The organism is Pseudomonas sp. GL_103 (assembly GCF_057835175.1).
This window is the reverse complement of sequence record NZ_CM174420.1, coordinates 2,393,080-2,449,497: the sequence shown is the minus strand read 5'-3', so window position 1 is coordinate 2,449,497 and position 56,418 is coordinate 2,393,080. Positions and strand designations below refer to the sequence as shown.

At 61.5% G+C, this 56,418-nt stretch carries 49 protein-coding genes and 2 pseudogenes (1 of these 51 only partly in view); 24 read left to right on the top strand and 27 right to left on the bottom strand.

What is annotated here, in order from left to right; translation table 11 throughout:
* Window positions 1-265: 265 nt before the first annotated feature.
* From AC3IP0_RS11230 to AC3IP0_RS11220, 3 genes are all read left to right on the top strand, one after another.
* Complete coding sequence (locus tag AC3IP0_RS11230) at window positions 266-1,282, top strand: arginine N-succinyltransferase (RefSeq protein ID WP_489319279.1); 1,017 nt, start codon at window positions 266-268, stop codon at window positions 1,280-1,282.
* Between the two features lie 49 nt (window positions 1,283-1,331).
* Window positions 1,332-2,366 (top strand): arginine N-succinyltransferase, encoded by a 1,035-nt coding sequence (gene astA / locus AC3IP0_RS11225; protein WP_489319278.1) that lies wholly within the window; start codon window positions 1,332-1,334, stop codon window positions 2,364-2,366.
* A gap of 142 nt (window positions 2,367-2,508) precedes the next feature.
* On the top strand, window positions 2,509-3,378 hold the full coding sequence (locus AC3IP0_RS11220) for an isocitrate lyase/PEP mutase family protein (protein ID WP_489319277.1): 870 nt from the start codon (window positions 2,509-2,511) through the stop codon (window positions 3,376-3,378).
* A 4-nt stretch (window positions 3,379-3,382) separates the two neighbouring features.
* Here the strand turns inward: AC3IP0_RS11220 and AC3IP0_RS11215 are convergent, their stop codons facing one another.
* Window positions 3,383-4,456 (bottom strand): diguanylate cyclase, encoded by a 1,074-nt coding sequence (locus AC3IP0_RS11215; RefSeq protein WP_489327396.1) that lies wholly within the window; start codon window positions 4,454-4,456, stop codon window positions 3,383-3,385.
* Window positions 4,457-4,654: 198 nt separating this feature from the next.
* On the opposite strand from AC3IP0_RS11215, the gene AC3IP0_RS11210 reads away from it, so the two are divergent.
* The 3 genes from AC3IP0_RS11210 (at window position 4,655) to hglS (ending at window position 8,869) form a co-directional block, all read left to right on the top strand.
* The gene (locus AC3IP0_RS11210; protein WP_489319275.1) at window positions 4,655-6,109 is read left to right on the top strand and encodes a flavin-containing monooxygenase; all 1,455 of its coding nucleotides are present in this window, start codon (window positions 4,655-4,657) and stop codon (window positions 6,107-6,109) included.
* 22 nt (window positions 6,110-6,131) lie between these two features.
* The gene (locus AC3IP0_RS11205; protein ID WP_489319274.1) at window positions 6,132-7,088 is read left to right on the top strand and encodes an alpha/beta fold hydrolase; all 957 of its coding nucleotides are present in this window, start codon (window positions 6,132-6,134) and stop codon (window positions 7,086-7,088) included.
* A gap of 374 nt (window positions 7,089-7,462) precedes the next feature.
* Window positions 7,463-8,869 carry a 2-oxoadipate dioxygenase/decarboxylase HglS gene (gene hglS, locus AC3IP0_RS11200; RefSeq protein WP_489327395.1) on the top strand — a complete coding sequence of 469 codons (1,407 nt, stop codon included), beginning with the start codon at window positions 7,463-7,465 and terminating at the stop codon, window positions 8,867-8,869.
* A 350-nt stretch (window positions 8,870-9,219) separates the two neighbouring features.
* On the opposite strand, the gene AC3IP0_RS11195 is transcribed toward hglS, so the two are convergent.
* The 4 genes from AC3IP0_RS11195 to AC3IP0_RS11180 form a co-directional block, all read right to left on the bottom strand.
* Complete coding sequence (locus AC3IP0_RS11195) at window positions 9,220-9,798, bottom strand: hypothetical protein (RefSeq protein WP_489319272.1); 579 nt, start codon at window positions 9,796-9,798, stop codon at window positions 9,220-9,222.
* A 132-nt stretch (window positions 9,799-9,930) separates the two neighbouring features.
* The gene (locus AC3IP0_RS11190; RefSeq protein ID WP_489319271.1) at window positions 9,931-11,004 is read right to left on the bottom strand and encodes a lipocalin-like domain-containing protein; all 1,074 of its coding nucleotides are present in this window, start codon (window positions 11,002-11,004) and stop codon (window positions 9,931-9,933) included.
* A complete protein-coding gene (locus AC3IP0_RS11185; RefSeq protein ID WP_489327394.1) occupies window positions 10,994-13,465 on the bottom strand; it encodes an ABC transporter permease in 2,472 nt (823 codons plus the stop codon). Before AC3IP0_RS11185 ends, AC3IP0_RS11190 begins: the two co-directional genes overlap by 11 nt.
* 1 nt (window position 13,466) lies before the next feature.
* The gene (locus AC3IP0_RS11180) at window positions 13,467-14,135 is read right to left on the bottom strand and encodes an ABC transporter ATP-binding protein (RefSeq protein ID WP_489319269.1); all 669 of its coding nucleotides are present in this window, start codon (window positions 14,133-14,135) and stop codon (window positions 13,467-13,469) included.
* A gap of 137 nt (window positions 14,136-14,272) precedes the next feature.
* On the opposite strand from AC3IP0_RS11180, the gene AC3IP0_RS11175 reads away from it, so the two are divergent.
* Window positions 14,273-16,246, top strand: a complete 1,974-nt coding sequence (locus AC3IP0_RS11175) for an alkyl/aryl-sulfatase (RefSeq protein WP_489319268.1) — start codon at window positions 14,273-14,275, stop codon at window positions 16,244-16,246.
* 588 nt (window positions 16,247-16,834) lie between these two features.
* Here the strand turns inward: AC3IP0_RS11175 and AC3IP0_RS11170 are convergent.
* From AC3IP0_RS11170 to AC3IP0_RS11150, 5 genes are all read right to left on the bottom strand, one after another.
* Window positions 16,835-18,235, bottom strand: coding sequence for a DUF1254 domain-containing protein (locus AC3IP0_RS11170; protein WP_489327393.1), 1,401 nt, complete (start codon window positions 18,233-18,235; stop codon window positions 16,835-16,837).
* Entirely contained in the window at window positions 18,232-19,581 is a 1,350-nt protein-coding gene (locus AC3IP0_RS11165; RefSeq protein ID WP_489319266.1) for a DUF1254 domain-containing protein, read from the bottom strand. The genes AC3IP0_RS11170 and AC3IP0_RS11165 overlap by 4 nt, the downstream gene beginning before the upstream one ends.
* A gap of 158 nt (window positions 19,582-19,739) precedes the next feature.
* Window positions 19,740-21,077 carry a DUF1329 domain-containing protein gene (locus AC3IP0_RS11160; RefSeq protein ID WP_489319265.1) on the bottom strand — a complete coding sequence of 446 codons (1,338 nt, stop codon included), beginning with the start codon at window positions 21,075-21,077 and terminating at the stop codon, window positions 19,740-19,742.
* An 11-nt stretch (window positions 21,078-21,088) separates the two neighbouring features.
* Complete coding sequence (locus AC3IP0_RS11155; protein ID WP_489319264.1) at window positions 21,089-22,915, bottom strand: DUF1302 domain-containing protein; 1,827 nt, start codon at window positions 22,913-22,915, stop codon at window positions 21,089-21,091.
* A gap of 875 nt (window positions 22,916-23,790) precedes the next feature.
* Entirely contained in the window at window positions 23,791-24,087 is a 297-nt protein-coding gene (locus AC3IP0_RS11150) for a DUF1330 domain-containing protein (RefSeq protein WP_489327392.1), read from the bottom strand.
* A gap of 70 nt (window positions 24,088-24,157) precedes the next feature.
* Between AC3IP0_RS11150 and ribBA the strand changes: the two genes are divergently transcribed.
* From ribBA to AC3IP0_RS11120, 6 genes are all read left to right on the top strand, one after another.
* Window positions 24,158-25,267 (top strand): bifunctional 3,4-dihydroxy-2-butanone-4-phosphate synthase/GTP cyclohydrolase II, encoded by a 1,110-nt coding sequence (gene ribBA / locus AC3IP0_RS11145; protein ID WP_489319262.1) that lies wholly within the window; start codon window positions 24,158-24,160, stop codon window positions 25,265-25,267.
* Window positions 25,268-25,571: 304 nt separating this feature from the next.
* Window positions 25,572-26,597 carry an ABC transporter substrate-binding protein gene (locus AC3IP0_RS11140; RefSeq protein ID WP_150754588.1) on the top strand — a complete coding sequence of 342 codons (1,026 nt, stop codon included), beginning with the start codon at window positions 25,572-25,574 and terminating at the stop codon, window positions 26,595-26,597.
* The gene (locus AC3IP0_RS11135) at window positions 26,594-27,538 is read left to right on the top strand and encodes an ABC transporter permease (protein ID WP_056723593.1); all 945 of its coding nucleotides are present in this window, start codon (window positions 26,594-26,596) and stop codon (window positions 27,536-27,538) included. The genes AC3IP0_RS11140 and AC3IP0_RS11135 overlap by 4 nt, the downstream gene beginning before the upstream one ends.
* 6 nt (window positions 27,539-27,544) lie before the next feature.
* Window positions 27,545-28,354 carry an ABC transporter permease gene (locus AC3IP0_RS11130; RefSeq protein WP_489327390.1) on the top strand — a complete coding sequence of 270 codons (810 nt, stop codon included), beginning with the start codon at window positions 27,545-27,547 and terminating at the stop codon, window positions 28,352-28,354.
* 16 nt (window positions 28,355-28,370) lie between these two features.
* On the top strand, window positions 28,371-29,525 hold the full coding sequence (locus AC3IP0_RS11125) for an ABC transporter ATP-binding protein (RefSeq protein WP_489319261.1): 1,155 nt from the start codon (window positions 28,371-28,373) through the stop codon (window positions 29,523-29,525).
* A 264-nt stretch (window positions 29,526-29,789) separates the two neighbouring features.
* On the top strand, window positions 29,790-31,505 hold the full coding sequence (locus AC3IP0_RS11120; protein ID WP_489319260.1) for an amidase: 1,716 nt from the start codon (window positions 29,790-29,792) through the stop codon (window positions 31,503-31,505).
* Between the two features lie 45 nt (window positions 31,506-31,550).
* On the opposite strand, the gene AC3IP0_RS11115 is transcribed toward AC3IP0_RS11120, so the two are convergent.
* Window positions 31,551-32,549 (bottom strand): bile acid:sodium symporter family protein, encoded by a 999-nt coding sequence (locus AC3IP0_RS11115; protein WP_489319259.1) that lies wholly within the window; start codon window positions 32,547-32,549, stop codon window positions 31,551-31,553.
* Window positions 32,550-32,634: 85 nt separating this feature from the next.
* Between AC3IP0_RS11115 and AC3IP0_RS11110 the strand changes: the two genes are divergently transcribed.
* Entirely contained in the window at window positions 32,635-33,423 is a 789-nt protein-coding gene (locus tag AC3IP0_RS11110; protein ID WP_489319757.1) for an AraC family transcriptional regulator, read from the top strand.
* Window positions 33,424-33,590: 167 nt separating this feature from the next.
* Here AC3IP0_RS11110 and AC3IP0_RS11105 read toward each other — a convergent pair whose 3' ends face one another.
* Complete coding sequence (locus AC3IP0_RS11105) at window positions 33,591-34,691, bottom strand: polyamine ABC transporter substrate-binding protein (RefSeq protein WP_489327389.1); 1,101 nt, start codon at window positions 34,689-34,691, stop codon at window positions 33,591-33,593.
* A gap of 268 nt (window positions 34,692-34,959) precedes the next feature.
* On the opposite strand from AC3IP0_RS11105, the pseudogene AC3IP0_RS11100 reads away from it, so the two are divergent.
* A pseudogene (locus tag AC3IP0_RS11100) lies at window positions 34,960-35,085 on the top strand (IS110 family transposase); the annotation flags it as partial.
* A 185-nt stretch (window positions 35,086-35,270) separates the two neighbouring features.
* Here AC3IP0_RS11100 and AC3IP0_RS11095 read toward each other — a convergent pair.
* Complete coding sequence (locus AC3IP0_RS11095; protein WP_489327387.1) at window positions 35,271-36,596, bottom strand: OprD family porin; 1,326 nt, start codon at window positions 36,594-36,596, stop codon at window positions 35,271-35,273.
* 356 nt (window positions 36,597-36,952) lie between these two features.
* Between AC3IP0_RS11095 and AC3IP0_RS11090 the strand changes: the two genes are divergently transcribed.
* A complete protein-coding gene (locus AC3IP0_RS11090) occupies window positions 36,953-37,573 on the top strand; it encodes a glutathione S-transferase family protein (RefSeq protein ID WP_489319255.1) in 621 nt (206 codons plus the stop codon).
* 69 nt (window positions 37,574-37,642) lie between these two features.
* Here the strand turns inward: AC3IP0_RS11090 and AC3IP0_RS11085 are convergent.
* Window positions 37,643-38,571 (bottom strand): annotated as a pseudogene (locus AC3IP0_RS11085) (purine-cytosine permease family protein); the annotation flags it as partial.
* Window positions 38,572-38,847: 276 nt separating this feature from the next.
* Here AC3IP0_RS11085 and AC3IP0_RS11080 point away from each other — a divergent pair.
* The 5 genes from AC3IP0_RS11080 to AC3IP0_RS11060 all read left to right on the top strand — a co-directional run bounded on the left by AC3IP0_RS11080 (window position 38,848) and on the right by AC3IP0_RS11060 (window position 43,037).
* Window positions 38,848-39,333: a flavin reductase family protein gene (locus AC3IP0_RS11080; RefSeq protein ID WP_008000480.1), complete on the top strand. Its 486-nt coding sequence runs from the start codon at window positions 38,848-38,850 to the stop codon at window positions 39,331-39,333.
* Between the two features lie 169 nt (window positions 39,334-39,502).
* Window positions 39,503-40,546, top strand: coding sequence for an LLM class flavin-dependent oxidoreductase (locus AC3IP0_RS11075; RefSeq protein ID WP_489327386.1), 1,044 nt, complete (start codon window positions 39,503-39,505; stop codon window positions 40,544-40,546).
* Window positions 40,547-40,760: 214 nt separating this feature from the next.
* The gene (locus tag AC3IP0_RS11070; protein ID WP_162130443.1) at window positions 40,761-40,910 is read left to right on the top strand and encodes a hypothetical protein; all 150 of its coding nucleotides are present in this window, start codon (window positions 40,761-40,763) and stop codon (window positions 40,908-40,910) included.
* 91 nt (window positions 40,911-41,001) lie between these two features.
* Window positions 41,002-41,679 carry a cysteine hydrolase family protein gene (locus AC3IP0_RS11065; protein WP_489327384.1) on the top strand — a complete coding sequence of 226 codons (678 nt, stop codon included), beginning with the start codon at window positions 41,002-41,004 and terminating at the stop codon, window positions 41,677-41,679.
* Between the two features lie 5 nt (window positions 41,680-41,684).
* A complete protein-coding gene (locus AC3IP0_RS11060) occupies window positions 41,685-43,037 on the top strand; it encodes a purine-cytosine permease family protein (RefSeq protein WP_489327383.1) in 1,353 nt (450 codons plus the stop codon).
* A 302-nt stretch (window positions 43,038-43,339) separates the two neighbouring features.
* Here the strand turns inward: AC3IP0_RS11060 and AC3IP0_RS11055 are convergent, their stop codons facing one another.
* From AC3IP0_RS11055 to AC3IP0_RS11040, 4 genes are all read right to left on the bottom strand, one after another.
* The gene (locus tag AC3IP0_RS11055; protein WP_489319251.1) at window positions 43,340-44,686 is read right to left on the bottom strand and encodes a glutamine synthetase family protein; all 1,347 of its coding nucleotides are present in this window, start codon (window positions 44,684-44,686) and stop codon (window positions 43,340-43,342) included.
* A 20-nt stretch (window positions 44,687-44,706) separates the two neighbouring features.
* Window positions 44,707-45,261: a helix-turn-helix domain-containing protein gene (locus AC3IP0_RS11050; RefSeq protein WP_007976194.1), complete on the bottom strand. Its 555-nt coding sequence runs from the start codon at window positions 45,259-45,261 to the stop codon at window positions 44,707-44,709.
* Between the two features lie 25 nt (window positions 45,262-45,286).
* Window positions 45,287-46,576: an NAD(P)/FAD-dependent oxidoreductase gene (locus AC3IP0_RS11045; RefSeq protein ID WP_489319250.1), complete on the bottom strand. Its 1,290-nt coding sequence runs from the start codon at window positions 46,574-46,576 to the stop codon at window positions 45,287-45,289.
* Window positions 46,577-46,712: 136 nt separating this feature from the next.
* A complete protein-coding gene (locus AC3IP0_RS11040; RefSeq protein ID WP_489319249.1) occupies window positions 46,713-47,915 on the bottom strand; it encodes an NAD(P)/FAD-dependent oxidoreductase in 1,203 nt (400 codons plus the stop codon).
* A 310-nt stretch (window positions 47,916-48,225) separates the two neighbouring features.
* Here AC3IP0_RS11040 and AC3IP0_RS11035 point away from each other — a divergent pair, with 310 nt between their 5' ends.
* A complete protein-coding gene (locus AC3IP0_RS11035; protein WP_489319248.1) occupies window positions 48,226-48,786 on the top strand; it encodes an RrF2 family transcriptional regulator in 561 nt (186 codons plus the stop codon).
* A 93-nt stretch (window positions 48,787-48,879) separates the two neighbouring features.
* On the opposite strand, the gene AC3IP0_RS11030 is transcribed toward AC3IP0_RS11035, so the two are convergent.
* On the bottom strand, window positions 48,880-49,215 hold the full coding sequence (locus AC3IP0_RS11030) for a hypothetical protein (RefSeq protein WP_489319756.1): 336 nt from the start codon (window positions 49,213-49,215) through the stop codon (window positions 48,880-48,882).
* A 252-nt stretch (window positions 49,216-49,467) separates the two neighbouring features.
* Here AC3IP0_RS11030 and AC3IP0_RS11025 point away from each other — a divergent pair, with 252 nt between their 5' ends.
* Both AC3IP0_RS11025 and osmE read left to right on the top strand, forming a co-directional pair.
* The gene (locus tag AC3IP0_RS11025) at window positions 49,468-49,707 is read left to right on the top strand and encodes a hypothetical protein (RefSeq protein WP_489319247.1); all 240 of its coding nucleotides are present in this window, start codon (window positions 49,468-49,470) and stop codon (window positions 49,705-49,707) included.
* Window positions 49,708-49,720: 13 nt separating this feature from the next.
* A complete protein-coding gene (gene osmE / locus AC3IP0_RS11020; RefSeq protein ID WP_489319246.1) occupies window positions 49,721-50,071 on the top strand; it encodes an osmotically-inducible lipoprotein OsmE in 351 nt (116 codons plus the stop codon).
* A 51-nt stretch (window positions 50,072-50,122) separates the two neighbouring features.
* On the opposite strand, the gene AC3IP0_RS11015 is transcribed toward osmE, so the two are convergent.
* The 8 genes from AC3IP0_RS11015 to catA form a co-directional block, all read right to left on the bottom strand.
* A complete protein-coding gene (locus AC3IP0_RS11015) occupies window positions 50,123-50,323 on the bottom strand; it encodes an SPOR domain-containing protein (protein ID WP_489319245.1) in 201 nt (66 codons plus the stop codon).
* 117 nt (window positions 50,324-50,440) lie between these two features.
* Window positions 50,441-51,139: an alpha/beta hydrolase gene (locus tag AC3IP0_RS11010; RefSeq protein WP_489319244.1), complete on the bottom strand. Its 699-nt coding sequence runs from the start codon at window positions 51,137-51,139 to the stop codon at window positions 50,441-50,443.
* A 42-nt stretch (window positions 51,140-51,181) separates the two neighbouring features.
* Window positions 51,182-51,955: a 1,6-dihydroxycyclohexa-2,4-diene-1-carboxylate dehydrogenase gene (locus tag AC3IP0_RS11005; RefSeq protein WP_489319243.1), complete on the bottom strand. Its 774-nt coding sequence runs from the start codon at window positions 51,953-51,955 to the stop codon at window positions 51,182-51,184.
* A 62-nt stretch (window positions 51,956-52,017) separates the two neighbouring features.
* Window positions 52,018-53,031 (bottom strand): benzoate 1,2-dioxygenase electron transfer component BenC, encoded by a 1,014-nt coding sequence (benC, locus tag AC3IP0_RS11000; RefSeq protein WP_489319242.1) that lies wholly within the window; start codon window positions 53,029-53,031, stop codon window positions 52,018-52,020.
* 10 nt (window positions 53,032-53,041) lie between these two features.
* Window positions 53,042-53,530, bottom strand: a complete 489-nt coding sequence (gene benB, locus AC3IP0_RS10995) for a benzoate 1,2-dioxygenase small subunit (RefSeq protein WP_489319241.1) — start codon at window positions 53,528-53,530, stop codon at window positions 53,042-53,044.
* On the bottom strand, window positions 53,527-54,891 hold the full coding sequence (gene benA / locus AC3IP0_RS10990) for a benzoate 1,2-dioxygenase large subunit (RefSeq protein WP_489319240.1): 1,365 nt from the start codon (window positions 54,889-54,891) through the stop codon (window positions 53,527-53,529). The genes benB and benA overlap by 4 nt, the downstream gene beginning before the upstream one ends.
* Window positions 54,892-55,095: 204 nt before the next feature.
* Window positions 55,096-56,055, bottom strand: coding sequence for an AraC family transcriptional regulator (locus AC3IP0_RS10985; RefSeq protein WP_489319239.1), 960 nt, complete (start codon window positions 56,053-56,055; stop codon window positions 55,096-55,098).
* A 195-nt stretch (window positions 56,056-56,250) separates the two neighbouring features.
* Window positions 56,251-56,418 carry the final stretch of a catechol 1,2-dioxygenase gene (catA, locus tag AC3IP0_RS10980; RefSeq protein WP_489319238.1) on the bottom strand. It continues 762 nt past the right edge of the window, so 168 of the gene's 930 nt are visible here — the last part of the coding sequence; its start codon lies beyond the right edge, outside the window — the gene reads right to left on this strand; it ends in the stop codon at window positions 56,251-56,253.

Here is a 56,418-nt window from a genome sequence, read left to right as displayed (position 1 = left end):
GGACTGTTAAAACACTTGCCATGCTCATCCAGCAGGAGCCCGGATGCCTTTTCTCGAACACCCGATCAACGCGCCTGGCCAGGCATTGCATCCGGCTGAACCACCTGTTCCTCGTTTAATGCGGTCCATCCCAGGAAACATCCGATAAGAAAAAGAGTGGCGCCTGACAACGTTCAGACGACCACCGATTTAATGTGTGGAAAAACCGACAGTGATAGTCAGGTTCGGCTCTAGCCACCGAATCGTTTGATACAGGAGTGTCTCCATGCTGGTCTTGCGTCCAGTCGAGTTGGCCGACCTGCCCCAGTTGCAGAGGCTCGCCCGTGAAAGCCTCGTGGGCGTCACGTCCCTGCCCGACGATAGCGAACGGTTACGCGGAAAAATCCTCGATTCCTGTGCCTCGTTCGAAAAGCACGTCGAGGCTCATGGCCCGGAAAACTATTTCTTTGTACTCGAAGACCTGACGACACAGCACCTGGTCGGTTGCTCGGAAATCCTCGCCACGGCGGGGTACAACGAGCCGTTCTACAGCCTGCGCAACCGGCACTTCACCAGTGCCTCGCGGGAACTGAACATCGAGCACGGCGTACCGGCCCTGTCGTTGTGCCACGACCTCAGTGGCCACACCTTGCTGCGGGGTTTCCATATCGACGCCGCGCGGGTGCGCAGCGCGCATTCCGAACTGCTGTCGCGGGCGCGCCTGTTGTTCATCGCCGCCCACGACCGGCGTTTTTCCGACACGGTGATCACCGAGATCGTCGGCTACAGCAGTGATGAAGGCCACTCGCCATTTTGGGACGCCGTGGGCAAGCATTTCTTCGACCTGCCCTACGTCGAGGCCGAACGGCTTTGCGGCCTGCAGAACCGCACCTTTCTCGCCGAACTGATGCCGCAGTATCCGATCTACGTGCCCATGCTGCCCCAGGCGGCACAGGACTGCATCGGCAGCATCCACCCCGATGGCCAGGAAGCCTTCGATATCCTCGAACGTGAAGGCTTCGAAACCAACAGTTACATCGATCTGTTCGATGGCGGCCCGACGCTGTATGCGCGCACCTCGGGCATTCGCTCCATCGCCCACAGCCAGTGCGGCGTAGCGCAGTCTGGCCCGGTGATCGATGCCCGTGGCCGCTTTCTGGTGAGCAACGATTCCTTGAAGGATTATCGGGCCATCGTCGCCGATCTTGATTACATCCCCGGGCAACCCGTGACGCTGGACGCCGCCATGTGCGAGGCGCTGAAGGTGACCGAGGGCAGCCCCATCAGGCTGGTTGCCTTGTGAACACCTGCCAGATTCAACACCCGAGCACACGCGCACAAGGAACCGCCGCATGATTGTCCGTCCGGTCCAGATCACCGACCTGCCCGCCCTGTTCACGCTGGTGCGTCAGGCCGTTCCGGGGCTTACCAGCCTGCCGGCCGACGAAGAACGCCTGGCCCACCGGATTCGCTGGGCCCAACGCACCTTCGCCGGGCAGGTCGATCGGGCCGATGCCGATTACCTGTTCGTGCTCGAGGACGACGAGCAGCAAGTGGTGGGCGTCAGCGCCCTGACCGGTGGCGTCGGTCTGCGCGAGCCCTGGTACAACTACCGGGTCGGACTGACGGTCAGCGCTTCGGCGGACCTGGGTATCCAGCGCCAGATCCCGACCCTGTTCCTGAGCAATGAATTGACCGGGCAATCGGAAGTCTGCTCGTTGTACCTGCGCCCCGATCAGCGCCAGGGCAGCAACGGCCGTTTACTTTCCCTCGGACGCCTGTTGTTTGTGGCCGAGTTTACCCAGCTGTTCGGCAACCGGCTGATCGCCGAACTACGCGGCAGAGCCGACGAACGAGGCGGCTCGCCGTTCTGGGACAGCCTCGGCCGGCACTTTTTCAAAATGGATTTCAGCCACGCCGATCACTTGTCCGGGCTGGGCAACAAATCCTTCATCGCCGAACTGATGCCGCGCCAGCCGCTGTACACCTGCCTGCTCACCGAACAGGCCCAAGCGGTGATCGGCAAGGCCCACCCGAATACCGAACCGGCCCTGAAAATCCTCAGCGCCGAGGGTTTTGCCCACAAGGGCTACATCGATATCTTCGACGGCGGACCGGTCATCGAAGCCCCGGTTTCCGGGATCCGCACCGTGCGCGACAGCCGACCGCTGTCACTGGCCATTGGCTCGCCGGACGATAAAGCACCCCTCTGGCTGATTCACAACCGCCGCCTGGAAAACTGTCGCATTACCTGCGCCCCGGCCCGACAGATGGGCAACAGCCTGGTGGTTGATCGCCTGACCGCCAAGCGCCTGCAGCTGCAACCCGGTGACTCGGTGCGCGCCGTGCCGCTGCTTGACCAGCGGCAACAGGCCGTGGCGGCGTGACCTATCAGTTCCATCGCAGCGACGTCAATCGGCCTAACCCAGCAAATTCGTCATCATTCTCCCCCGGCGCGCGTGATAGCCTTTTATTTCTTCGGCGTTGACACTTTTGCTCAAGCCCTTCCATTCCATTGGTGGAACTCATATGTCCAGGCTTTCCCATCAAGATTTGCGCCGCAATTTTCGCCAACTGTTCGCCTCCAACGCCTGCTACCACACGGCCTCGGTGTTCGACCCGATGTCGGCCCGCATTGCCGCCGACCTGGGCTTCGAAGTCGGGATCCTCGGGGGTTCGGTCGCTTCGCTGCAAGTGCTGGGCGCCCCCGACTTTGCCCTGATCACCCTCAGCGAGTTCGCTGAACAAGCCACCCGCATCGGCCGTGTCGCCCAGTTGCCGGTGATCGCCGACGCCGACCACGGCTACGGCAACGCGCTCAATGTCATGCGCACCATTGTCGAACTCGAACGTGCCGGCGTCGCTGCGCTGACCATCGAAGACACCCTGCTGCCCGCGCAGTTCGGCCGCAAATCCACCGACCTGATCACGGTCGCCGAAGGCGTCGGCAAGATCCGCGCAGCACTCGAAGCCCGCTGCGATTCGGAAATGGCGATCATCGCCCGCACCCATGCCGGGATTCTGCCGGTGCAGGAAATCATCAGCCGCACCCGGCAATACCAGAGCGCCGGCGCCGACGGGATCTGCATGGTGGGCATCAAGGACTTCGACCATCTGGAGCAGATCGCCGAACACCTGAGCGTGCCGCTCATGCTGGTGACCTATGGCAACCCGCTGCTACGCGATGACAAGCGTCTGGCCGAACTGGGTGTGCGCGTGACCATCGACGGCCACGGCGCGTACTTCGCCGCGATCAAGGCGACCTACGACAGCCTGCGCGAGCAACGCCAGATCCTCACCCAGACATCGGACCTGAGCGCCACCGAGCTGACGCACACCTACACGCAACCCGAGGAATACATCCGCTTCGCGGAGGAGTTCATGAGCGTGAAGGAGTGACGGTTTAAACCGAGTCAAGAAGTTCGCGATAGGGCTTCCCGTTACCGCAGCAGATCACCCGATTGCGCCCGGTGGTCTTGGCTTCGTATAGCGCGTGATCGGCGTCATTGAGCCAAAGCGTCGCGTCGGCGTGGGCCGGGTTGAATGACGCCAGGCCAATGCTCAGGCTGACTTTCAGCGCCGGATTCTGCTCGTAGCCCAAGGTGGCGAAGCGATCGCGCAGGGCATCCATGACGGCGACTGCGCGGTTCAGGCGCAGGTCCGGAAGGATCACGCAGAACTCGTCACCGCCGTAGCGCCCTGCTACATCGGTCGCTCGCAGGTTCTGCTTGAGCATTTTGCTCAACTGACGCAAGACGATGTCGCCGGCAACATGGCCGTAGGTGTCGTTGATGGCTTTGAAATGGTCGATGTCGATCAGGGCGATCGCTCCACCTTTTTGCTGGCGTTTGCAACGCTGGAACTCGATCTCCAGCTGGTCCTTCCAGGTGCCATGGTTCAGCAGGCCTGTCAGGCTGTCGGTGCGGCTCAGTGCCAGCAGTTCACGCTTCTGACAGCCGAGGGTATGGGCCTGGCGGAAGCAAATCCAGCCCAGCGCCAGCGGATACAGGCACAGCAACGGCAAACAGGCATAGAGCTGCATCGCGCTGGTGGCAGGAATGAACGCCGGGGCGAAAATCTGCAGGCCAACGCCCACGCCCAGGATTTGCGCGGCTGTCCCGGCCAGCAGGAAGCGCAAGCCGCCTATGGCCACGTTGTTCATGGCCATCATGGAGATGGTGGTCGCGCTGGGCAGTGGATTGAATTGCATCGCGGCAATCCAGAAGCCGCCGAGAAAGGCATCGATCAGCAGATTGCGGTGTTCGGCATGATAGGGCGTCTTGGCCCGGCGCGCCCATTGGTAAGCCAGGTGCGGCCAGACCAGGCCATTGAACCACATGAAACCCCAGACCCAGGGCGCCGGATCGAGTGGATACATTGCCGCGCTCACACACACCAACCCCAGGGCCAACCCCAGGGTCCGCGATGTATAGAGCCTCCTGGCCAATGAAAATCCCTTTCCTCCCGTTTTTGCCATAGGGCCTCTGTACCACTCGACTAAATGCGATAACAGCCTGTGCCTTTGCGCTGGAGTCTATCAGGGCGAGATTAAATAGCCATCATTGGCTGACAGGCTGAATATCGCGACATCACGCTCACATAAAAGCAAAAGCCTCACCCCAGAAACGGCTATACATGAAAGAAGGGGTTGATCGATGACCATAAGAGGAGGCCCATGCAGACCTTTCAAGTATTGATCATCGGCAGCGGGTTTGGCGGCCAATGTGCAGCAATCAATTTGCTCAAGGCCGGCATCGACGATTTTCGCCTGCTGGAGCGGCGGGATTTCTTCGGCGGCACCTGGTGCCAGAACACCTACCCCGGCGCGGCAGTCGATGTGCCCTCGCCGCTGTACTCGCTGTCTTTTGCTCCGTATCGCTGGACGCAAATGTTCGCCGAACAGGCCGAACTGCATCGCTACACCCGCCATGTGGTGGAACACTTCGGCCTGCGGGACAAGGTAGAACTGGGCGCCAACGTCGAGCGCGTCGAATGGGACGACACCAACAAACGCTGGACGGTGTACACCGCCGACAAAGGCACGTTTTGCGCGCAGTTCCTGATCAACGCGACCGGGCCGTTGAGCCAACCAGTGGTTCCGCACTTCGACGGACAGGAACGCTTTCAAGGTAAAACGTTTCACACCAACAACTGGGATCACAGCTACGACTACCGGCAAAAACGCGTGGCCATCGTCGGCAGCGGCGCCAGTGCGGCCCAGGTCATTCCGGCTATCGCCCCGGACGTCGGGCACTTGCATGTGTTCCAGCGCACGCCCCACTGGGTATTGCCCCGGGTTGATCGCAAGTTTGGCCACTTCCAGCGCTGGCTGCTGGGGCTCAAACCCGTCTACAAGTTGCTGCGCTGGGGTATCTACTGGCAATTCGAAACCCGGGTGTTTGGTTTCAAGTATTCGAAGCCGGCCGTGCACATGGTTCAGCGCCAGGCCCTGCACTTCCTCAAACGCCAGGTGCCGGACGCCGAACTGCGGCGCAAGCTGACGCCGGACTACACCATCGGCTGCAAACGGGTGATTCTGTCCAGCACGCTGTACCCGGCACTGGCCCGCCGCAATGTAACCCTGCACAGCCGCGAGCAAGGCATCGCGGCTATCGACGAAACCGGCATCGTTACCCAGGATGGCCAGCACATCGACCTGGACCTGATCGTCTGGTCCACCGGCTACGATGCCACAGACGGGGTGATTTCCTACCCGGTAACGGGCAAAAACGGCACCCGTCTCAAGGAGGTCTGGGCGCAGTACCCACGAGCCTACCTCGGCACCGCCCTGCCCGACTTTCCCAACCTGTTCATCGTCACCGGGCCGAACACCGGCATCGGCCACACTTCGGCGCTGTTCATCATCGAATCCCAGATGAATTACATCCTCGATTGCATTCGCACCTTGAAGACTCAAGGTTTACGCAGCATCGAAGTTCGCCATGAGGCGGAACGTACCTACACTGAAATGATCCACCGGGAAATGGAACGCACCGTGTGGAAATCCGGTGGTTGCCACAGTTGGTATCAAAGCAAGAGCGGTCATGTGATTGCCATGTTTCCGGGATTCAGCTTCAGCTTTCATCGCTTGACCCGAGCGCTGAAACCCGCCGATCACATTTTGTCCTGAGCAGATAGAAGGGAGACGCGTGATGCTTTTGTTGTTCGTCGTTCTCGCAGTGTTCGTCGCCTGGAGCTGGCTGACCTACCCGGCCATCGGCTACTGGCTCTATGACTTGAGCATGGCGGCCGAGGCCAAGCTGTACCGGCTGCACAAGATCGTCGTGCCCATCCCCGAAATGACCGTCTCGACCTGGCAAGGCGGGCCGTACGAGGCCACCAGCAATGTGCTGATGCTCCATGGCTTCAGCGCCGACAAGAACCTCTGGCTGCGTTTCGCCCGGCATTTTGTCGGCAGCCATCGGGTGATCATCCCGGACATCGCCGGCCATGGCGAAACCGGCTTCAAGGCGGGCGGCGGCTACGACATCCCGCTGCAGGCCAAGCGCATGATCCAGCTGCTGGACGTGTGTGGGGTCGAGAAAGTCCATGTCATTGGCAACTCCATGGGCGGCTACATGGCGGCCTGGCTCGCGGCCACTTACCCGGAGCGCATTGCGTCCGTGGCCCTGGTCGACCCGGCCGGTGTCACCTCGCCCGAGCCCAGTGACCTTGAGCGGCATTTGGCCAAGGGCCACAACCCGTTTCTGATTCATTCGCGCGAGGAATTCAAGCGCTTCTACGCCATGACCATGGCTTCGCCGCCCTGGGTACCGAAACTGGTGCTCGATGCCGTCGCCCAACGCTATGAACAGTCCCGCGAGGAGCTGGAAGAAATCTTCCGCGAATTTCGCGCCAGCCCGCCGATGGAACCGCACCTGCCCGACATCACCGCCCCGGCGCTGTTGCTGTGGGGACGCAAGGACCGGCTGATCGATGTCAGCAGCGTGGCGGTCTGGAGCAAGGGCATCGCCGACCTGCGCGTGCATATCTGGGACGCCATCGGGCACATGCCCATGGTGGAAGCGCCATACGGTTCGGCGCGCCTGTATCGCGAGTTTTTGGCATCGCTGCGTTCGGAGAGCCCACAGGATCAACGACTGCATTAGGGGGGCGTTCTCAATTAGTTTCCCCACCGCGTTGTCGCCTTAAAGCTGGCCAGGCAAGGCGTAGGCCGCTGGGAATGGTTGTTCCCTTTCCAAGGCCTGCAACGCAGCATGGCCAGCTTTAAGGCACAACCCGAAGGGCCGGGCCTGCTGTTGTGCAGGGCTGTGTTGCTCGAAGCTGATTTGAAATGACCAAACTGCGCTTCTCGCGCCTTGCCCTGCACAACAGCAGACCCGGCGCGGTAGGGAAACTAATTGAGAACGCCCCCTGGCAGTCCTTTGCAGAATGAAGTTCGTCAGAAACTTCGTTTGTCGGCGGCGCTGAAGGCTGCGATCTTTCGTCCATCCTTTACGTCACCGCGCCAGGAATCCTGTTCATGAACCACCCGAACTTCGCCAGCCCTGACCTGATCCGCCAACGCTTCTCCAAAGCGATGTCCGACATGTACCGCGAGGAAGTGCCGCTGTACGGCGCGTTGATGGAGCTGGTGGAACAGACTAACCGTCACGTGCTGGACAGCGATGGGCAAATCCTGCGGCAGCTCACCAGCACCGGCGAAATCGAACGCCTGGACCTGGAACGTCATGGGGCGATCCGCGTCGGTACGGCCGACGAACTGGCGACCCTCGCCCGCCTGTTCGCGGTGATGGGCATGCAACCGGTGGGTTACTACGACCTGACACCGGCCGGCGTGCCGGTCCATTCCACGGCGTTTCGCGCGGTGCATGAAGCGTCGCTGCAGGTCAGCCCGTTCCGGGTATTCACCTCGCTGTTGCGCCTGGAACTGATCGAAGACCAGGAGCTGCGCGCGTTCGCCCAGTCGATGCTCGACCAGCGCTCGATCTTCACCCCCAAGGCCCTCACGCTCATCGAACGCGCCGAATCCCGGGGTGGCCTGACCGAGCAGGAAGCCCTGGAGTTCGTCGAGCAGGCACTGGAAACGTTTCGCTGGCACCACAGCGCCACCGTCACCGCCGAACAGTATCGACAGCTGAGCGCCCAGCATCGCCTGATCGCCGACGTGGTGGCGTTCAAGGGCCCGCACATCAACCACCTGACACCGCGGACCCTGGACATCGACATCGTCCAGGCGCAGATGCCGGCCCATGGCATCACCCCCAAAGCGGTGATCGAAGGCCCGCCTCGCCGCCAGTGCCCGATCCTGCTGCGCCAGACCAGCTTCAAGGCCCTGGACGAGTCGATTGCCTACACCGATCAACGCGAAGCGCGCGGCAGCCACAGTGCCCGGTTCGGCGAGATCGAACAGCGCGGTGCCGCCCTCACGCCCAAAGGCCGCGCACTCTACGACCGCTTGCTCAATGCCGCGCGGGACGAACTCAAGGACTTCCCCAACGAAGCCAACGCCGCGCGCTACAACGCCCTGATGGCGCAGCATTTCAGCGAGTTCCCTGACACCTGGGAAGGCATGCGCCAACAGGGCCTGGCTTACTTCCGCTACTTCGTGACGGAAATAGGCCTGGCGGCGGGCGACCTGAAAAACGCGCCCCTGGAAGACCTGCTCAGCGACGGTTACCTGCGGGTTGAACCACTGGTGTACGAAGATTTCCTGCCGGTCAGCGCGGCGGGGATTTTTCAGTCGAACCTGGGGGACGCGGCACAAACCCGTTACGGGGTGCATGCCAATCAGCAGGCGTTCGAACAGGCCCTGGGGCGTTCGACGATCGATGAACTGGAGCTGTACGCCGAGAGCCAGCGGCGTTCGATCGAACAGTGTTTCGCCGCGCTGGCCGATGATGTTCAAGTCAATAACAAACAAGACTGAACGACTTGTTACAACTCAATAAAAAACGGGCGACCTACAGGCCGCCCGTTTTTTTATATCCAAAACCTTCAATACAACAAATAAAGTGTTCGCCCAGTGCAATGGCCTCGGCAATCCTTGCACTGGTAAAGAGCCCTGACACTGGGCGAACGGAAAGTATTTTAGTAGAAGCGGATTAATATGTCCGTGCCGCAAAGATGAAATTTATCGACACAATGTTTAACAGGATGTCGATTTAAATACTATGCAACACGGCAGCTCAAACTCACCGGTTCGACCATTACGAGCTGATTATTCCTATACAAAACTTGCACAAGAACAATCAGCCCGTATAGAACCATTACTCGAAATCAGTGCTTGCTGGTCACCGTCAATACGTCGGTATAAACCACGTTGACGCTTTGCCCGACTTTCAAGTCCTTGAGTTTGGCCTGGACTTCAGGTCGCTTGACGTCGACGGTCTTGGACTTGCCTTCCGGGTTTTCGAAGGTCACCTGGTTTTTCTTCAGGTCGATGTGGGTGATTTTCAGCTGCACTTTCACCTGGCGGTAAGCTTCGCCGCCCGGGTTGGCGCTGCCTGGCGCTGCACGTATTTCGCCGATGGCTTCGGCGGTGCCGGGCAAACCTTTGTCAATATCGGTGTCGAGGTAGGCTGCAACGGCGCTGGTGACTGTGATGTCGACCGTATCGCCGGCCTTGAGGTTATCGAGGTTTTTCGCCTTGTCGGTCAACTGCACCGGGAACTCATTGCCCTGCGGGCCTTTCAGAACCACGGAATGGTTCGCGGCATCAACCGAAACGACTTTGGTGGAGACCTGATCAGCCACAACGACTTCGGACAACGGAATTTCGGCGGCAACCGCGCCAAAACTGGCGGCAGACAGCATGGTAGCGAGGGTGATGGCTTTGGTCAGTGCATGGCGTTTCATAGGCAGAACATTCCCTGTGATAGATGGCAACAGACGGCGTTGAAACCGGGCTCAACGCCATGTGTGCGAGTGAGCATAGACGCTGTTCTGCGAGTGGTCGCGCCGGGGCGGTGATTTTCCTTGCACGAGCGTCTAGTACCCGGTCATTTCCAGATAGCCCTGCCCTGCATGGCTGCCGCTGAGGCGCACCGGGCCTTCCCAGTATGGAATGCGCAAGTCCATCCAGGCCTGGGGATTGAGCGCGGTAATGGCGATATCGAGGTGCCTGGCTGGGATTTTGATCGACCAGCGAATGGGCATCTCGCGCCCGGCAACCCGGGCGGTGTCTTGCGGCGTGAGGCTGATGTCGCCGGCGTGCAGCAATTGTACCTGGCCCCGGGCGTCGACCCAGGTGCCGGTGAGGTAAGGCTCGCCGTCCTTGTGCCGCATGCGATACAGCATCACCTGCTCGCCGCTGTCCAGGTGCAGGGAGATCCAGTCCCAACCAGTCTGGTTGCTCGTCAGGGGCTGGCTGCTCCATTCCCGGTCGAGCCAGGCCGGGCCACTGACCTGGAAGGTCTTGCCGTCGATGTCCAGGGTGCCGCTGGCCTGGAAAAACGGCTGGCTGTAGTAGTAAGAGGCCTGACCCTGTTCGGATTTCTGGCTGAAGCCTCGGTCTCCCTGAAGCACCAGCGGACCTGTCGGGGTCAACCGCAGCCGGTAGCTGAAACGCTGGTCGCGGGCACTAAATAGCAAGTCAGCCAACGGGTCGTCGGCAGTCGCCTGGCTGCGCAATTGCCAGTCGTCGATCCATGCATTGAATGGCGCGACGCTGACACCGGCCTGACCGACGCCGCCACGGGCATATCGTTCGGCCGCGTGATGCGCCGTCGCCGACGTCACCGCCGCGTGGCCGAGCCAGATCGTCTGGTTCTGCCAACCCGCCACCTCGGGGCTGGCTTTCAACGCGCTGCGGAACAAGGTCCATTGCGCGCCGAACTCATTGCCCTGATCGTCCTTCAGGTTGGCGGTGATGTACCACCATTCGATGCGAAAGCCGTCGTGCGGGCCGTGATCCGCCGGGAAGCTGAACACTCGACCGGGCACCACCGGGGTGAACGCAGCAGCCTGGTTGCCCAGCCCGGCAAAACCCTTTTCGACCGGTTCCGGTTGATCGCAACCGCTCGCCAGCAGCGCCAGGAGCAACACGCCAGCCTTAATCTTCATGGGCAAACGTCCGCAGCAGGTCCGCCGGTTGCGTGCGGTACAAACGGTACAACGGCCAGGCCGAGGCCAGTAACGTCGCCACCAGCGCCAGCCCCATCAATTGCAACAGTTGCAATGGAAACACCCGCAACGGCAGGCGCCAGCCAAAGGCCTGCACGTTGATCACCGTGTCCAGGCACCATGCCAGGGCGATGCCCAGCGGCAACGCCAGCACCAGGGTCAATATCGCCAGCAGCCAGGTTTGCCCGAGGTTGAGCAACATCAGATGCCGACGGGTCACGCCCAGCGCCCACAGCGGCGCCAGTTGCCCGAGACGGCTCTGGCTTTGGGTCAACAGGCTGATGAACAGCGCCACCCCGGCCACGCACAGCGTCAGGCTGTTGAGGGCGGCGGTGGCGGCGAAGGTGCGTTCGAAGACTTGCGTGGACCAGCCTTTGAGCCGCGCCTGATCGACGATGCGGCTGTCCTCCAGGGTAAATCGTGCCTGCAGCGCCGTGACGAACGCCGGGATCGACGCCGGTTCGATGCGCAGGTTGAAGCGGCTCGGTGTCAGTTGCGGCCAGCCGCGCAGCAGATGGTTGATATTGACCAGAATGTGGCCCTTGGGATTGCCGTAGTCGGCGTAGATCCCGACGATCCGCGGCGACCACGGGCCGGTGGGGGTCGACAGCGTCAGGTGATCGCCCAGTTGCACGTGCAGGCGCCGGGCCAGTTGTTCGCTGAGCATCACCGCATCGTCCTTGGCCAGCCGCTCCCAAGGGTTGTCGCCCAAGGTCTCGAGCAGCGGCCAGTGCTGGCGATAGGTCGGGTGGTCGATGATCCCGGACAGGTCCGTCGGCCAGCCCTGCAACTGGATCGATACCTGCCAGTTGGGCAGCACCGCCGCCAGTTGCGGCTGCTGGTTGAGCCAACCGTGCAACTCCCGGGCCTGGGCCGGGTTCTGGGGATTGAGGTAGAGCTCGGCCGTCAGCCGTTGTTCGAGCCAATTGCTGAAGGTCTGGCGAAAGCCTGCGGTCATGCTGCCGGCGCCGATGTTCGCCGCCATGGCCAACAGCAGCGCCATCAAGGCCAGGCTCAGGGCCGGCAGTTGCTGGCGGCAATCGGCGACAAACCACTGGCCGAGCACCGAGCGACTGCGCTGCGAAACGAGATTGAGCAGAGAACTGAGCACCACCGGCAAGGCCAGCGCGGCACCGATCAACAGCGCGGCCATCAGCACGAAGCCACTGATCAGGTTGTCGCCGAAGATCAACGCCAGCAGCGCGATCACCCCAGCCAATGCCGCCACCCACCCCTGGCGTCGCAACCAGCGTGCATGGGCCTGATGCCAGGCCTGCGGGTTGGCCAGCGCCAGCAATGGCAAACGCGCCGCCCGCAGCAGGCTGTTGGCCCCGGCCAGCAACGCGCCGATCAGACTCAAGCCGATACCACTCAACCACCACGACAGGCTGAGGCTCAACTGCCCCGCCACTTCAGCGCCGTACAAGCCACGCAGGCTGGCGGCGACATCGGGCAACAGCACGCCGGCCAGCAGGTAGCCGCTGACCACCCCGGCCACACCGCCGATCAGGGCCAATCCAGCCAATTCGACGGCGAGACAAGCGATCAGCATCCGCGCACTCACACCGCAGGCACGCAGGGTTCGGAGCAGGCTTCGCCGTTGCTCCAGCGCCAGCCCGATGGCGGCGTGCACGATAAACAGGCCGACCACGAACGACAGTACCCCCAGGGCATCGAGGTTCAGGTGAAAGCTTTCGGTCAGGCGCGTCAGGTTGTTTTCTTCGCCGGCGCGCTTGAGTTGCAGCTGCCCCTTGAACGGCTCCGGCAGCGGCGCGGTGAAATCCTTCGGTAACAGCAGCCGCGACACTTGATCCGGCAACCCCAGAATCTGCTGGGCAAAACCGATGTCCACCAACAGCACGCCGGGCGCCATGTCGGCCTGCACCTGCAGCGGCGGCAGTGCCACGCCCGCCAGGTTCTGTGGCCGGTCACCTTCGCGCAAACCCAGTGCCTGCAGGGTCTGCGGCGATATCCAGGTACTGCCCGGCGGACTGAAGAAGCCGACCACCTGTTCAATCGCCAGGGCCTGCCCGGCCACCGCCGCGCCCGCCGGCAGCGACACCGGTTCGATGCCCATCAACTGCAAGCGCTGCTCTTCGTGCCCCTTGAGCGTGACCCGGCTTTGCAGCACCGGTGACACCGGCCACCCCGCGCGCCGCAGATCGATAAACCATTGCTGGGGGAACGTGCCGCCGCCGGGCGCACCGAGGCTGGCCTGGGGCTCGCCGCCGATCAACTGACTGGCGCGGGCATAGCTGTCGCGGGCCTGGCTGTTGAGTGCCTGGACGCCGGTCAACAGACCGGTGGCCAGCCACAACCCGGTCAACACACTGAAAAACTGCACCGGGTGCTGCCGCCAGTGGCTGAGCAGCGCGCGCAGGGCTTCGCCAAAGATGCCCATGTCAGCGCTCGCCCGCACCGGCCAGACGACCGCCGCACAGCAGGGCTTTTTCCGCCAGTCGCGCCGCCACGCCGGGACTGTGGGTGACCATCAACAGGCTGGTGGGGCTGTCCTCGAGCAATTCCAGCAACAACTGCAACACCTCCGCGCCGGTGGTTTCATCGAGGCTGCCGGTGGGCTCGTCGGCCAGCAGCAATGGCGGGCGCGACGCCAGCGCCCGACCCAGCGCAACCCGTTGCTGCTGGCCGCCGGACAGTTGCTCCGGGTAGCGCCGCAGCAGCTCACCCAGGCCCAGGCGCTGCACCAGGTGCGCCTGCCAGCGTGGGTCATGGCGCCCCGCCAGACGCGCCTGAATCGCCAGGTTGTCTTCGACCCGCAGGCTGCCGATCAGGTTGAATTGCTGGAACACCAGGCCGATTTCCGTACGCCGCCAGTTCGCCAGTTGCCCTTCATTCATCTGTTCCAGGCGATGCTCGCCACTGCGGATGCTGCCGCGATCGACCTTGTCCAGCCCGGCGATCAGGTGCAGCAAGGTGCTTTTGCCACTGCCCGACTCGCCCATCAGCGCCAGGCTGCTGCCGGGCCTGAGCGTCAGGTCGACGCCTTGCAGCACCGGCAGTGGTCCCTGCGGTGTGGCGTAGCTTTTGAAAACGCCATGGACTTCAAGCATGGGTCAACCTGCTGGATATGCCTGGCCCAAGGATAGCGGCCCTGAATGGTTTTTGTCCGCTGACGATCATGGCCCCGACCGGTCATCGCCCTACCCTCGAAGCTGGTCTGACCATAACGATAAAAAACGGAGACGCCATGCCTCGTTTCACCTTGAGCCCCCGTGGGCTGCTCGCTTGCCTGATCACTGCCTGCCTTGCGCAATCGGTGGTCGCCGCCGATGCACCGGTCGCAGCCAGCCCGCAAACCACGGCCAGTAACGCCGCCGTGCTGCAACAACTGCCCTTCACCGACCGCACCGACTACGAGTCGGTCACCAAGGGTCTGATCGCGCCGTTCAAAGGCCAGGTCAAGGACGCCTCGGGCAAGGTCATCTGGGATATCCAGGCCTATGACTTCCTCGCCAAGGATAAGGCCCCGGAGTCGGTCAACCCGAGCCTCTGGCGCCTGGCCCAGCTCAGCGCCCATGCCGGTTTGTTCGAAGTCAGCCCGCGTTTGTATCAGGTGCGTGGCCTTGATCTCGCCAACATGACCATCATCGAAGGCGACGACGGGCTGATCATCATCGACCCGCTGACCATGGCCGAAACCGCCAAGGCGGCGCTGGACCTGTACTACCAGAACCGTCCGCACAAACCGGTGGTGGCGGTGATCTACAGCCACACCCACGTCGACCACTTCGGTGGCGTGCGCGGGGTCATCGACGAAGCGGACGTCAAGGCCGGCAAGGTCAAGGTGTTCGCCCCCGTCGGGTTCATGGAACACGTGATGAGCGAGAACGTCTACGCCGGCAACGCCATGAGCCGCCGTGCGCAGTTCCAGTTCGGCAGCCTGCTGCCCCGTGGCGAAAAAGGCCAGGTCGATGCGGGCCTGGGCAAGAGCACGCCGAGCGGCGGCACCGTCACCCTGATCCCGCCCACCGACCTGATCGACAAGGAACTGGAAACCCGCACCATCGCCGGCCTCGACGTGGAATTCCAGTTGACCCCGGGCACCGAGGCGCCGGCGGAGATGAACCTGTACCTGCCGCAGTTGCGCGCCTTGTGCATGGCGGAAAACGCCACGCAAATGATGCACAACATCCTCACCCCCCGCGGCGCGCAAGTGCGTGACGCCAAGGCCTGGGCCGAGTACCTGGACGGCAGCCTGGCGCGTTACGGCGACAAGAGCGACGTGTTGTTCGCCCAGCACAACTGGCCGACCTGGGGCGGCGAGCGCATCCGCACCTTCCTCGCCGACCAGCGCGACATGTACGCCTTCCTCAATGACCGCACCCTGCACCTGTTGAACCAGGGCCTGACGCCCCTGGAAATCGCCGACTCGATCAAGAAACTGCCCGGCAGCCTCGATCAGAAGTGGTACACCCGTGGCTACTACGGCTCACTGAGTTTCAACACCCGGGCGGTGTATCAGCGCTACATGGGGTTCTATGACGGTAACCCGGCCAACCTCAATCCGCTGCCGCCAGTGGAAACGGCCAAGCGTTCCGTCGAAGCCATGGGCGGCGAAGCAGCGGTGCTGGGGAAAATGCAGGCGGCGATGGCCAAGGGTGAATACCGCTGGGCCGCGCAACTGGGCAATCAGGTGCTTTTCGCCAACCCGGACAACGGCGACGCCCGCAAAGCCCAGGCCCAGGCGCTGGAGCAAATGGGCTATCAAAGCGAGAACGCCACCTGGCGCAACATGTACCTGACCGGCGCCATGGAATTGCGCAACGGCGTACCACCCAATGCCGGCACTTCGGTATCGGTGGACATGGTGCGGGCCATGAGCCCGCAGATGTTCTTCGACTTCCTGGCGGTTCGCCTGGACAGTGAAAAGGCCGTAGGCCATGACCTGACCCTGAACTGGACCTTCGATGATCTGAACCAGGACTTCAACCTGACCCTGCGCAATGGCGTGTTGACCCACCGTGCCGGGCTCAACGCTCAGGCGGATGCCAGCGTGACCATGAGCAAGGCCACCCTGGAGCAGATCAGCCTCAAGCAACTGGATATCCCGACGGCGATGCAGAAAGGCCTGATCAAGTTGCAGGGCAATGGCAAGAAGCTTGGGGAGTTGATGAGCAGCCTCGATACGTTTGCGCCACAGTTCAATATCGTCACGCCTTGATACCGTCTTCGCGAGCAGGCTCGCTCCTACACTGGACCTGTGTCGTTCACAAATGCTGTGAACAGCACGGATTCCTGTGGGAGCGAGCTTGCTCGCGATGGCTTTGTGTCAGGCGATGATTGTTTTGTGGGTGTACATATCCGTTTCTGCGGTAACGGCGGCTTAGGGTTCCGCTCTTACAGCGGGTCACTTTGAAAAGCGCAAAGTAACCAAACGCTCTTGCCCCTGACATTCGGTGCCTCGCTGTGGCTCGGCATGCCCTCGCTACGGTCCTGCTCCGTGGGCCCGCCGCCATCGGCCATCCATGGCCGGGTTGCCCACTGCGCAGAACCTGCGCTCGGCCTCACGAGGGGGCGTGTACCGCAACAGCGCCCGAGGCGGCCTACCGGCCGGCCTGATTCTTTGGCCCGTACGCATTTCAAAACTGTGGGAGCGGCGGTGCGGCGATCCGACTTGCTCGCGAAGAGGCCATCAGATTCAACATCATCATTGACTGACATACCGCTTTCGCGAGCAAGCCCGCTCCCACAGGATCCCGGTCGAGCACAAATATTTTGACCGACACAAATCCCCTACTCGCGATGCGGTTCAGGCAGACACCACTTCAACCACCGGCATTCGCCAGCGTTGATTGACCACCTGCTGCCCGGGTCCATACAGGCGCAGGACCAGGCTGAACGCCCCGCTCGCCGGCGTCGGCAACCAGTTGCTCTGCTCAGGCGGAGCGGCGTTCTGCAGGATCAAGGTCAACCCACCGTCCGCATCCTTTTGCAACTGATCCCGACTGCTCAGGCAGTAACGATTGATCGGATTGGCCACCAGTTGCCGGTCCGGCAAGTCATACAAGGTCAGCGACCAGAACTCGCTGGCCGGCGGCAATTGACCCGGTGCGAAACGCAGGCGATAGCTGCGCCCACCCTGCAAGGGTTGCCCCTGATTATCCACGCGAGTGCCGGTGTAGAAGGCCTCTTCCACGCTGTTGCCGTAGATGCCGACATTCGCCGCGACAGCGCGGTTGAGGTAATTGCCGTTCAGCGCTTCGCGCGTGCCGAACAGGCCGAGGGTGGTGCGTACCTGGCTCACGGCGGTTTGCAGTTGCGCCTGGGCGTCCTGAATTCCGGCGAGCAGTGCCTGGCGCGTTGCTTGCGGCAACGTCGCCGGGTCGAAACCCTGGCCGGGCACGATGCCGATACGTGCAAAGCGTGCGCGCAAGGCTTGTTCGGACGGTTGCGTCGGGCACAGGCTGAGGATCTGGTTCAGCGCCGCGGTGAACTCCGGTCCCAACCCGGTCTTGCTGTCCCAGGGTTGCCAGTCAATGGCTGGCGCAGCCACGGGCGGTGCACTGCCGATGAATTCATGCAACGAACGCAAACCGTATTGCTGCTGCAAGGCCCGCACCGCCGGCAGGTCCTCGGCGTTTTTCAGGCCAGTTCTCCCAAGCACCATGACGATTTCGGTTTCACTGCGCAGCACGGCCTTGACGCCGTCCGGTGTCGGGCCTTGCCAGCCGGGTCCGACGATCAGGTAATTCCCCGCATCGCGACCGGTGCTGAGCACGCCGACATAGGCAAAGTTGTGGGTGTACTGGTCGACCAGTTGGAGCACGTAATAGCGGTCGTCATCGACCGCCGGCACGCTCAACACCTGGGGTTCACTGCGCAGGTCGAGCCAGGCCCAGGAGTACGGCGTGTCGTTGTTCGGCGTGTCGTTGTTCGGCGTGACGATGTCGCGGTTGTTCGGGGTAAACAACTCGCTGTAATGACGAAAGCGGTTGAAGCCGCCGACGTACTCCGGCGCGGCCGGGTTGAGCGCCTGTTTTTCCATGGTCTGGTAATGCATGAGCATGGGGTAGGCGTAAATCCACGCCTCTTTGGCAATCTGCCGAGGGTCATCGGAATCGGCGGCCAGCAACCAGCGCGGAAACATCAGGCTGCCGCCCAATACCCCCATGCCACCCAGCACCCGGCGGCGACTGAAAATCAGGTTCATGATTCGATCCTCGTTATCGTCGGCAACTGATAACTCCCGTCCAATGCCCCGCCCTTGGGCAGGTACAGGCGCAACAGCAGGTTGAACGGGCCTTGCGGCGTCGGCAGCCAGTTGCCCTGCGGCGCAGCCTTGGGCGCATCGGCTTGCAGGATCAGGGTCAAGCCGCCGTCGGCATCGTATTGTAGACCAGGGCTGCGGTCGCCCAGGGCGTAACGCTGGATCGGGTTGGCCACCAGCAACTGGGTTTTGCCGTCATACAGGGTCAGCGACCAGAACGCATTCACCGGCGGCAATTGCCCGGCCGGGAAATGCAGGCGATAGCCGTGTTGGCCGGTGAGCGCCTGCCCCTGGGCATCGTGCAACGCCATCGGATACTGCGCTTCCACCGCATCGTTGGCGTAGATGTAGCGCCAGGCGACCGCGGCACGGGTCAGATCATCGTCGCCGTATTTGCCGACGTTGGACGGCGACGGCAACCAGCCCTGCCGTTCCACCGACAGCTGGCTGGAAGCTGCGCGGACCTGTTCGCGACCGGCCTCGGCGCCTTGGGCGACGGCTTCGCTCAAGTCCGCCGGGGCCTGGAATTCGCTCCCCGGCTTCACGCCGATGGCGGCGAAACGGGCCAGTTTTTGTTGTTCGCTGGCGGTCCATTGATGCAAGGGAGCCAGCGCGTTGAAGGTGTTGAACAGAGCCTGCGCCGGCCCTTGCTTGGTGTCCGTATACGCTGGCAGTTGCAGCGCTGCCAAGGGATCAGGGGTCGCGCCGCCATTCACTTTGGACAGCGGTTGCAGGGCGTAGCCCTTCAACACTTGTGCGGCGTCTTTCTGATCCGCTTCGCCCTTGACCTCGGTCCGTCCCAACAGGAAGACCAGCCGGCTCGGCGAGCGAATCACCGCGCTGAAACCCGATGGCACTGGCCCCTTCCAGTCCGGCCCGACAATCAGGTAGCGCCCCGCCTGCTCCCCCGTGGCGCGGGTGCCGATGTAGTCGAGGTTGTCGGTGCGCATGTCCACCAGTTGGAAGCTGTAGTAGCGACCCTGCACGGCCGGCACGTCCAGCACCATTGGTTCGCTGCGCAGATCGAGCAAGGCGCGGGAATAGAAGGTGTCGTTGTTGGGCGACACCACTTTGTTGTCTTGCGGGCCGAGCAGGCGCGGTTCGCTGTAGAGGCGGTTGAACGGCAGGTTCGCGGCGATGGCGCTGAGCACCTTGTCGTGCTCGACGGTAGCGTAGGCGAAAACGTAGGCTTCCTGGGCCAGGGCTTTCGCCTGCTGTCGGTCGAGGGTTGCGGCGTGAACAGTGCCCAGGCTCGCGCCCAGGGCCAGAGCGGATATCCAGTAGCGCATGGCAGATCTCCTGTAGCAAAACATCAGCACACACAGATCCCTGTGGGAGCGGGCTTGCTCGCGAAAGCGGTGTGTCATGCAACATTGCAGTCGCCTGACACTCCCTCTTCGCGAGCAAGCCCGCTCCCACATTGGATTTGCGGTGGTTTGGCGAATGGTTACTTGGCCCAGCGCCGCAGGTCCGACGGGGTGTAGTCGTCGGTCTTGGCGGCGAAGCCCACGCGCATTGGTTCGGTCTCTTCGTTGGCCAGGCCGCCGGCGTAGTAGCGTCCGGAGATCAGGTCATAGGAGGTTTCCAGCACGTTGTAGGTGAAGCCGTGGTCGTACTGCTGGATCGCGTGCAGTTCACCGCTGCGCCACAGTTCACCGCGGCTGTCGTACTGGTCCGACTGGGCGATCTGCCAACTGTCTTCGTCCACATAGAACCGGCGCTTGGCGTAGATATGCCGCGCATCAGGCTTGAGGGTCGCCTCCACCACCCACACGCGGTGTTTCTCGTAGCGGGCCAGGTCCTGGTTGACGTGGTTGGGTTTGATCACGGCGTCGTACTTGAGGTCGCGGCTGCCGATCTTGTAGCTGTTGTAAGGGATGAACAGCTCTTGCTTGCCCACCAGTTTCCAGTCGAAACGGTCCGGTGCGCCGTTGTAGCCGTCGATGTTGTCGGCGGTGATCAGGCCGTTGCTGTAACGGGCACTGTTGTCGTAGGCGATCATCGGTGCACGACGCACGCGACGCTGGCCCGGCAGGTATTGCCAGGCCGAACGCGGCTCGGCGACCTGGTCGATCGGCTCGTGCACCAGCACCGCCTCGCCGGACAGACGCGCCGGTTCCAGCACCCGGCTCTTGAACATGAACAGGATGTTCGAGCCCGGCTCCAGCCCACCCACGGTGTCGGCGAAGTTGATCAACGACTGGTTGCGCACGTAGCTGGTAGCGCCATTTTCACGCACCAGCGCAGCGCTGCTGATGCGCTCGTAGCTGCCGCCGCGATAACGGGTCATGTGGTTCCACATCACCTCCAGGCCTTCGGTGGGCAACGGAAACGGAATGCCCCTGGCGTAGTCGTGCAAGCCGTTGCCGCCGTCGGCCATGCTGGTCTTGGCGACGTTCTCACGACTGGCCGCCAGCACCTCCTTGGGCAGGTTGGCGCTGCGATGGCTCGGGTAGATGTTCATCTTGTAGGTGTCGGGAAAACGCCTGAACAACGCGATTTGCCCGGGGCTGAGAAACTTCTGGTACTGCGCCAGGTTTTGCGCGGTGACGGTGAACAACGGTTTCTCGGCGGCATAGGGATCGCTGTAGCCGCCCTTGCTGTCGACGGTGCCGGCGTTGCTCGCCAGGCCGCCGGTCCAGGCCGGAATGCTGCCGTCGGCATTGGCTGCCATTTCCGAGCCCATGGGGGTCAGGGTCTTGCCCAGTGCCGCCGAATCGGTGCCTTTGGCCTGAGCCAGGCCCACGGTGCAGGCCAGGGCCAGCACGCACAATTGCATACGCATAACGGTTCTCCTTAAAAGTCTGCCTTGAAGCTGACGGATGCGAAATCGCGGTCGTCAAGGGTGCTGTAGTCGTTGGAACCGAAGAACGTGTTGTAGGCCAGTTCCACGCTGTAATCGTTCATGTAGACGCCGGTCAGGCTCACGCCCAGCGCCTGCTGGCCTTCCTGGAACGGCCCTTGCGGATCGTAGGAATAGCCCGAGATGTCATGCCGCCAGTTGAGGGCGGGAATCAGGTTGATGCCCGGCAACACATCGCTGTATTCGAGGCTGGCGCGCAGGCGATAACCCCACGACCAATCGGTGGCAAAGCCCTTGTCGGTGCAGTATTGGTTGGTCACGCCTGAAGCTACCGTGTTGCACGGCGTGCCGTTGCGCGGAGCGCTGCGGCCGAACGCGGCGTTACGACCCAGGCGCTCGTCCCCCAGATCGTCGATGTGCACGACCCCGGCTTCACCGAACAGACTCAGGCGCGTGGCACCCAGCACGTTGTCGATGGCCTGGGTGGCCGAACCGGTAAGCTGCCAGACGCCCTTGCGTTCCCACGCATCGAACTGGCTGCCATTGGTGGTGCTGAAGCCGGGCGGCAACTGCACCCAGGAACTGCCCCCCGGCCCGGAAATCACGGCGACGTTGACGTCGGGCGCGTTGATCGCGATCGGCATGTTCGGCCGGTAGCTCAACTCGCCGGCCAGGGAAATCCCGGTGACAGGCTCGACGCCGTTGAGGCTGATGCCGTACAGGTGAATGTTTTCCGGGAAGGCCGCCGCATAGCTCGGCCCCTGGATGCCACCGGGGAAGGTGCCGGGCAAGGCGGTGTTCCTGGCGTTAATGGTGAAATACGGCAACCGCGAGTGATAGTTGATGTAGTAGATCGCCGCTTCCGCATCGTTCAGCGCCGGGATCATCTGGCGCAAGGCGAAGCCGAACTGGCCGTTGTCGGACGGCGATTCGTTGCCCCGGGACGTGGCGAACAAACCCGCGGCCTGCATCTGTTGATCGGTCTGTACCTGACTCAGAAACAGCGGCCCGCAGCCCGGCTGGATCACATCGCTGCTGGCGAAGAAAGTGCCGCAACCGTCGAGTACGCTGGGGCGCCAGTTGTACTGGTAGAAACCTTCGAGGTTGGTGGTGTCGGTCAGGCCGAAGCTGAAGGAGATCATCTCCACCGGCAACTGGCCTTCCTTGATTTCCACGCCGGGACGGTTGAACGCCGAGATGTCCAGCGGGTTGATCACGTTGATGCCGTTCTGGATCAGCAGCGCTTCGCCCCAGGACAGCACCTGGTTACCGACCTTCACGCTCAGCGGATGCCCGGCCACCTGGAAGTCTTTCCAGACGTAGGCATCGAGCACCTCGAAGCCCTTGAATTTGGCCAGGTCGTCCCAGCCCGAATCGTCGAAATCCTTGAAGCGGCCATTGCCGGTTTCATAGGCATGGTCGTACCAGTATTTGAAACGAATGAACGCACCCTGGCCTTGGCCATCGAGACTGACATCGGTGAGGCCCTTGAAGAGTTGCGAGATGGTGTCGCCCTTCTCGAAGTTCAGCCGGTTGTCGTCGGCGCTGACGCTGGTGCCATTGGCATTCACGCCCTGGGCCTGCAAGGCGTTGGCACGGGTCATCAGGCTTTTGTCGGGATTTTGCGTCGACCAGCTGCTGCCCAGGCTCAGGCTGGTCTTGGTCGACAGGCTCCAGTCTTCGTTGATGTCAAAAGTGGTGGCGTAGGTCGGCCCCGTCAGTACGGCAAGAATCGCCAGCGCAAGGGGTTGCGGGCGAGTGTGGCCAAGCCGGTGAAGCCGCGGACGGACTCCGGCTGTGGCCGAGCGTTTTTTTATCATTATTAGGCTCCGGTCAGGTTTGCTCAGCCCGGACACGGTGCCCAACTATCGGGCGGGACACGCAAGCGATGGCCGACAAAAAATAATCATCGGGGGATCTGCGTGGCAGGCGGTTTAGGTTTTTAAGGTGTACATATCCGTTTCTGCGGCAGCGGCGGCTTATGGTTCCGCTCTTACAGCGGGTCACTTTGAAAAGCGCAAAGTAACCAAACGCTCTTGCCCCTGACATTCGGTGCCTCGCTGTGGCTCGGCATTCCCTCACGAGGGGGCGTACACCGCAACAGCGTCCGAGGCGGCCTACCGGCCGGCCTGGTTCTGATGCGTGCGTGTTTCCCTGTAGGAGCTGTCGAGTGCAACGAGGCTGCGATCTTTTGGAGTTATTACTTACAAACAAGATCAAAAGATCGCAGCCTTCGGCAGCTCCTACGGAGTAATACATCCGCGAAATCAGGTCGGCTGGCAGGCCGCCATCGCAGGCAAGCCAGCTCCCACAGAAGAGCAAAGGCAGAGCAGCGTACACAGTCGCTCTTCACCACTCATCAGGCCGAGCGTTAGCTCGCCTGCAGCTTTTGATCTTGATCCACCCGCCCCCTCGGGAGGCTGAGCGGAGGTGTTCATCCGGGGATTGGCGCGCAGCGCCGTTCGACGCAGTCGAACTCATTGCATGTAGGTCGAAGCGAAGCCGACCGGAGGGCAATGCCCCCGGATGAATGCCGGAGCGAAGGAACCCCGAGCCTCAGCGAGGGGCCGTACGTAAGGGGCGTGACCTTTTGGTTCCTTTTGGGGCGTTTGCCAAAAGGGACTCGCCGTAAGGGCGAAACCGCCAGCCGCCGTTACCGCAGCAACGGATATGTACTCAATCAACAAAGCGCTTTTCAGAGCGGCGCCATGCCCTCGACAATAATCACCTCAGCCAAAGCCACCCCCTCACGGTACCCCCTCGCCTCCTGATACAACGCCGAGTGATAACAAGCCACCGCCTGCTCATAGGACTCAAACTCAATCACCACACTGCGTTGCGGCGTAGACCGCCCTTCCATCGCCTCGCTACGCCCACCCCGCGCCAGAATCCGACCGCCATACAGGGCAAACGCCTGCGGCGCCCGCTGGGTGTATTGGCTGTATTGATCGGGGTCGGTGACATCCACATGAGCAATCCAGTACGCCTTCATAGTGACCTCTCGGTTTATTTTGTATTATGGTATACCACATTACCAATCCAACAAATACCGAGACTCCAGCATGGCCTTCAACAGCATCGAAGAAATCATCGAAGATTACCGCCTCGGCAAAATGGTCCTGCTGGTCGACGATGAAGACCGGGAAAACGAAGGCGACCTGTTGCTGGCCGCCGATTGCTGCACACCCGAGGCAATCAGCTTCATGGCCCGGGAAGCCCGGGGCCTGATCTGCCTGACCTTGACCGACGGGCACTGCAAACGCCTGGGCCTGGAGCAGATGGTGCCGAGCAACGGCAGCGTGTTCAGCACCGCCTTCACCGTGTCCATCGAGGCCGCCGTCGGCGTGACCACCGGTATCTCCGCTGCCGATCGGGCATGCACCGTGGCCGCTGCCGTCGCCGCCCATGCCGGCCCCTCCGATATCGTGCAACCGGGCCACATCTTCCCGTTGCGCGCCCGGGAAGGCGGCGTGCTGACCCGCGCCGGCCATACCGAAGCCGGCTGCGACCTGGCACGCCTGGCCGGCCATACGCCCGCCTCGGTGATCGTCGAAGTGATGAACGACGACGGCACCATGGCCCGCCGCCCGGACCTGGAAGTGTTCGCGCGCAAGCACGGGATCAGGATCGGCACCATCGCCGACCTGATCCACTATCGCCTGAGCACCGAACACACCATCGTGCGCATCGGTGAGCGTGACCTGCCGACCGTGCATGGCACCTTTCGTCTGATCACCTTTGAGGATCGCATCGAAGGCGGTGTCCACATGGCCATGGTCATGGGCGATCTGCGCCGCGAGCAACCGACACTGGTGCGCGTGCATGTGATCGATCCGTTGCGCGACCTGGTCGGTGCCGAGTACAGCGGGCCGACCAACTGGACCTTGTGGGCCGCCTTGCAGCGTGTCGCCGCCGAAGGCCACGGCGTGGTGGTGGTGCTGGCCAACCACGAATCCTCGCAGGCGTTGCTCGAACGCGTGCCGCAATTGACCCAGCCGCCCCGGCAGTTCAGCCGATCGCAGTCACGGATTTATTCGGAAGTGGGCACCGGTGCGCAGATCCTGCAGAACCTGGGCGTCGGCAAGCTGCGCCATCTTGGGCCGCCGCTGAAGTATGCGGGCTTGACCGGGTATGACCTGGAGGTGGTGGAGAGTATTCCGTTCACCGAGTGACCCTCGGTATAGCGCAACTCCCTGTGGGAGCGGGCTTGCTCGCGAAGAGGGAGTGTCAGTCGGCCCAAAGTTGTCTGACACACCGCTTTCGCGAGCAAGCCCGCTCCCACAGGGGAATGCGTCGACACTGAAAAAACCACTTTCGGCTGATAGCCGGTACGGCAAAGTGCTTGCACAAAGTTTGGAATACCATAATATGATATTCCATAGACCGGACAGTCAGCACTGACTCGACGGACCTGTTGCTCCCGATAGGCGGGCACTCCAAAGCCCCGCTCATAAACACAACAATGAGGGCGTGAAAATGGTGTTGAACAAACGTGCGACCGCGGTTCTTTTCGCGGGACTGCTGAGCGTGACCAGCCAGGCACTAATGGCGGCTGAAAGCGTCAACTTCGTGAGTTGGGGCGGCAGCACCCAGGATGCGCAGAAGCAGGCCTGGGCCGATCCGTTCAGCAAGGCCAGCGGCATCACCGTGGTGCAGGATGGTCCGACCGACTACGGCAAGCTCAAGGCCATGGTCGAGAGCGGCAACGTGCAGTGGGACGTGGTCGACGTCGAAGCCGATTTCGCCCTGCGCGCCGCCGCCGAAGGCTTGCTCGAACCCCTCGATTTCAAAGTCATTGAACGCGACAAGATCGACCCGCGCTTCGTCAGCGATCACGGCGTCGGCTCGTTCTTCTTCTCCTTCGTCCTCGGCTACAACGAAGGCAAGCTTGGCGCCAACAAGCCTCAGGACTGGTCTGCGCTGTTCGACACCAAGACCTACCCCGGCAAACGCGCTCTCTACAAATGGCCAAGCCCAGGCGTGCTGGAACTGGCGCTGCTGGCCGACGGTGTAGCGGCAGACAAGCTCTACCCGCTGGACCTGGACCGCGCGTTCAAAAAACTCGACACCATCAAGAAAGACATCGTCTGGTGGGGCGGCGGCGCGCAGTCGCAGCAGCTGCTGGCCTCCGGTGAAGCGAGCATGGGCCAGTTCTGGAACGGCCGGATTCATGCCCTGCAAGAAGACGGCGCCCCGGTCGGCGTAAGCTGGAAGCAGAACCTGGTCATGGCCGACATCCTGGTCATTCCCAAGGGTTCGAAAAACAAGGACGCGGCGATGAAGTTCCTGGCCAACGCCAGCAGCGCCAAGGGCCAGGCGGACTTTTCCAATCTGACCGCCTACGCCCCGGTCAACGTCGACAGCGTGGCACGCCTGGACTCGACGCTGGCCCCGAACCTGCCGACCGCTTACGCAAAGGATCAGATCACTCTTGATTTCGCGTACTGGGCCAAGAACGGTCCGGCCATCGCGACACGGTGGAACGAATGGCTGGTCAAATGAAAATGACGGCAACCGCGTCTCGTCCATCCACTGCCACCGGGAGCGCCACTGGCGCTGCCGGTTCGGCGCCCGCCAAGGCAGCTGTGATGACGCAATCCCCTTCCCTGGCGCAGCGCTGGCGTGGCGCGAGCAACCTGGTGCCCGCCCTGCTGTTCCTCGGCCTGTTCTTTCTCGCGCCGTTGATTGGCCTGCTGCTGCGCGGCGTGCTGGAACCGGTGCCGGGCCTGGGCAACTACGAACAGCTGTTCGCCAACTCGGCCTATGCCCGGGTCTTGCTCAACACCTTCTCGGTGGCTGGCCTTGTGACGTTGTTCAGCCTGTTGCTGGGCTTCCCGCTGGCCTGGGCGATCACCCTGGTGCCCCGCGGCTGGGGCCGCTGGATCCTGAACATCGTGCTGCTGTCGATGTGGACCAGCCTGCTCGCCCGCACCTACTCCTGGCTGGTGCTGCTGCAAGCCTCCGGGGTGATCAACAAGGCGTTGATGGCCATGGGCATCATCGATCAACCGCTGGAGATGGTACACAACCTCACCGGCGTGGTGATCGGCATGAGCTACATCATGATCCCGTTCATCGTGCTGCCATTGCAGGCAACCATGCAGGCCATCGACCCGATGATCCTGCAGGCCGGCTCCATCTGCGGCGCCAGCCCCTGGACCAACTTCTTCCGGGTGTTCCTGCCGCTGTGCCGGCCGGGGCTGTTCTCCGGCGGCCTGATGGTGTTCGTGATGTCCCTCGGTTACTACGTGACCCCGGCGCTGCTGGGCGGTGCGCAGAACATGATGCTGCCCGAGTTCATCATTCAGCAGGTGCAATCGTTCCTCAACTGGGGCCTGGCCAGCGCCGGCGCCGCGTTGCTGATCGTGATCACGCTGGTGTTGTTCTACTTCTACCTGAAGCTCCAGCCGGAATCCCCGGTTGGCGCCAGCAACGCGAGGTAAGCCGTCATGCTCCTGACCCCCAATGCCATGAGCCGGCGCATGCGCTTCGGCCTGTATGCCACCACCGGGCTGATCGGTCTGTTCCTGCTGCTGCCGATCGTGTTCATCGTGCTGCTGTCGTTCGGATCGTCGCAATGGCTAGTGTTCCCGCCACCGGGCTGGACGTTGAAGTGGTACGGCCAGTTCTTCTCCAATGCCGACTGGATGAACGCGGCCATGGCCAGCCTGAAAGTCGCGGTGTTGACCACCTTCTTCGCCGTCGCTTTGGGCCTGCCCACCGCGTTCGCCCTGGTACGTGGCCGCTTCCCCGGCCGGGAAATGCTCTACGGCCTGTTCACCCTGCCGATGATCGTGCCGCTGGTGATCATCGCCGTGGCGGTGTACGCGCTGTTCCTTAAACTGGGTTACACCGGGACCATGTTCGCCTTTGTGGTCAGCCACGTCATCGTCGCGCTGCCGTTCACCATCATTTCGATCATCAACTCGCTGAAGCTGTTCGATCAGTCGATCGAGGATGCGGCGGTGATCTGCGGTGCCTCGCGCCTGCAAGCGGTGTTCAAGGTGACCTTCCCGGCGATCCGTCCGGGCATGGTGGCCGGCGCCCTCTTCGCCTTCCTCGTCTCATGGGATGAAGTGGTGCTGAGCGTGATGATGGCCAGCCCGACCCTGCAAACCCTTCCCGTGAAAATGTGGACCACCCTGCGCCAGGACTTGACGCCCGTGATCGCCGTCGCTTCGACGCTGCTGATCGGCCTCTCGGTATTGGTCATGGTGATCGCCGCCGCTGTGCGCCGGCGCAACGAAATCAGCGCTTGAGCGCCAGGAGTACGACATGAGTGCAGTGATCAAAGATTCCGCGCAGCAAAATGACAAACCCCTGGTCAGCCTGCGTAACCTGAACAAGCACTACGGCGACTTTGCCGCCGTGGACAACATCTCGCTGGACATCAAGGACGGTGAATTTCTCACCTTCCTCGGCTCCAGCGGCTCGGGCAAAAGCACCACCCTGTCGATGCTGGCCGGCTTCGAAACCCCGAGCAGCGGCGAGATCCTGGTCAACGGCCAGTCGCTGGTGAACGTGCCGCCGCACAAACGCGACATCGGCATGGTGTTCCAGCGCTACTCGCTGTTCCCGCACCTGTCGGTGCGCGACAACATCGCCTTCCCGCTGGCCATCCGCAAACTGGCCACCGCCGAGCGCGAGCGCCGGGTCGATGCGATGCTCAAGCTGGTGCAGCTTGAGCAATTTGCCCATCGCCGCCCTTCGCAACTCTCCGGTGGCCAGCAGCAACGGGTTGCCATTGCCCGGGCGCTGGTCTATGAGCCGCGCATCCTGCTGATGGACGAACCCCTCGGTGCGCTGGACAAGAAACTGCGCGAAGACTTGCAGGATGAACTGCGTCAGCTGCATCGGCGCCTGGGCATCACCATCGTCTACGTGACCCACGATCAGGAAGAAGCCATGCGCCTGTCCCAGCGCATCGCGATTTTCAGCCACGGCAAGATCGTCGGCCTAGGCAGCGGCTATGACCTGTACCAGAACCCGCCGAACGCCTTTGTCGCCTCGTTCCTCGGCAACTCGAACTTCCTCAAGCTCAAGGCCCAGGGTAATGCGGTGGCGATCTTCGAGGGGCAGCCGCTGTCGATCCGCCTCACCGCCGGCCTGCAAACCGACCAGAACGTGCTGCTGATGGTGCGCCCGGAAAAAGCCCTGGCCCTGAGCAATGAACAAGCCGTTGCCGAACCGCTGGCCGCCGGCTGGAACGAAGTCTCGGCCAAGGTCGTGGAAGTGTTGTTTCTCGGCGAAAGCCAGACCTGCAGCGTGGTCACTGCTGGCGGCACCTCGATGACGGTCAAGGCACTGTCCGCCGCCGGCATGCCGCTCAAGGCCGGCGACCCGGTGCGGGTGCGCTGGGCCACGGCAGATGCCTGCGTCTACACCGAATGGGCCGAAAGCGACCTGAACAAGGCCGCCGGCGCTCACTGATCCATTGGCCTGCGCGCGCGGGCCACTATAATGAGTCACCCTCGGGCCACCACAACGTCGGGTTGTGGTGGCCTTTTCTCTGTCGCCTGTAAGATAAATTGGACAACAGATTCCTAAAATCCCGGTTTAATGCTAAATAGTGCTCAGTATTTTTAACACCCGACCCTGTCGTGCCACACAGTGCAACGAGAATAACGATATGAAAGTCCATTTCGAGAAAAGTGAAGTGTTTGGGACCCTCCACCTGCAAGCGGCGGTGGCAGCATGATCGAAGTTACCGAAGTTTCCATTGCCGAGCTGCGCGCCGCGCTCGAATCCGGCCAGACCACCTCGGTTGAACTGGTCCAGGCTTATCTCGCGCGGATCGACGCCTACGACGGCCCCGAAACGCCTACCGCCCTGAACGCGGTCGTGGTGCGCAACCCCGAGGCACTCGCCGAAGCGCAGGCGTCCGACGCCCGTCGCGCCAAGGGCCAGACGCTGGGAGCGCTGGACGGTATCCCTTACACCGCCAAGGACAGCTATCTGGTCAAGGGCCTCACCGCCGCTTCCGGCAGCCCGGCCTTCAAGGACCTGGTCGCCTATCGCGATGCGTTCACCATCGAACGCCTGCGCGCCGCCGGGGCGATCTGCCTGGGCAAGACCAACATGCCTCCGATGGCCAACGGCGGGATGCAACGTGGCGTCTACGGCCGCGCCGAGAGCCCGTACAACGCTGACTACCTCACCGCCCCATTCGCCTCCGGCTCGTCCAACGGCGCGGGTACTGCCACTGCTGCAAGTTTCGCGGCCTTCGGCCTGGCGGAAGAAACCTGGTCGAGCGGCCGTGGCCCGGCCTCGAACAATGGTTTGTGTGCCTACACGCCTTCGCGCGGGGTGATCTCGGTGCGCGGCAACTGGCCGTTGACCCCGACCATGGACGTGGTCGTGCCGTTTGCCCGGACCATGGCCGACCTGCTCGAAGTGCTCGACGTGGTAGTGGCCGATGACCCGGACACCCGTGGCGACCTGTGGCGCCTGCAAACTTGGGTGCCGATCCCGAGCTCGTCCTTGGTGCGCCCCAAATCCTACGCGGCGCTGGCCGCCAACAGCGAGGCACTTGCCGGCAAGAAGTTCGGCATTCCACGCATGTACATCAACGCCGACCCCGAAGCCGGCACCTCCGAAGCGCCGGGCATCGGTGGGCCGACCGGCCAGCGCATCAACACCCGTCCTTCGGTGATCGGGCTCTGGGAACAGGCGCGCAAGGCCCTCGAAGCCGCGGGCGCGGAAGTGCTCGAAGTGGACTTCCCGCTGGTCTCCAATTGCGAAGGCGATCGCCCGGGCGCGCCGACCGTGTTCAATCGCGGCATCGTCTCCAAAGAATTTTTACACCATGAACTGTGGGACCTGACCGCCTGGGCCTTCGATGACTTCCTGCAAGCCAACGGCGATCCGAAACTGAATCGTCTGGTCGATGTCGATGGCCCGCAGATCTTCCCTCACGACCCGGGCACCCTGCCCAACCGCGAGGGCGACCTGGTTGCCGGCATGGACGAATACGTGCGCATGGCCGAGCGTGGCATCACCCCGTGGGACCAGATCAGCACGATGCCGGACGGCCTGCGCGGACTGGAAAAGACCCGCAAGATCGATCTGGAAGACTGGATGGATCGCCTGGGCCTCGACGCGGTGCTGTTCCCGACGGTCGCCGATGTGGGCCCGGCGAATGCCGATGTCGATCCGCAATCGGCGGATATCGCCTGGAGCAACGGCGTATGGGTCGCCAACGGCAACCTCGCCATCCGCCACCTGGGCGTGCCAACGGTCACCGTACCGATGGGCGTAATGCCGGACATCGGCATGCCGGTCGGCCTGACGTTTGCCGGGCGCGCCTATGACGACTCGTCGCTGCTGCACCTGGCGTCGGCGTTCGAGTCGACCGGGAACAAACGCATGATCCCTCCGCGTACCCCGCCATTGGTCGCTGACAAGCGCTGACCGGTAAAACCATGGCGGCTCACTCGAGCCGCCATGGGTGGCAAATCAGGGATCAACCTGGGCCATCAGTTCCGGAATCGATTCCGGCCGCTTGGCATAACGCTGCGCCAGCACCGCACAGACCATCAGTTGAATCTGGTGGAACAGCATCAGCGGCAAGATCAGCAAGCCAATGGTGCTACCGGCAAACAACACCTGCGCCATCGGTACACCAGTCGCCAGGCTTTTCTTCGAACCGCAGAAGAGAATGGTGATGCGGTCTTCCTGGTTGAATCCGAATGCCCTGCCGAGCACGGTCGCGGCCACCAACACCAGCGCCAGAACGATGCAGCAGACCAGCACCAGCCCGACCAGATCCAGCAGCGGAATCTGCTGCCAGAGGCCTTCGATCACCGCCTCGCTGAACGCGCCGTAGACCACCAGCAAGATCGAACCCTGATCGACGAACTTCAACCAGCTCTTGTTGCGCGCCACCCAGTCGCCGATCCAGCGCCGCGCGATTTGCCCGGCAATGAACGGCAACAGCAACTGCATGCTGATCTTGAGGATGGCGTCGAGGGTCGAGGAGCCTTCGCCGTGCACATTCAGCAGCAGGGTCACCAGCAACGGCGTGAGGAAAATCCCGAACAGGCTGGACGCCGCCGCGCTGCAAATCGCCGCCGGAATGTTGCCCCGCGCCAGTGAAGTAAAGGCAATCGCCGACTGCACCGTGGCGGGTAACGCGCAGAGGTAGAGCATGCCCATGTAAAGGTCGTTGCCGATCAGCGGCGACAGCAGCGGCTTGAGCGCCAGGCCGAGCAGCGGGAACAGCACGAAGGTCAGGCTGAACACCAGCAGATGCAGGCGCCAGTGCCCGGCACCGGCGATGATCGATTCGCGGGACAGCTTGGCGCCATGCAGGAAAAACAGCAGTGCGATGGCGATGTTGGTCAGCCAGCCAAAACCGACCGCGACCTGGCCGCTGGCGGGCAGCAGGCTGGCGAGCGTCACTACGCCGATCAGGGTCAGGGTGAAGTTGTCGGGTAACAGTCGGGGGCGAGTCATGGGGTTGATCATCCGGGGGTTGCCAGTACGTGAAAGCGACTCTAACGTGACGGGGAATTACCGACTAACGCCGATGAGCCAGCTGATGCCGCCTAAAGGACATGACAAGAGTGTTCGACGCAGTATTCCCGGACTGTCCAGCCTGCCTCGACCGCTCTATGGCCGTACCGAATCGCTGCCCAATCGCGCCCTGACCCGGCGCCACAGCCACCCGTGGGTGCAGCTTTCCTATGCGATTGCGGGCGTGCTCGAAATACAGACCGGCGTCGGGCGTTTCGTGGCCCCGCCGGAGCGGGCGGTGTGGATTCCGGCGGGCATGCCGCACCGGGTGTTCAGCTCGCCGCGCACGGAAATGCGCAGCCTGTACATCGATTGCAGCGTCTCGACGTGGGCACCGCCGGGCTGTCATGTGTTGGGGGTCAGCGATTTGTTGCGCGAGTTGATCCGCGCCTTCAGTCAGATACCGGTGGAATACGATCAGGACGGGCCGCACGGTCGGTTGGCCCAGGTGATTCTGGATCAGTTGGCGCAAGCACCGCAGATCGACTTGATGCTGCCCCTGCCCCAGGACAGCCGATTGCGGCAAATCGCCCAAAGCCTGGAGTCACACCCGGAGCAACAAACCACGCTCAGTCACTGGAGCGACCAATTCGGCGTCACCGAGAAAACCCTCAGTCGCCTGTTCCTGCGTGACACCGGCCTGACCTTTCGCGCCTGGCGCCAGCGCTTGCGCCTGCTCGGCGCCCTGACGCCACTGGAGCAGGGCGAGCGCGTGACCGACGTCGCGTTGGCCTGTGGCTACGACTCGACGTCGGCGTTTATCGCTGCCTTCCGCCAGCAGTTCGGTGAGACACCGGGGGAGTTTTTTCGCTGAGCCGCACACAGAACTAACTGTGGGAGCGGGCTTGCTCGCGAAAGCGCTGGATCAGTCGACACCTGCATTGACTGACACTGCGCATTCGCGAGCAAGCCCGCTCCCACAGGGCCATGTGGTGTACACAAAATCTGTGCCCCACAGAGATCTCACTCAATTCCTCGGGGTTACTGATCGGACTTGATGCTGGTCCAGACCCGGGTGCGCACCCGCTCAAGCTTTTGCGGCAATGGCTGCACGACGTACAGCGTCTTCAAGGCCTCGCTGGTCGGTGTCAGGTTCGGGTTGCCGGTGATGTCCTTGTTGATCAGCGCCAGCGAGTCCTTGTTGGCATTCGGGTAACCGAGGAAGTCGCTGATCGGCGCGATGACTTTCGGGTCCAGCAGGTTGTTGAGGAATTCGTGGGCCTCGGCGACGTTCTTCGCGCTTTTCGGGATGGCGAAGGTGTCGAACCAGATTGGCGCGCCTTCTTTCGGCAGGCGCCAGTCGACGACCACGCCGTTGCCCGCCTCTTTGGCGCGATTGCCGAATTGATAGAAGCTGCCGGAGTAACCGATGGCCACGCAGATATCGCCGTTGGCGATGTCGGTCATGTACTTGGCTGAGTTGAAGTAGGTGACGTAGGGGCGAACCTTGAGCATCAGCGCCTTGGCTTTTTCGTAGTCATCGGGGTTCTGGCTGTTCGGGTCCAGCCCCAGGTAATGCAGGGCCAGCGGCAGGATCTCCGACGGCGAGTCGAGCATGGCGACGCCACAGGCCTTGAGCTTCTCCATGTTCTCGGGCTTGAACACCAGGTCCCAGCTGTCCACCGGCGCATTCTCGCCCAGCGCTGCCTTGACCTTGGCCGGGTTGAAGCCGATCAGCACGGTGCCGTACATGTAAGGCACGCCGTACAGGTTGCCCGGATCGTTCTTGTCCAGCAGCTTGAGCAAGGCCGGGTCCTGGTGCGACCAGTTCGGCAACTTGGACTTGTCGAGTTTCTGGAACACGCCCGCCTTGATCTGGGTTTCGATGAACTGGTTCGACGGCACCACCAGGTCGTAGCCCGAGTTGCCGGTCAGCAGCTTGGCTTCCAGGGACTCGTTGGTGTCGAAGGTGTCCCAGGTCACCTTGATCCCGGTGTCCTTGGCGAAATCCTTGGGCACGGACGGCAAGATGTAGTCCGCCCAGTTGTACACCCGCAATTCGCGCTGTTCGGCGTGCACCGCGCTGGCCAGCAGCGACAGTCCGCAAACGGTGGCGCCCAGTATGCGTTTCATTGAGTCCATGGATCGTTTCCCCAAGTGTGGCGTGAGTTCGATGGTTTTTATGTTCTGTACACGGCAGCGGCCTTGAAAATAGCCAAGGGCAAGGAAGTGAAGTTTCTGGTTGTGGTTTCAACTGGGGGTCGCCGACTCAGTCACCCGCGTCCGATTCTTGCTGACGGCGTCGCCGGTTCACAGCGTGAGGCAGGCCAAAAGGAGATCGAAATGGCCAAAATAGGTGTCCGCATTGATCAGCGGCGCCAGGCCTTTCACCGAGGGTTAGTCCAAACAGCCAGACTTCAAGGCACGCTATGACGCTCTGCGGGAGCGAGGCAAGAGCGCGAAAGTCGCGCTCATCGCCTGCAAGCGGGTCTTACTGATCAGGCTGAATGCCGTGTTGCTCGATGGCACCGAATGACGGTGACGAGTGGCACAGTGAAGACAGTTGCTCCCACAGTCGTGTTGGTTGCTCGCGGATTTTGCGGATAGCCGCGAACCCTGTGGGAGCGGGCTTGCCCGCGAAGAGGCCGGCACATTCAATATCGATATCGCCTGACAATCCGCTTTCGCGAGCAAGCCCGCTCCCACAGGGGATGTGTGTGATTACAACAACGACAAGGTGTAATTGATGATGAACCGGTTCTGATCCACGTTGCGCCCGGCATCGGTATTGGACCTGGCGTTACGCAGTGTGAACCCCACCCCCTTGAACGTGCCCGACTGCAACACGTAGTCCAGGGTCATGTCGCGCTCCCACTCGGACTGGTCACTGGCGTTTTGCGCCTTGATGTCCGTGCCCTTCAGATACACGATCGAGGCTTTCAGGCCCGGCACGCCCAAGGGCGCGAAGTCGTAGCTGTATTGGCCGAAATTCGTCTGCTCGCCGGCCCGGGCAAAGTTCTGGATCATCTTGTCGGTGGGCAGGTAGACACTGCCGCCGCCCGCCCCCTTGTCCACCAGGCTGCCCTGGTTGGGCTGGACGAAGTTGCTGCCATCGCCCACCCGTTGATGCCCCATCGACACCGCGTGCCCGCCATGGGTGTAGGTGACCATCGCAGACCAGGTGCTGTTGTCGATTTCACCGTCGTTGTCGTCGGTGTAGCCCGATACCCGATAGCCTTGCGCGCGACCGGAGGCAGAGCTGTTGGCACCGCTCGACGTGGTGCGGAAGTAGCGCAGGTCGGTGGTCAGTGAGCTTGCGCTGTCGATGGGCAATATGTGCGTCAGGCCGAGGAAGTTCTGGTTGTAGAAGTCTTCCAGTTGCGCGAAGTAATACTGGGTCTTCAGGTTCCTGGTGAGGTTGTAGTCACCACCGGCGTAGTAGAACTTGTTGCTGTCCTGGGTGCTGCCGGCGACCGACAGGCCTGTGCGGTCCGTCGAGGCGCGCCCTACCGCGTGCTCCAGCACACCGCCGGTCAACGTCAGGCCATCGATGTCGTTCGAGGTGACCTGCGCGCCGGTGAACGATTGCGGCAACACACGGGCATCGTTCGCCAGAAGGATCGGCAATTTCGGCAGCAAGGTGCCGTAGCGAAATTCAGTCCGGGCCAGGCGCATCTTCGCCGTGGGGCCGAAGCTGCTCCAGGCGGCCGCCGCGCCGTCGCCGTCAGAGGGAATCATGCCGCTACCGACGTGGCGCCCCGCTCCGCTGTCCAGCGTGATGCCGAGCAACGCCTGGGCATCGAGCCCGAACCCCACCGCGCCCTGCGTAAACCCGGACTCATAGCGCAAAACGAAACCCTGGGCCGCCTCTTCGGTTTTCGAAGGGGCTGCACTGCCATCGCGATTGTCGCTGTTGAAGTACAGGGTGCGCATCGAGAGGCTGGCCTTGCTGTCCTCCAGAAAACCATGGGCGGCGGAATCGGCGGCCTGTGCGCACACCGAACTGGTGGCCAGCCAAACTGCGGTGGGTATCGCTCGTTTGAACATAGGGTGCTCCTGGGTGTTTCTTATCGTTATTCGGAGGTTTCACCGCCAGGCAGGACCCGATTGCCGCCCACGCAACAGCGCTCAATACGGACGCGAAAACAGGCGCGCTCGCTGAGTGACATGAGTCATCGGACGTTCGAGGTGAGGGTTGACTGACTGGCTTGTGAAACTCTTAAAACATTTCGAGAGGCTATTATCAAACGCGGTGAAAGTAGTTTTCGTTGAGGGACAAGGCTTGTCGCGCAGGGGTATGGACGATCACTGTTTTTGTATATCGGTGCGGCGGATTTTCATCATACTGACATCATTGGCGGTGTTCGGTGGCTGCTTGCCTGTCCCAACAAGAGCAATGACCCATGAACGATCAAATCGAACTTTACGGCGCGAACACCGGCAACACGCTACGAGCCGCCATTGCGCTTGAAGAGGCCGGTATTGCCTACACGTCACGCTGGCTGGACCTTCATGCACGCGAGCAACTGGATCCGGCCTTCCTGGCGCTGAACCCGGCCGGGAAAGTGCCGACCCTGATCGATCATGGGACAACTCCGGTGCTGGTCATCAACCAGTCCAACGCCATCATCCAGTACGCCGACTCCATTGCCCCCGGAAAGCTGGCACCGGCGCAGCCGGGGCCTGCACGCACCCGGGTGATCGACCGCTATTTCTTTTTCGTGACCGATGTCATCGCCCCCAGCCATGCCGCCTTTTTTCTACGCCAGGCGGGGCAGGACAAGGCGGCGGCGATCATCGACCTGCGCGTGATCGAGCAACTGACTTACGCGGAAAGTTTTCTGACTGCCGGCTTCATGGCCGGAGAGCAGTTCTCCATGGCCGACATTTCGGCGTTCACCATCGTCACAGCGTTCCGTGATCGACTGGAATGGAAGGAGCTTCCGCAACTTTCGCGCTGGTTCGACTCGGTCGAAGCCAGGCCGGCGGTACAACGCGGCCTGAATGCGTTCAATCATTGCTGAGCGATTGCCGAAAACAAAAATGCCCGGCAAAGCGCCGGGCAATTTCAGACGAACACAAAGGGTTTTACCTCAATCGGTGTAGCCGAACTTCACCGAGCGGCTTTGCTGCGACTGGTTTCGCGTAGCGAGGCAGTAATACAACGGGCACGTCACCACCAGCCCCACCAGCCACGACAGGTCCGCGCCGTCCACCAGATTGGCGTACAGTCCGACGTACAGTGAAGTATTGGCGAATGGCAGCTGCACGATGATGCCGATGAAGTAGGCAATGATCGCGTGCAGGTTGAAGCGACCGTAGATACCGCCGTCAGCGCGGAAGATTGAGGCGATGTCATAGCGACGACGCTTGATCAGGTAGAAGTCGATCAGGTTGATCGAGGCCCACGGCACCAGCAACAGCGCCAGGATCAGGCCGATGAACTGCGAAATGAAATTCGCCGAGGCCCCCAGCGCCACCACGCAGCAACCCGCCAGCACGATGCTCGACAACACCACGCGCACCTTGATGCTGGGCGTCCACCGGCTGGCGAAGGTCTGGATCGAGGTGATGATCGACAGTACCGCGCCATACAGATTCAAGGCGTTGTGGCTGATGATGTTGAGCAGGAACAACACCATCAGGATCGGCCCCAGCCAACCGGTGGACTGCTTGACCGCCACCATCGCCTCGGTGCCTTCTGGGGTAGCCAGGACCGCTACGGCACCGAAGGTGAACGACAGGATCGTGCCCAGGGTCGCCCCCAGGTAAGTGGCGAAGAACGGCCGGGTGATGCCGATATCCGCCGGCAGGTAGCGCGAGTAGTCCGACACGTGCGGCGAGAAGCTGATCTGCCAGATGATACCCATGCAGGCCCCTGGGCTGACGCGAGCGCAATCACCACGCCGCCGACCATGTGCCCGAGGGCAATCGCCAGCAAACCCCAGAACAGGTTGAGGTGGAACACCTGGACCACCATGGCGCCAGTGACGATGGGCAGTGGCGCAATGTTGGTGCTGAACCGGGGGGACTCACTGGCCGCCCCTCAGATGCGAACCATATTATGGTATTCCAAACTTTAAACAAGACTGATCCGGTCTTTGAACAAGCATCTGAGCCGGCATCCTGCCCGATTCACGTCAGCGCTGGCTAGCTTAAAGCCCCGTAATCATTGGGTTCCAGACGAAAGCCGTACGTTTATCGGTTCACCTAAAAAGACCTTGCAATAGATATATTACGGTATACCATCAGACCTACAAACACATAAAAACGCGTCACACCACCCGAGGACCGCCCAATGATCGATGCCGCCATCTACAAACAAGTCATGGGTTCGTTCCCGTCCGGAGTGACCGTGATCACCACCCTGGATGACGACGGCCAAATCGTCGGCCTGACCGCCAGCGCCTTCAGCTCGCTGTCGATGGACCCGGCCCTGGTGCTGTTCTGCCCCAACTACAGTTCCGATTCCTACCCGGTCCTGATCAAGAACAAACGTTTTGCCATCCACGTGCTGTCCGGCGGCCAGCAAAACGAAGCCTATGCCTTCGCGCGCAAAGGCAAGGACAAGGCCCAGGGGATCGAGTGGACGTTGAGCGAACTGGGCAACCCGATTCTGGCCAACGCCACGGCGGTCATCGAATGTGAGTTGTGGCGCGAATATGAAGGCGGTGACCACGCCATCATGGTCGGCGCGGTGAAAAACCTGATCGTGCCACGGCAGAGCAGCGGGCCACTGGTGTATTGCCACGGCAAGATGGGCGCCCTGCCCGTTCTGGCCTGACCATTGAAAAGATCGCAGCCTTCGGCAGCTCCTACAGGGGCAAACGCATCTCGCCCGTAGGAGCTGCCGAAGGCTGCGATCTTTTGCCCCTCAATGCGTATTATGGTATACCAATAATCGACAGGCCCGCGATCGACAGGCCGACAACAAAAGATCCGAGGTAAGCGTCATGAAGTTTTCCCTGTTCGTACACATGGAACGTTGGGACGAAAGCGTCAGCCACCGCCAGTTGTTCGAAGACCTGACCGAACTGACGCTGATGGCCGAGGCCGGTGGTTTCAGCACCGTGTGGATCGGCGAACACCACTCCATGGAGTACACCATCTCGCCAAGCCCGATGCCGCTGCTGGCTTATCTGGCGGGCAAGACCACCACCATTCACCTGGGCGCCGGCACCATCATCGCGCCGTTCTGGCATCCACTGCGGGTGGCCGGTGAATGTGCGTTGCTCGACGTGATCAGCAACGGACGCATGGAAGTCGGTCTGGCCCGTGGCGCCTACCAGATCGAGTTCGATCGCATGGCCGGTGGCATGCCGGCGTCCTCTGGCGGCCAGGCGTTGCGGGAAATGGTTCCGGTGGTGCGCGCATTGTGGAACGGCGACTACGCCCATGACGGCGACATCTGGAAATTCCCGACCTCTACCAGCGTGCCCAAGCCGATCCAGCAGCCGAATCCGCCGATGTGGATCGCCGCCCGCGACCCGGACTCGCACAACTTCGCCGTGGCCAACGGCTGCAACGTCATGGTCACACCGCTGATGAAAGGCGACGAGGAAGTCCTCGACCTGAAGAACAAATTCCAGGCCGCGCTCGATAACAACCCGAACGTGCCGCGCCCGCAACTGATGGTGCTGCGTCACACCCACGTGCACACCGCCGACGATCCGCAGGGCTGGGAAGTCGGGGCCAAGGCGATCTCCAGGTTCTACCGCACCTTCGATGCCTGGTTCGGCAACAAGACCACCCCGGTCAACGGCTTCCTCGCGCCGAGCCCGGAAGAGAAATTCGCCGGTCGCCCGGAGTTCGAACTCGAGAGCCTGCACAAGACCGCCATGATCGGCACCCCGGAAGAAATCATTCCGCGCATCAAGTACTACCAGGAACTGGGGGTCGACGAATTCAGCTTCTGGTGCGATAACAGCCTGCCCCACGCGGAAAAGAAAAAATCCCTGGAGCTGTTCATCAAGCACGTGGTTCCAGCGTTCCGCTGATTCCTGTGCCAGGATGCGAGGCTGGGGACCAGCACACCTCAACTGTGGGAGCGGGCTTGCTCGCGAAAGCGGTGCCCCTGACGACATTAATGTTGGATGTGCCGGCCTCTTCGCGGGCAAGTCGGATCGCCGCACCGCCGCTCCCACAGGGATTGATGTACCGGACACACCGCGTTCGCGAGCAGGCTCGCTCCCACAAGGGTCGATTCCAATGATGACTGGTCGTCTCCCATCACTCGCCCTTCCCTCCGGCGCCGCGCGGGCTTACCTGCGCGGTGAATGGACCGCTTCGCACCTGCATTTCAAGCGCCTGCGCGCCAGCGTTTCGGCCAAGCAGAACGGCTTCTGGCAAATAGTTCACTGAGCCCACCCGAACAGCCAATCACGCACCCCGCGTCTCGCCATTGCATGGCGCGTACGGTGCTTTGTGTTTCGCCTTTGATCAGGTTTGCCCAATGAACAATAACAACGCGCTGTTGATCATCGACATGCAGCAGGAGGACGGCTTCGTCCTGGAAAACCTCGACACAGTGGTTACCCATACCGCCGCCCTGCTCGATACCGCCCGCCGTCAGCGGACGCCTGTCATTTATACCCGCCACATCAATCAGGCCGACGGCAGTGACCTGCCCCACGGCGAACCTCTGGCCGCCGACGGTGGCCCCGGCAGTTACCGCGCCGGCACCCGGCAAGTGGAAATCATCGAGTCGCTGAGGCCACAGCCCGGTGAATTGATCATCGACAAGGGCCGTTACAGTGCCTTTCACCGCACCGACCTCGATGCCCGACTCAAGGCAATGGAGGTTGAAACGCTGATCATTTGTGGCGTGCTGACCGACGTCTGCGTGCTCACCAGCGTGTTCGATGCCTTCGCCCTGGGCTATCGCGTGCGCCTGGTCAGCGATGCCTGCACCACGACCACCGAGGCCGGGCATTACTCGGCCCTGCTGATCATGGCCAACTGGGTCTACGCGCTGGAAATCCTCACAAGTGAACAGTGCCTGCGCGCCCTGCAACAACTCGACTACGTCAGCCTGATCCCCGAGCGTCCGGACCTGTTTGCCCACCAGCCCCATGAGCTGCAAAGCACCATCGCCCGCCTGCAATCCCACCTCGTCCGGACTCAGGAGTGATCACCATGCAAGTCGAAAAAAGAAGCATCGATTTCATCCCCGAGACCGAACGCCACGGCAAGCCGGGTTCGCTGTTCTATATCTGGTTCGGCGCCAACATGAACATCACCACCATCGCCTCCGGCGTGTTGCCGGTGGTGATGGGGCTCAACCTGTTCTGGAGTGCGCTGGCGATCATCATCGGCTCGTTGCTGGGGGCGATTTTCATGGCCTCCCACTCGGCCCAGGGACCGAAGCTGGGCATTCCGCAAATGATCCAGAGCCGGGCGCAATTCGGCGTGTTGGGGGCGGTATTGCCGCTGCTGTTCGTGATGCTGATCTACCTGGGCTTCTTCGTCAGCAACACCTTGCTCGCGGCCCAGGCACTGGAGTCCGTCAGCCCGCTGCCGATGTCCGGCAATATCTACCTGATTGGCGCGTTGTGCTTCGTCGTCGCGCTCTATGGCTATCGGTTGATTCACCGCTTGCAGAAGCTGCTGTCGATTCTGTCGCTGGTGGTGTTCGTGGCGGCCACGGTGCTCGCCTTGCAGTTGCCGATCCCGGCCGAACATTGGCTGCCGACAGGCTTCTCGTTGTCGAAGTTCCTGGTGGCAGTGAGCATTGCCGTGACCTGGCAACTGTCCTACGCGCCTTACGTCGCCGACTACTCACGCTACCTGCCGAGCAACACGCCGACCGCCCAGGTGTTCTGGTACAGCTACGCCGGCACGGTCAGCGGCGGCGCGTGGATGATGATTCTCGGGGCGATCCTGAGCGTCGGCATCGGCGACTTTTCCAGCAACGTCGGCGGGCATGTCGCCGGTCTGTTCGGCGCTGGCGCGGTGCTGCTGTTCGCCTTCATCGTCTACGGCCAGGTGTCGATCAACGTGTTCAACCTGTACGGCGCGTTCATGTCGACCATCACCGTGATCGAGCCGTTTGCCCGACTGAAGGTGACGCCGCGGGTACGCGGTGTGTTCATGCTACTGATCAGCCTTGTGGCCACGGCCCTGTGCACCATCAGTCAGGACGATTTCATCAGCTTCTTCCTCAACTTCATCTTCTTCATGAGCTACTTCCTGATCCCGTGGACGGCGATCAATCTGGTGGACTACTACTGCCTGCGCAAAGGCCAGTACCGGATTGACGACATCTTCGACCTGAACGGGATCTATGGGCGGGTCAACCGGATTGCCTGCGGCAGTTTCCTGCTGGCGATTGCCCTGGAAATTCCGTTCATGAACACCACGCTGTATGTCGGCCCGGTGGCCACGGCGCTGGACGGGGTGGATCTGGCGTGGATCGTCGGGTTGCTGGTGCCGGCGTTGAGTTATTACTGGCTGATGAAAATGACCGCGCGCGTCAGCGTGCCAGCGTAGTAATCACCATTTGACGGAATAAAAGATCGCAGCCTGCGGCAGCTCCTACGAATGTAAGGCGTACATCTCCGTAGGAGCTGGCGAAGCCTGCGATCTTTTGATTCTCACCTGCCGACTAAATTTCAGGCAAAAAAAATCCCAGGCAGCTGATGGACGCCTGGGATTTAAAAATGCATAAACCGTGGTGGTGAACGCGGCGCGGATATTACGGAATATTTCCGGCTGTAACAAGATATTTTTATTCACTATCCAGTTACTAATCCTTCTAACCCCTTCAATATCCACATGTTTTCTAAGGGCGACTAGAGGAACCAGCGATACTCCCTCGCGCTGATGTCATGCAGAAATGCCAGATGATCCTGACGTTTGTTTTCGCAATAGACGTCCACAAACTCCGCCCCCAAGCCTTCGCGCAGCGATGCATGAGTTTGCATGGACTGCACGGCTTCGAGCATTTCCAACGGAAAATCGATGCCACTGCCGCGGTCTTCGTTGAGCGGTGCAATCGGCTCGCGCTCCCCTTCCAGGCCTTGTTCCAGCCCTACCAGAATCGCCGCCAACGCCAGATAAGGGTTGGCATCGGCGCCCGCCAGGCGATGTTCGATGCGCAGGTTCTTGATGTCCGACTCCGGAATACGCAAGCACGCATCGCGATCCTCGAAACCCCAACTGGCGCGGGACGCCACGTTCACCGTGCCGCTCAAGCGGCGCATGGCGTTGTGGTTCGGGGCAAAAATCGGCATGCAGTGCGGCAACACATCCAGGCAACCGGCCACCGCATGGCGCAGCGCCCGCTGGCCGTTCGCCGCCAACAGGTTGTTGCCGGCCTGGTCATACAGGCTGACATGCACGTGCATGCCGCTGCCGGGGTGCTGCAGGTAGGGTTTGGCCATGAAGCTGGCGCGGTAATTGTGCTTGAGCGCCACGCCCCGGGTGCTGCGGCAGAACAGGGCGGCCCAGTCGGCGGCGCGCAGGCCGTCATCGCAATGGCCGAAGTTGATTTCGAACTGGCCCGGGCCGAGTTCGGCGGTGATCACCGTGGCATCGACGCCCTGGGCTCGCGCGGTCTCGACCATTTCATCGAGCACCGGGGCGAAGCGCGACAAGCGTTCGATGTGCATGTTCGGCTGATCGTCGGCATCGCCGGTCAACTCATCACGGGGGAACTGCGGCAAGCCGTCCTTCAAGCGGCTGTCGAACAGGTAAAACTCCAGCTCGAAGGCCACCACCGGGAAAATGCCCTTGCGCTTGAGTCGGTCCAGCACCTGCGCCAGCACTTCGCGGGGTTCGAATTCGATGGGTTTTTCGGTGCCGTCGGAGGTGATCAGCATCTGGCCCAAGGGCTGTTTTTCCCAGCTCACCAGCTTCAAGGTGCCGGGCACCAAACGGCGCTGCGCATCCGGGTCACCATCGTTGAAGCAGTAATCGCCGATCTTGAACAGTCCGCCCTGGGTGCCGAGCAGCACGCAGTTCTGCGGCAGCTTCAGTGCACTGCCGGCAGCGACTTTTTCCAGCATCTCGATCGGGTAGCGCTTGCCGTAGAAATGCCCCGGAATGTCCAGGGAGATCAGGTCGACGTAACGCACTTCGGGGTTGCAGTGGCGGAAGTTGCGAACCTCGGCCAGCAGTTCAGAGCACACAGCATCCATCGTTTTGTTCCTTGTTGTTATCAGGTGTAAACCCAAAGCACGCGGGTCAGTTGGTCGGACAGGTTGCCGTAGCGGCAGTGCGCATGGCTGGCCAGTTGAAAGCTGTCGCCGGGATGCAGGGTCACCGGTTCGTTATCGTCGAGCCACAGGGTCAGTTGCCCTTCCAGGACATAACCGCCCTGCTCCGAGCTGTCCTTCATATGCCGGTCGCCGCTGCTGGCGCCGGGCTCCAGCTGGCTTTCGAGCATCGAGAACGACGCGCGCATTTTTGGCGAAACGAGGATGTCGGTGATGCCGTCGGCGTAGTACAGCGTGCGGCGCTCGTCGGGGCGGGTGACCCAGGACAAGGCCATGGGTTTGGGCAGGCTGTAGAAATAGGTGGTCGGCACCCCCAGGGTTTCGCTGATGGCGGTCAGGTCCGCCACGGTCGGGCGCGACAGGCCGCGCTCGACCTGGGACAGAAAACCCACGGAGCGACCGATTTTGTCCGCCAGCTCCTTCAGGGTGTATTTCTTGTGTTTGCGCAGGTCCTGGATCAGGATCGCCAGCGCCGAGATTTCTTCTTGCATGTCCATCTAGAGGCTTCCAGAAAGTGTCGCTTCAAATGCTGTCGCGCAGTCGATACCAGGCCTTGCCAATGGCTTCCAGCGGCGCGGCCAGGTATTTGCCGCCGGGAAAACTGCCGTTGTTCAGGCCCTGGTACAGGGACAATTCGTCGGGCTGACCGAGTACCGCGTCGGACACCGCCCGCGCCGCGGCCAGTGTCGGCAGCACGCCATGCCCGGAATATCCCTGCATCCAGTACAGATCGCCCCGGCGGCCGATATCCGGTGTGCGTTTGAGGGTCAGGTCGATGTGGCCGCCCCAGGCAAACTCCAGCCCGACGCCGGTGAGTTGCGGGAACACGCGTTCCAGGAACGGCCGGGTCGCGGCGGCGATGTCCTTGGGCATGCCGCCCAGGTAAGTGCAACCGCCGCCGAACAGCAGGCGGTTGTCCGGAGTGCGGCGGAAATAATCGAGTACGAACTGGTTGTCGGTCACGCACACGTTGCTCGGCAGCAGCGCGGTGGCTTGATCCTTCGTGAGCGGCGCGGTCGCGACCTGATAGGTTCCGACCGGCAACACGCAACTGGCCAGCTGCGGGTCGAGTCGATCGAGGTAAGCGTTGCACGCCAGCACCAGCACATCGGCGCGAATACGACCGCGCTCGGTGGTCACCACAAACCCGTCGCCCTCCTCGCCATAGCTCAGCGCCTTGCTTTGCTCGTGGATGCGCCCACCGGCCCGCTCGATCGCATCCGCAAGGCCCAGGGCCAGTTTCAGCGGATTCAAATGCCCGCCTTCGGGATCGAACAGGCCGGCCTGATAACGCTCGCTGGCAACCCACTGCGGCAAATCGCTGCGCTCGATAAATTGCAGTTTGTCGTGGCCCCACTTGTGGCTGGCCTCGTGTTGCCATTCGGTCAGCAGGCCTACCCGACGCGGCATCACCGAGGTCCACAGATGACCGGCGCGGTAGTCGCAATCGAACTCATGACGGCCAGGCAAGTCACGCAGCTCGCGTGCGGCCCAGCGCATGCCTTCCCACAAGCGCCGCGCCCGTTCGTAACCCAGCGCCGCTTCCAGCGGTGGCATGTCGCACGACCAGCCGAGAATCGCCTGGCCGCCATTACGCCCGGACGCGGCCCAGGCCACCCGGCTGGCTTCGAGCAAGGTCACGCGCTTGCCGGCCAGCGCCAGGCGCAAAGCCGTGTGCAATCCACTGAACCCGGCCCCGATGATCAGCACTTCGGTGTCTTGTTCACCTTCCAGTGCAGCTCGATCGACCAGACGATCGGCGCAGGAATGAGCGTAGTAACTGGCGACATGCCGGGTGGATTGCTGAAACATACGGCCTCGTGAAATTTTGTATTTTTAATTTCATGAAAAAATACACGGTTAATTTCATACAGGCAAATGGCACGCAAAAAAATCCCGCCCAGGAGGACTTGGGCGGGATGTTTGATCAGACGCGTCAGCGAACGTATCAGGCAATCGGGATCAACGGATCCGCTGCGGCCCACGCGGTGTCGCGGTTCGCGGCTGGCGGGTAGATCCATTGGGTGTTGATCTGGGTTTTCAGCGACTTGGCCTCCTCCTTGACCAATTTCACCTGACGATCCCAACCCTCGGTGTACACCGCGCCCCAGGCCCCCAGGTCGAGGCAGGTCACGTACTTCGGCTGGCTGTACCGCGTCGGGTCGACACCGAGAAGCTGCGCGGCGACGTTGTTGCCGGCATGGCGGCCCAGCGAAATAGCGTGCTGACAGGTCATCAAGGCGTAGTTGCCGATCTCGTCACTGGCCGCATAGGCGACGTCGCCGGTGGCGAAAATGTCGTGTTGGCCAATGACTTTCAGGTGTGCGTCGACATGCAGACGGCCCAGGTGATCGCGTTCGGCCGGAATCTGCTCGGTCAGGGAGCTGGCGCGAACGCCGGTGGTCCAGACCACGGTTTTTGTGTCGATGCGAGCACCGTCGGACAGGGTCACGCCGTTGGCATCGACCGACACAACCGAGGCTTTCAAGTGCCATTGCACGCCGGTTGCCAGGCTGGCCTCGACGATCGATTCGGCGATTTGCTCACCCATCGAGCCGCCAATCCTGTCGCCGCGGTCAACGATGATCACATCGATGTCAGCACGGTCGCCGAGGATGGCCCGCAGGCGGCTCGGCATTTCAGTCGCCGTTTCGATCCCGGTGAAACCGCCACCGGCCACCACCACCGTGTTGCGCGCCTTGCTTTCGGGTTGATTGGCCAGCGCCTTGAGGTGGTTTTCCAGGCGTACGGCCTGTTCGATCTGATCGACGTCGAAGGCATGTTCGGCCACGCCCGGAGTGTTCGGCGAAGCCAGGCGGCTGCCGGTGGCCAGAACGAGTTTGTCGTAGCTGCAGACTTGCCGGGCCCCTGCGGCATCGACATAGCCGACCTGCTTTTGCCCGACGTCGATGGTCTGCGCCGCGCCCTTGATGAACCTGACCCCTACGGCATCGAACAGGTCGCCAATCGGTGCGGCCAGTTGGTGGGCGTTCGGCTCATAGAAGCGCGGACGCACACGCAGTTCGGCCTGAGGAGCCAACACGGTCACTTCAACGTCGTTGTGGCCGTGAATGTCGAACAGGCGCGTGGCACTCAAAGCGGTCCACATGCCACCGAAACCTGCGCCGATTACCAGAATGTGCTGCTTCATTTTTGACTCCTGGGGGAATAACCAAGTGTTGAAAATCGTTGAGGGCGTTACGGACCCCCGCCAGGTTGTGCCCGGATAAGCGCCTGCCACTGCGACCTTATAACTACGACTGTATTAATCCTAGTTAAATCCTGCAACAGGTTTTTACCGAGGGTGGCCATCGAAAACCGCGCCTCATGACCTGAACACCCCGTATTCAACGCACCACAGGAGCGTTAGCTGTCATGAAAAAAGATTGAAAGAGAAGGGATTCGTTGCCTGGCTTGCTTTCGGCTGCTAGAATTTGCGACTAATTCAGTCGGAGATTTGCATGTCTCTTTACAGCGCGGGTGTCGAATACGGCATCCACTGCCTGCTTTTTCTGGTGGGTAACGGCGGCGACTCGCGCGAAGCGAGCGTGCGCGACCTTGCCGATCTGCAAGGTGTCCCCCAGGACTATCTGGCGAAAATCTTCACCAAGCTGGCCAAGGCCAAACTGGTGGTCGCCACCGAAGGCGTGCGCGGTGGCTTCAAGCTGGCCCGGCCTGCTGACGAAATCACCTTGCTGGATATCGTCAACGCCATTGACGGCCGCAAGTCGATTTTCGATTGCCGGGAGATCCGTGGCCGTTGCGCAGTGTTTGACGGCGCACCGCCTGAATGGGCATTGGACGGACTGTGTGCGATCCATAGTGCGATGATGGTTGCGCAAAAACGCATGGAAGAGGCACTCGCCCAACAAACCATTCTCGACATCGCCAGGAAATTCGGGCGCAAGGCCCCGCCAGAATTCGGCGTCAAAGTGGAAAGCTGGATGAGCGAACGTCGGGAACGCAAAAGTGCCGCCCAGGTCAGCGAGCAAATCATCCCGACGACCAACCTTTCAGACTGATCCACACAAAAAAAACCGGATGCACGCCAGGCATCCGGTTTTTTCTAAATTGAGTCGAAAAACGGTCGGTGACCGATTTTCACCCTCTTGCGCTTACAAACAGTCGCGCACGATTTTGCGCAGGTCGCCGGACTTGGCCCAAGGTGGCCCCTGATACAGCGATACCCGGCTGCCATCCTTGTACTTAACGATATCCAGCACTTCGTCGGCCGTGATCACGCTGGGCGCGGTGATGCGGAATCCGTTGGATATCGAAACCTGGGTCGTATTCGATACTTCCTTTTGCCAGGCAGGCAACACGCACGCCGCATACTCTTTTGGCGCCTTCGCGCTGTGCTTGCTGACATTCGGCTCGCCCGGAACCAGCGACGCCGGCAACGAACACCCGCCCAGCAATGCCAACACGACTCCCCCCATCAACATCCGCATGCTGCTTCCTTTAATTTGAAATAAGAAAATGTAGCTCGCCGTCGTCCCTACAGCCATCCCTAACGATTCAGCGACTTTCATTGATATCACTTTGCCCGGTTAGTTCCTTGCGTTCAGATAAAGTAAGACAGCGTACTCTCATGTTCGCATTTATTTTCCCGACCAAAGGAAACCCCGCTGATTCAGACGAATACAACATCCGGTGCGGTAAACGGGTCTAAAATTCCGGAGTGAGGAGTTCAGGAGGTCATCATGTGGCTTAACGAATCGGAACAGGAACTTCGGCGTGATCTGCAAGGGCTTGCGTCGGATTTGCGCTGGTCGGCCGTGGAGCTTTTGCGCATCGAGCAACAATTGCGCCTGCTCGGCAACGAAGCCGACGCGCAAGCCGTTCAGAAACTCTGTGCCTTGTTTCAGGGCGATGAAGAAAAACTGTCCGGCTACGCCGAGGAAGTGAAAGCCAAGGTCATTAGCCGCAACAAGGCTCAATAGCGGGAGCGCTGCCATGAACAAGCCTCTATTCACGCTGGTCGTTGTACTGACCGCGTTGGCAGGCTGCAGCACCAACTCGATCTACCAGGATCAGCCACTGGTCGCGAAAGTCAACACCGGCATGACCCAGGAGCAGGTCCGGAAAATTGGCGGCCAGCCCCTGGCGGTCACCGACCGGACTGTCGTACCCGGCACGTGCTTTGACTACAAACTGACTCAGGCCGGCCATCAGCAGCAATACAACGTCAGCTTTGACGGCCGTGGCATGGTCGACCACAAGAGCTTCATGACCTGCGCGGAATGGAGCCACACACAACAAAAGGCCCGGGAACCCTCGCGCCCCAGCGGAGGCGGCGGCTACTAGCGTCGTTGCATCATGAAAAAGCCCCGGAGAACCGGGGCTTCGGGCATGACTTCATTTTGCTTGATGGCTTCCCGCAGGCCTGCTGGCACGCGCCCTGTATCCGGGCAACGAAGCGGCAAACGCCAGCGCTTCTTCCCGACTGGCAAACGAGCCCAGTCGGTCGCCTCGTGTGCACACCCGCCAGGGGCCATTGTTCACGCAGAGTACGTCATAACCGTTCATGTGCATTTTGTTCAGCATCGGAACACTCATAGTCACCTCCTTTTGGGCAGTGATATCAGGTTGACTTGCTTACCTTACACCCACCCTTGTCCAAAATACCGACCAGACGTCGCCATGGAAATTCCCCATTCGGGTTGCATTTGGACCCTAGCCGTTGGCCAACGCCGTCGCTGCCCTGTCGATCAATGCCGCCACTTCGGCAGGCATCGACGCCAATGACGCATGGCTGGCGTTCAAGGTCAGAATCTCCCGGGCATTGAGCCGCGCGGCCATCCATTGCTGGTTCTGTGGCGCGATCATCCGGTCTGCGGTCGAGATCTGATACCACGATGGCTTGTTCTTCCAGGCCACCGTGCCAATGGTGTCACCGAAGGTACTCGCCAGCGGCGCTTTCTGGGTGAGGCCCATGACCATTCCTTCGGTCGCTGGAAGGTCCTGACAGAAGCTTTCGTGGTAGAGCTCGGGCTTGACCCACAGGTAACCGTCGCTATCCGGCGTCAGGTTAGCCGCTGCCGCAGGCAGGTGCCGTTGAGTGATGCCGCCGGGACTTTCACCGGCGTCCGGGGCAAACGCGGCGATGTACACCAGCCCGACCACATTCGGCATATCACCCGCTTCAGTGATGACCGCGCCGCCATAGGAATGCCCCACCAGCAACACCGGCCCCGGCACCTGGGCGACCATCTTGCGCGTACGCTCGGCATCCTCGGCCAAGGACGTCAGCGGCAACTCGACGGCACGAATGTGCGTGTCGCCCCGGCCGAGCAATTTGACGATGACCTTGTTCCAGTGGGCGGCACCGCCCCAAAAACCATGGACCAGCACGATCGTGGGTTTGTTACTCATCACCATGACTCCGTTTGCCGATGGGGTTGTCTGTCGCTCGCGTCAGCCCTGATCGCCACCGCCCACGGGCATGACCATGCCGGTGATATAGGACGCTTCGTCGCTGGCCAGAAACAGAATAGCCCCCGCCTGCTCATCCAGTGTGCCGTAGCGTTTCATCAGACTGCTGTCGAGGGTCTGGTCGACGATCTGCTGGTACCAGAGTTTTTCCTGCTCACTCTGCTCGACACCGTTGCGGGGTATGCGTCGCGGCGGTGCTTCGGTGCCGCCAGGCGCCGTGGCATTGACCCGCACGCCGCGACCGGCGGTTTCGAACGCCAGACAAGCGGTCAAGGCGTTGACCCCACCCTTTGCCGCACCGTAGGGCACGCGGTTGAGGCTGCGGGTGGCGATGGAGGATACGTTGACGATCGCACCACTACCCTGCTCCAGCATGAACGGCAGCGCGGCATGGCAACACCACAAGGTCGGGAACAGCGAACGGCGAACTTCGGCCTCGATCTGCGACGCTTCATAGTGCTCGAACGGCTTGGCCCAGATTGTCCCGCCGACGTTATTGACCAGCACATCGAGACGACCGAAGCGTTCGACGGCGGTTTGCATCACCCGACTGCATTCCTCGTATTGCTCAAGGTCGGCGGTCAGGGCCAGTACCTGGGTGGTTGGCGCCAACTGCTGCTGGACTTCGAACACCAGGTCGGAGCGATCCACCAGGATCAGCTTCGCCCCTTCGGCGGCCATACGTTCGGCCACCCGCCGCCCGATGCCTTGGGCAGCGCCGGTGATCAGGGCGACTTTTTCGTGGAATCTGTTCATGAACACCTCAATATCAAATGCCCGACGACCCCCATCCGTAGGAGCGTCGCCGCAGAGAAGACTCACGCCGCGCTGGCGGCGAATTTCTCGTAGTAGAAGTTCGCCGGCGCGATGCCTTGTTCGCGAATGAACTGGCTGACGGCCTCGACCATCGGCGGCGGGCCGCACAGGTAGACGTCGACGTCGCCATCGTTCAAATGCCTGGGCTCGATGTGCTGGGTCACATAGCCCTTGAGCGGGTGCTGACTCTCGGGGCTGGCGACGCAGGCGCTGAAGGTGAAGTTGGGGATGCGCGCGGCAAAGGCTTCGAGGCGGTCGATTTCCACCAGGTCGAAATCGTGGGTCACGCCGTAGATCAGATGCAGCGGATGATCGCTGCCCTGCTCGGCGATCTTCTCCAGCATCGCGGTGAACGGCGCCAGCCCGGTGCCACCGGCCAGCAGCAGCAGCGGCCGACGGATGTCACGCAGATAGAAACTGCCCAGGGGACCGGCCAGGCTCATGCAGTCGCCGGCCTTGGCCATGCCGGTCAGGAAACTGCTCATCAGGCCGCCGGGCACGTTGCGGATCAGGAAACTGACCTCGCCATCGCGCTGCAACGAGCTGAACGAATAGGCACGGGTCTGCTCGCTGCCGGGAATCCCCAGGTTCACATATTGCCCAGGCAGGAACGCCAGCTTGCTCAGGGCTTCGCCCTTGATCGACAGCGCGATGGTGCTGTCGGACAGTTGGCGCACGGCGCTGATGGTGGCGTCGTAGTTGGCCTGACGGGTTCGGCAGACCTCGGAGGACGTCGGTACGCGCACCACGCAATCGCTTTGGGCGCGCATCTGGCAGGTCAGGACAAAACCCTGCGCGGCCTCTTCAGGGCTGAGGGCGTCTTCGATGTACTCCTCGCCCAGATCGTAGGTGCCGGCTTCGGCAAAACACTTGCAGGTACCGCAAGCGCCGTCGCGGCAGTCCAGCGGGATGTTGATGCCCTGGCGGTACGCGGCATCGGCCACGGTTTCGCCGACGTTGGCGTCAATGAACCGGGTGACGCCGTCTTCAAAGTTGAACGCGATGGAATGGGTCATGACGGCAGTCTCACAAGTGATAAACATCGATGACCTGGCGAACGTAGTCGTTCTTCAGGATCACTTTCTTGGCCTTGATGAGCGGGTTTTCACCGCGCACGTCGAGGGTGTAGAAACTGCTGCCGAAATAGCTGTCGACGGTCTTGTAGCGAAAACTCAGGGTGTGCCAGTTGAAGCGCACCTTGCACAGTCCGTCGGCCTGTTCGAGCAGCTCGATGTTGCTGATGTTGTGGGAGGTGCGGGTGTCCGGCACGCTGGCGCTGGAGCGCTCGGTCTTGATGCGGAAGATGCGGTCTTCCAGGCCCGTGCGGTTGCCGTACCAGATCAGCGAGATTTCCCGCTGCGGGTCCTCGGTCAACTCGTCGTTGTCGTCCCAGGACGGCATCCAGTACGTCGCGTCGGGGGCGTACATTTCCAGCCATTCGTCCCACTGGCGGTCATCGAGGTAGCGTGCTTCGCGATAGAGGAAATCGCGCACCGTTTCATAGGAAATGCTCATTGCACGTCCTCCACGGCGATCAGCTTCGACTGCTCGGCCTCCAGAGCCTTGAGCATGGTCTGCTGCCAGTACTTGTGTTGCAGCACGAACAGCCCTTCGTCTTCGGTGCGCACGCCACTGAGCAGCGGATGCAGATCGATTTCCTTGGCTGCCTCGTCGGCACCTTCGATCCAGTGTTCGGCGCCACGGGACATGTCGTTCCAGGTGGTGACGCTGCCCTGATAGCTGGTCTGGCAGGAGCGGAACTCCTCCAGATCGTCCGGCGTGGCCATGCCGCTGACGTTGAAGAAGTCTTCGTACTGACGAATCCGGCTCGAACGGGCGTGGTCGCTCTCGCCTTTGGGGGCGATGCAGTAGATGGTGATTTCCGTGCGGTTGACCGAGATCGGCCGGGCGATGCGGATCTGCGAGCTGAACTGATCCATCAGGTACACGTTCGGGTACAGGCACAGGTTGCGCGAGTTCTCGATCATCCAGTCGGCGCGGGCCTTGCCGAAGTCTTGCGCCAGCTCATCGCGGCGCTCGTACAGTGGACGGTCCTCGGGGTTGGCCCAACGGGTCCAGAGCAGCATGTGGCCCTTGTCGAAGGAATAGAAACCACCGCCCTGCTTGGCCCAGCTGCCGGCGCTCATGGTCGGATTGCTGTCGCCGGCCTCGCGCTGCTTGCGCTGGTTCTGGGTGGCCGCGTAGTTCCAGTGCACGGAGCTGACGTGGTAGCCGTCGGCGCCGTTCTCGGCGGTGAGCTTCCAGTTGCCTTCGTAGATGTAGCTGGAGGAGCCGCGCAGCACTTCCAGGCCATCGGCGGACTGGTCGACGATCATGTCGATGATCTTCGCCGACTCGCCCAGGTGCTCGACCAGCGGCAGCACATCGGCTTTCAGGCTGCCGAACAGGAAGCCGCGATAGGACTCGAAACGCGCGACTTTGGTCAGGTCGTGGGAGCCTTCGCAGTTGAAACTCGACGGGTAACCGGCGTTGGCCGGATCCTTGACCTTGAGCAGCTTGCCGGAATTGTTGAAGGTCCAGCCGTGGAACGGGCAGGTGTAGGAGCTCTTGTTGCCGGACTTGTGTCGGCACAGGGTCGCGCCGCGGTGGCTGCAGGCGTTGATGAAGGCGTTGAGCACACCGTCCTTGTTGCGCGCGATGAAGATCGACTGACGCCCCATGGTGGTGGTGTAGAAATCATTGATGTTGGGGATCTGGCTTTCGTGGGCCAGGTACAGCCAGTTGCCCTCGAAGATGTGTTCCATCTCAAGGTCGAACAACCGGGGGTCGGTGAACATCTCGCGTTTGCAGCGATAGAGGCCCTGCTCGGGATCGTCTTCAAGCAGGGAATGCACGTATTCGGGTCGCAGGGTCATGGCCGCCGCCTCCATTGTTATTGTTCAGGCAGGGGTCATGCTAGGACGGGGCGATGGGACGGACTATCCGCGGGGTGCAGACCATTATCCGTTTTGTGCAGATAAGCCCGTAGGAGCTGCCGAAGGCTGCGATCTGTTGATCTTGTCTTAAAAAACAAAATCAAAAGATCGCAGCCTTCGGCAGCTCCTACAGTGGATATTGATTCAGTGACGACGCTTGAGGGTATCGGACGGCAATTCGCCGAACTGCTTGCGGTAGCTGTCGGAGAACCGGCCCAGGTGCAGGAAGCCGTAGTCCATCGCCACTTCCGTGACGTTGCGCACGTTGCAGGTCGGGTCGCTCAGGCAGGCGTTGATACGTTCCAGGCGTTTCTGACGCAGGTAGTTTTTCGGCGTAAGGCCGGCATTGCGCTCGAACAGTCCGTACAACGAGCGCAGGCTCATGTGCGCCTGGCGCGCCAGTTCTTCGCTGTCGATGTCCTGCTTGAGGTTATTGGCGATGTAATCGGCAATCGCCTCGAACGTGGCCGTCTGCGAGCCCAGTTCGAGGCGGCAGACATTGGTTTTCATCAGGCTGAGCATCTTGCTGACGATGATCTGCGTGTAATGCTCCTGCACCCTGGGGATCTGCTCGGTGGATTCGGCCTCCTGGCAGATCATCGACAGCAGGTTGACGAAACCTTCCAGTTCATTGAGCTGATAACGGTTCTCCAGAAACCGCACGCCCTGCCCCGGATAGCGCCAGCGCTGCTCATCGCAGACCGATTCAAACAAGCGGGTCGGGACTTTGAGGATGAATTTTTCGCAATCGTCGGAGTACGTCAGGTCCACCGGATCGTCGGGATTGATCAGCAGCAATTCGCCGGGAGCGAAGTAGTGTTCCTGGCCGTGGCCGCGCCACAGGCAATTGCCGCGCAGCAGCACTTGCAGGTGATAAATGCTGTCCAGCGCACCGGACGTCACGCGCACACTGGCACCGTAGCTGATGCGGCACAGGTCGAGGCTGGCGAACTTGCGATGATCGAGACTGGCCAGCGGGCTGCCGGCACGGGGCATGAGAATGCAGTGGTTACCGACGTGCTGATTGACGTAGCCTGACACCGCATAAGGGTCGGCATGGTCGAATACTCTGCTGCGCTGACTCAACAGTTGAGCTTGCATCATCGGGTCACTCTCATTGTTGTTATAGGTTGCGTCGGGCCATTCTAGAACACTGCATCAATCGCTTGAGGTTTTCCAGACAGTTAACCGAAACCCTTGTGGGAGCGGGCTTGCTCGCGAAGGCGGAGTCAGCTTCAACATCAACGTTGACTGACACTCCGCTTTCGCGAGCAAGCCCGCTCCCACATGGATTTGCTATCAGTCCTCGAGTGCGCGGACCCGTTCGTGGCGCTGCTGTTCTTCAGGCTGTGCCGACGACTGCAGGGTGAAATCGAAGTCGATTTCGGCAAAGCGACCGCTCACACCATGGGCCGCCGCGCGCTGCTGATCGTCGCTGAAGGTGATCCTGGCGATCAGTTCGTCGCG

Bases quoted from the DNA above. Each gene is read 5' to 3' on its own strand.
- AC3IP0_RS11230 (WP_489319279.1), top strand. From the start codon at position 266: ATGCTGGTCTTGCGTCCAGTCGAGTTGGCCGACCTGCCCCAGTTGCAG.
- astA (WP_489319278.1), top strand. From the start codon at position 1,332: ATGATTGTCCGTCCGGTCCAGATCACCGACCTGCCCGCCCTGTTCACG.
- AC3IP0_RS11220 (WP_489319277.1), top strand. From the start codon at position 2,509: ATGTCCAGGCTTTCCCATCAAGATTTGCGCCGCAATTTTCGCCAACTG.
- AC3IP0_RS11215 (WP_489327396.1), bottom strand. From the start codon at position 4,456: ATGGCAAAAACGGGAGGAAAGGGATTTTCATTGGCCAGGAGGCTCTAT.
- AC3IP0_RS11210 (WP_489319275.1), top strand. From the start codon at position 4,655: ATGCAGACCTTTCAAGTATTGATCATCGGCAGCGGGTTTGGCGGCCAA.
- AC3IP0_RS11205 (WP_489319274.1), top strand. From the start codon at position 6,132: ATGCTTTTGTTGTTCGTCGTTCTCGCAGTGTTCGTCGCCTGGAGCTGG.
- hglS (WP_489327395.1), top strand. From the start codon at position 7,463: ATGAACCACCCGAACTTCGCCAGCCCTGACCTGATCCGCCAACGCTTC.
- AC3IP0_RS11195 (WP_489319272.1), bottom strand. From the start codon at position 9,798: ATGAAACGCCATGCACTGACCAAAGCCATCACCCTCGCTACCATGCTG.
- AC3IP0_RS11190 (WP_489319271.1), bottom strand. From the start codon at position 11,004: ATGAAGATTAAGGCTGGCGTGTTGCTCCTGGCGCTGCTGGCGAGCGGT.
- AC3IP0_RS11185 (WP_489327394.1), bottom strand. From the start codon at position 13,465: ATGGGCATCTTTGGCGAAGCCCTGCGCGCGCTGCTCAGCCACTGGCGG.
- AC3IP0_RS11180 (WP_489319269.1), bottom strand. From the start codon at position 14,135: ATGCTTGAAGTCCATGGCGTTTTCAAAAGCTACGCCACACCGCAGGGA.
- AC3IP0_RS11175 (WP_489319268.1), top strand. From the start codon at position 14,273: ATGCCTCGTTTCACCTTGAGCCCCCGTGGGCTGCTCGCTTGCCTGATC.
- AC3IP0_RS11170 (WP_489327393.1), bottom strand. From the start codon at position 18,235: ATGAACCTGATTTTCAGTCGCCGCCGGGTGCTGGGTGGCATGGGGGTA.
- AC3IP0_RS11165 (WP_489319266.1), bottom strand. From the start codon at position 19,581: ATGCGCTACTGGATATCCGCTCTGGCCCTGGGCGCGAGCCTGGGCACT.
- AC3IP0_RS11160 (WP_489319265.1), bottom strand. From the start codon at position 21,077: ATGCGTATGCAATTGTGCGTGCTGGCCCTGGCCTGCACCGTGGGCCTG.
- AC3IP0_RS11155 (WP_489319264.1), bottom strand. From the start codon at position 22,915: ATGATAAAAAAACGCTCGGCCACAGCCGGAGTCCGTCCGCGGCTTCAC.
- AC3IP0_RS11150 (WP_489327392.1), bottom strand. From the start codon at position 24,087: ATGAAGGCGTACTGGATTGCTCATGTGGATGTCACCGACCCCGATCAA.
- ribBA (WP_489319262.1), top strand. From the start codon at position 24,158: ATGGCCTTCAACAGCATCGAAGAAATCATCGAAGATTACCGCCTCGGC.
- AC3IP0_RS11140 (WP_150754588.1), top strand. From the start codon at position 25,572: ATGGTGTTGAACAAACGTGCGACCGCGGTTCTTTTCGCGGGACTGCTG.
- AC3IP0_RS11135 (WP_056723593.1), top strand. From the start codon at position 26,594: ATGAAAATGACGGCAACCGCGTCTCGTCCATCCACTGCCACCGGGAGC.
- AC3IP0_RS11130 (WP_489327390.1), top strand. From the start codon at position 27,545: ATGCTCCTGACCCCCAATGCCATGAGCCGGCGCATGCGCTTCGGCCTG.
- AC3IP0_RS11125 (WP_489319261.1), top strand. From the start codon at position 28,371: ATGAGTGCAGTGATCAAAGATTCCGCGCAGCAAAATGACAAACCCCTG.
- AC3IP0_RS11120 (WP_489319260.1), top strand. From the start codon at position 29,790: ATGATCGAAGTTACCGAAGTTTCCATTGCCGAGCTGCGCGCCGCGCTC.
- AC3IP0_RS11115 (WP_489319259.1), bottom strand. From the start codon at position 32,549: ATGACTCGCCCCCGACTGTTACCCGACAACTTCACCCTGACCCTGATC.
- AC3IP0_RS11110 (WP_489319757.1), top strand. From the start codon at position 32,635: ATGCCGCCTAAAGGACATGACAAGAGTGTTCGACGCAGTATTCCCGGA.
- AC3IP0_RS11105 (WP_489327389.1), bottom strand. From the start codon at position 34,691: ATGGACTCAATGAAACGCATACTGGGCGCCACCGTTTGCGGACTGTCG.
- AC3IP0_RS11095 (WP_489327387.1), bottom strand. From the start codon at position 36,596: ATGTTCAAACGAGCGATACCCACCGCAGTTTGGCTGGCCACCAGTTCG.
- AC3IP0_RS11090 (WP_489319255.1), top strand. From the start codon at position 36,953: ATGAACGATCAAATCGAACTTTACGGCGCGAACACCGGCAACACGCTA.
- AC3IP0_RS11080 (WP_008000480.1), top strand. From the start codon at position 38,848: ATGATCGATGCCGCCATCTACAAACAAGTCATGGGTTCGTTCCCGTCC.
- AC3IP0_RS11075 (WP_489327386.1), top strand. From the start codon at position 39,503: ATGAAGTTTTCCCTGTTCGTACACATGGAACGTTGGGACGAAAGCGTC.
- AC3IP0_RS11070 (WP_162130443.1), top strand. From the start codon at position 40,761: ATGACTGGTCGTCTCCCATCACTCGCCCTTCCCTCCGGCGCCGCGCGG.
- AC3IP0_RS11065 (WP_489327384.1), top strand. From the start codon at position 41,002: ATGAACAATAACAACGCGCTGTTGATCATCGACATGCAGCAGGAGGAC.
- AC3IP0_RS11060 (WP_489327383.1), top strand. From the start codon at position 41,685: ATGCAAGTCGAAAAAAGAAGCATCGATTTCATCCCCGAGACCGAACGC.
- AC3IP0_RS11055 (WP_489319251.1), bottom strand. From the start codon at position 44,686: ATGGATGCTGTGTGCTCTGAACTGCTGGCCGAGGTTCGCAACTTCCGC.
- AC3IP0_RS11050 (WP_007976194.1), bottom strand. From the start codon at position 45,261: ATGGACATGCAAGAAGAAATCTCGGCGCTGGCGATCCTGATCCAGGAC.
- AC3IP0_RS11045 (WP_489319250.1), bottom strand. From the start codon at position 46,576: ATGTTTCAGCAATCCACCCGGCATGTCGCCAGTTACTACGCTCATTCC.
- AC3IP0_RS11040 (WP_489319249.1), bottom strand. From the start codon at position 47,915: ATGAAGCAGCACATTCTGGTAATCGGCGCAGGTTTCGGTGGCATGTGG.
- AC3IP0_RS11035 (WP_489319248.1), top strand. From the start codon at position 48,226: ATGTCTCTTTACAGCGCGGGTGTCGAATACGGCATCCACTGCCTGCTT.
- AC3IP0_RS11030 (WP_489319756.1), bottom strand. From the start codon at position 49,215: ATGCGGATGTTGATGGGGGGAGTCGTGTTGGCATTGCTGGGCGGGTGT.
- AC3IP0_RS11025 (WP_489319247.1), top strand. From the start codon at position 49,468: ATGTGGCTTAACGAATCGGAACAGGAACTTCGGCGTGATCTGCAAGGG.
- osmE (WP_489319246.1), top strand. From the start codon at position 49,721: ATGAACAAGCCTCTATTCACGCTGGTCGTTGTACTGACCGCGTTGGCA.
- AC3IP0_RS11015 (WP_489319245.1), bottom strand. From the start codon at position 50,323: ATGAGTGTTCCGATGCTGAACAAAATGCACATGAACGGTTATGACGTA.
- AC3IP0_RS11010 (WP_489319244.1), bottom strand. From the start codon at position 51,139: ATGAGTAACAAACCCACGATCGTGCTGGTCCATGGTTTTTGGGGCGGT.
- AC3IP0_RS11005 (WP_489319243.1), bottom strand. From the start codon at position 51,955: ATGAACAGATTCCACGAAAAAGTCGCCCTGATCACCGGCGCTGCCCAA.
- benC (WP_489319242.1), bottom strand. From the start codon at position 53,031: ATGACCCATTCCATCGCGTTCAACTTTGAAGACGGCGTCACCCGGTTC.
- benB (WP_489319241.1), bottom strand. From the start codon at position 53,530: ATGAGCATTTCCTATGAAACGGTGCGCGATTTCCTCTATCGCGAAGCA.
- benA (WP_489319240.1), bottom strand. From the start codon at position 54,891: ATGACCCTGCGACCCGAATACGTGCATTCCCTGCTTGAAGACGATCCC.
- AC3IP0_RS10985 (WP_489319239.1), bottom strand. From the start codon at position 56,055: ATGATGCAAGCTCAACTGTTGAGTCAGCGCAGCAGAGTATTCGACCAT.